Below are 56,550 nucleotides of genomic sequence, written 5' to 3'. Positions count from 1 at the left end.
CGTAGCAGGTCTTGTCGCGCCAGCAGGCCCAGATCACGCGCAGCCAGGCGCGGGCGAGGATGCGCACGGCATGCGGGTGGCGTTTGCCGCGTGCTCGGGCGTCGTTGTAGATCGTGGCGGCCCAGTCGCTGCCGTGACGGCTGTTATCAGCGAAAGTCATCAGGGCTTGGCGGGCGCGGCGGTTGACCGCGTGCCGGAAGTTGACCGCGCGGTGCTTGCCGGATTCCTTGGTGACCGGGGCGGCGCCGGTCTCAGCGGCCAACTGCGCGCAGTCGCTGGCGCGTTCGAGCATGGGGCCGATCTCGCCGACGACCTGACCGAGGTTGATGCTGCCGATGCGGGGCAGACCGGCGATCAGGGGCGCGTAAGGGTGGGCCTTGACGGCCTGTGCGATGGCGGTGTCCAACTCACGGATGGTCGCACGCATGGCCCGGACAAGTCGCACCTGGATGCCGACGAGCCGTGTGACGGTCTGCTGGCCCAGCCGGGAGGCAGTGACCGGGGCGGCGCGCAGCCGCTCGATGAGCACGCTGCCGGGGCGTTTGCCGGAGTAGCCGTGCCGTGTGCAGAACCTCTCCAGCCGGCTGGCGGTCAGCGTGGCGGCGGACTCAGGTGTGGGGTAGCGGTCCAGGAAGGCCAGGGCGATGTCGCTGTCCAGGCTGGCGAATACCGCCTTGCCGCCGGGCCAGTGTTCGTCCAGCAGCGCGGTGAGTTGGTTGACCGCGGCGATGCGGGCCTCGATGTGGTCGGCGCGTTGCCGGGTCAGCGCTTGCAGTTCCAGCGTCTCGGGCAGGGTGGGGGCCAGTGTCCGCAGTTGGTGGCCGTCGGTGCGCAGGTAGTCGGCCAGCTTGAACGAGTCGCCGGGATCGCTTTTGGCCCTGGCCGCGCCCCAGCGTGGCCGGATGGCGTTGAAGGCGTTGGGGTGTACGGGAATCACGGGGTGTCCGGCGGCCAGCAGTCGGTCGACGACCAGGCCCCGGGTGGTCTCGATGGCTACTGGCAGGACAGCGGGGTCACCGTGTCGGCGCAGACGGGCCAGTGTGCTGGCTATCCCGGTCTCGGTATGGGCCAGTGCCCATCGGTCGGTCTTCGCCCCGGTGGCGTCGACCACGGTCACATCATGCGAGCCGGTGGCCCAGTCCCATCCCGCGAACACGTGCGCGGTGCTCCTTCTGCAGTGCTGAAGGACCTGCTCGGTGGTGAGGACGCCTGCCGGAAGCTCACTAATCGGCCCTCGACGGGGCATGTTCCTAAGGCCGGTAAGGCGGCCTCGGCCCGGCGAAGCCGGCAGTACTCATTGTGGCCGTCAAGCGGCACGCAACCGTGGCCATGCACCCGCCGGGACCGAGTGGTCACAACCCCATTCATCAGGGCTACAGAAGGGATGGTGGCCTAGTGAGCAAGATCGGCTTCATCGGCCTCGGCATCATGGGCTCGCCGATGGCCGGCCACCTGGCCGCCGCCGGCCACACCGTGACCGGCTTCGACCTGTCCGAACCGGCCCTGGCCAAGCTGGTCGAGTCCGGCGGGCAGCGCGCCGCGAACGTCGCCGAGGCGGTCGCCGGCGCGGAAGTCGTGATCACCATGCTGCCGCAGGACGAGCACGTGCTCGCCGTGACGACCGACGTCATCGCGGCCGGCGGCGACGGTCTGCTGCTGATCGACATGAGCACGATCCGCCCGGAGACGTCGGTAGCCGTCACGGAATCGGCGGCACGCAAGGGAATCCGCGTGCTCGACGCGCCGGTGTCGGGCGGCGAGGCCGGCGCGAAGCAGGCGTCACTGTCCATTATGGTCGGTGGCTCGGATGCGGACTTCGCCGAAGCGCTGCCGCTGTTCGAGGTCCTCGGCAAGACCATCGTGCACGTCGGCCCGACCGGCGCCGGCCAGGTCGTCAAGGCGGCCAACCAGCTCGTCGTCGGCGGCATCTACGCACTGGTCAGCGAGGCGATCGTGCTGCTGGAGGCGGCCGGCGTGGACGCCAGGGCCGGCCTGGACGTGCTCGCCGGCGGCCTGGCCGCCAACCGGATCCTGGACCTCAAGCGCGAGTCCATGATCGCCCGCAACTTCCAGCCGGGCTTCCGCATCGACCTGCACCACAAGGACATGGGCATCGTGCTGGCCGCCGCCCGGCAGGCCGACGTGTCGCTGCCGATGGCCGCCCTGGTCGCCCAGCTGGTCGCCGCCGCCCGTGCCATGGGGCACGGCTCGCTGGACCACTCCGCGCTGCTCAAGGTCGTCGAGACCCTGTCCGGAAGGGACTGACCCATGCCGAAGATCCCCGTCATGCAGGCGGTCGTCGAGGTGCTGGCGTCGGAGGGCGTGGACATCGTCTACGGCTGCCCGGGCGCCGCGATCCTGCCGTTCTACGCGGCGCTGGAGGAGAGCTCCCTACAGCACCTGATCGTGCGCCACGAGGAGGGCGCGACGCACATGGCCGACGGCTGGGCCCGCACCACCGGAAATGTCGGCGTCGCCGTCGGCACCTCCGGCCCGGCCGGCACCAACATGATCACCGGCCTGTACACCGCGCAGGCCGACTCCGTGCCGATCCTGTGCATCACCGGCCAGGCCGTCTCCACCAAGCTGCACCAGGAGGCATTCCAGGCGGTCGACATCGTCGAGATCGCCAAGCCGGTCACCAAGTGGGCGGTGCAGGTCAAGGAGGCGGCGCAGGCCCCGTGGATCTTCCGCGAGGCGTTCCGCATCGCCCGCTCCGGCCGGCCCGGGCCGGTCCTGATCGACCTGCCGCTGGACGTCCAGAAGCAGGAGATCGAGTGGGACGGCGCGATCGACACCCCGCTGCCGATCGAATCCGTTGCCCCGCACCAGCCCCGCGTCGAACGCGCCCTCGACATGCTGCTCGCGGCCGAACGCCCGCTGCTGCTGGCCGGCGGCGGCGTGATCAGCGGCGAGGCGTCGGGAGTGCTGCGCGAGCTGGCCGAGCTGCTCGGCGTGCCGGTGCAGATCACGTTGATGGGCAAGGGATGTCTGCCCGAGGACCACGAGCTGTTCGCCGGCATGGCCGGCATCCAGACCAGCCAGCGCTGGGCCAACGCGCTGTTCCTGGAGTCGGACTTCGTGCTGGCGCTGGGCGCGCGGTTCGGCGACCGGCACACCGGCGACCTCGCCGTCTACCGCGGCGAGCGCAAGTTCGTGCACGTGGATATCGATCCGCTCCAGATCGGCCGTGTGTTCGGGCCGGACCTCGGCATCGTCTCCGACACCAAGCTGTTCCTGGAGGCACTGCTGGACGCCGCCCGTCGCCGGCGAGCAGGGCGGACCTGGCAGCACTGGGCGGCACGAATCGCCCAGTTGCGGCGCGAACTGCCCCGCCGGGACGACTTCGACACCGTGCCGATCAAGGCCCCGCGGGTGTTCCGGGAAATCAACGAGTTCTACGGCCCGGACACCTACTTCGTCACCGCGATCGGGCTCTACCAGATCTGGTCCGGCCAGTTCCAGCGCGCCCACCTGCCCCGGCACTACCAGGTCTGCGGCCAGGCCGGGCCGCTGGGCTGGGAGATCCCGGCCGCAATCGGCGTCCGCACGGCCAAGCCCGACGCCGAGGTGGTCGCGGTGGTCGGCGACTACTCGTTCCAGTTCCTGGTCGAGGAGCTCGCGGTGGCCGCGCAGTACGACATCCCGTTCGTGCTGATCATGCTGAACAACGAGTACCTGGGCCTGATCCGGCAGGCCGAGACCGGCTACAACATGAACTACCAGGTCGACATCCACTACGACGAGTTCGGCGCGGACAACGTCAAGATCATGCAGGCCTACGGCTGCACCGGCCGCCGGGTGTCCGAGCCGTCCGAGATCACCGACGCGCTGGCGTGGGCCCGCAAGGAGGCCGACCGGACCAGCCGACCGGTGCTGGTGGAGATCATGATCGACCGGGCCGCCAACGCGTCGATGGGCAGCGCGCTGAACACCGTCGTCGAGTTCGAGCCGGTCAGCTGACCGATGAGAGTGCTGCTCGCCCCGGACAAGTTCAAGGGCACGCTCGCCGCGGGCCAGGTCGCCGAGCACCTGGCGGCCGGCCTGTGGCGGGCGGATCCGGCGCTGGACGTGCGGGTGGTGCCGGTGGCCGACGGCGGCGAGGGCACGGTGGACGCGGCCTGCGCCGCCGGCTTCGACCGGCTGGTCACGACCGTGACCGGGCCGCTCGGCACGCCGGTCCGCGCGATGCTGGCCGTCCGGTCCGCCACCGCCGTCGTCGAGCTCGCCCAGGCCGCCGGCCTCGGCTGGGGGAGTTCGCCGATGCACGCCACCAGCTACGGCGTCGGAGAGCTGATCAGCCTGGCCATGGATCTCGGCTGTCACCGGATCGTGCTCGGCCTGGGCGGCAGCGCCTGCACCGACGGCGGGGCCGGCATGCTCAGGGCGCTCGGCGCGCTGGTGCTGGACGCCGACGGCGTGCCGGTCGCGCCCGGCGGGGCGGGGCTGACCTACGCCGACACGCTGGATCTGACCGGCCTCGACCCCCGGTTGTCGCTGGTCGAGCTGGTGCTGGCCACCGACGTCGACAATCCCTTGTCGGACGCCGCCCCGGTCTACGGGCCACAAAAAGGCGCCAGCCCGCGTCAGGTCGAATTGCTGGCCAAGGCGCTGGACCGCTGGGCGTCGGTCGTCGGCGGAGATCCGATGCTGCCGGGATCCGGGGCCGCCGGGGGAGTGGGCTACGCCGCGCTGGCGGTGCTCGGCGCCGTCCGCCGGGCCGGCGTCGAAGTGCTGCTGGAGCTGCTCGGCTTCGGCGAGGCCGTGCGGGACGCGGCGCTGGTGATCACCGGCGAGGGCTCGCTGGACGCCCAGTCGCTGCGCGGCAAGGCCCCGGTCGGGGTGGCGCGGGCCGCTCGCGGTGTGCCGGTGGTCGCGGTCGCCGGCGTGTGCTCGCTGACGTCGGATGACCTGGTCGGCACCGGGATCAGCGCCGCGTACGCGCTGACCGACATAGAACCGGACCCGGCCCGCTGCCGCGCGAGACCGGGCCCCTTGCTGGAGCGGATCGCGGAGCGCATCGTGAGAGATCACCTATGCTGCTAGCGGTGGTGAGGAGGATCCCATGTCCACAATGGATCTGACACTGCTGGCGCCCCGTGCGGTCACGCCGGACGGGATCGCCGCGGTCACGGTCGGTGTGCGCAGCGGTCGGATCGCCGCGATCGAGCCGATCGACGCGGACCTGCCGGCGGAGCGCTCGATCCGGCTCGGCGACGACGAGGTGCTGCTGCCGGGGCTGGTGGACACGCACGTGCACGTCAACGATCCCGGCCGCGCCGAGTGGGAGGGTTTCGACACCGCGACCCGCGCGGCGGCGGCCGGCGGCGTCACCACGATCGTCGACATGCCGCTGAACAGCCTGCCGCCGACCGTCGACGCGGACGCGTTGCAGGTCAAGCGCAAGGCGGCGGACGGCCGTGTGCACGTCGACGTCGGCTTCTGGGGCGGCGCGGTGCCGGGCAACCTCGGTGAGCTGCCCCGGCTGCACGCTGGCGGCGTGTTCGGGTTCAAGTGCTTCCTGCTGGACTCCGGCGTGCCGGAGTTCCCGCCGCTCACGCACTTCGAGCTGGCCGACGCGCTGCGCGTGCTGCGGGACGTCGACGCGCTGATGATCGTGCACGCCGAGGACGCCGAGGTGATCGAGGCCGCCCCGCCCTCGTGCGGCCGCCGCTACCGGGACTTCCTCGCCTCGCGGCCCCGTCGCGCGGAGAACGAGGCGATCAAGGCGGTGATCACGCTGGCCCGTCGCACCGGGGCGCGGGTGCACATCCTGCACCTGTCGTCGGCCGACGCGCTGCCGCTGATCGCCGACGCCAAGGCCGAGGGGCTGCGGATCACCGCCGAGACCTGCCCGCACTACCTGACCTTCCACGCCGAGGCCATTCCCGATGGCGCCACCCAGTACAAGTGCTGCCCGCCGATCCGCGAGGACGCCAACCGGGACGCCCTGTGGCAGGGGCTGGCCGATGGCGTGATCGACATCGTGGTCAGCGACCACTCGCCGTGCACGCCGGACCTGAAACGCCTCGACACCGGCGACTTCGGCCACGCGTGGGGCGGTGTCGCCAGCCTCCAGCTCGGGCTGCCGGCCGTCTGGACCGAGGCCCGGCGACGCGGCCACGACCTGGCCCGGGTCGTGGACTGGATGGCCACGAAACCCGCATCGCTGGCGGGATTCGCCCGTAAGGGCCGTATTGCCGTCGGCATGGACGCCGATCTCAGCGTGTTCGCCCCCGACGAGCCGTTCACCGTCGACGTGCACAAGCTCGCCCACCGCAACCCCGTCACCCCGTACCACGGCCGGGACCTGCACGGCATCGTGCGCACCACGCTGCTGCGTGGCCGCGAGGTCTCCGGCGCCCCGTTCGGACAGCTGTTGAGCAGAGGAGACGCATGACACCGGCTTGGACCACGCTTCCCGACCTCGCCTCGCGCCGGCTGGGCGGCGGCGTGCCGTGGGCGAACGACGAGTTCTTCGCGGAGCGGGAGAACCTGATCAAGCCGGAGCCTCCGACGTTCCAGACGTACACGTTCGGCCACAAGGGCCAGGTCTACGACGGCTGGGAGACGCGCCGCCGCCGTGAGCCGGGCGTCGACCAGGCCATCGTCCGGCTCGGGGTGCCCGGGATCGTGCGGGGCGTCATCGTCGACACCGCCTTCTTCAAGGGCAACTACCCGCCCGAGGCGTCCGTCGAGGCCTGCGGTCTGGAGGGCTATCCCAGCACCGCCGAACTCGCCCTGGCCGAGTGGCACCCCATCGTCTCCCGCTCCAAGCTCGCCGGCGACGCCGAGAACGTCTTCGACGTCGACTCCGACCGCCGCTGGACCCATGTCCGACTCACCATCTACCCCGACGGCGGCGTCGCCCGCCTCCGGGTGCACGGCGACCCCGTCGCCGACCCCCGCCTGCTCGCCGGCGCCGTCGACCTCGCCGCGCTGGAGAACGGTGGCGAGATCCTCAACGCCAGCAACGTCTTCTACTCCAAGCCCACCAACCTCATCTCGCCCGGCTTCGCCGCCGTGATGGGCGACGGCTGGGAGACCGCGCGCCGGCGCGACGACGGCAACGACTGGGTGCTGCTCAAGCTGGCCGCCGAGGGCGTGATCACCATTGCCGAGCTGGACACCAGTCACTTCAAGGGAAACGCCCCGGGTTGGGCGTCCGTGAGCGGCTGCGGCGACCGTGTCGACGACCCCGGTTCGTGGTTCGAGTTGCTGCCTCGCACCCGGCTCCAGCCCGACACCCGCCACCGCTTCCCGCTGGACGTCGACCGCCCCGTCAAACACGTCCGGCTCGACGTCTTTCCCGACGGCGGCATGGCCCGGCTCCGTCTCACCGGCACCCCCACCGACGCCGGCCGGTCCTTCCTCCTCCGCCGCTGGTTCAACGCCCTGCCCGCGGATCAGGCCACCGTGATCTTCGACAACAAGGCCGCCGTGGACGCCCGTCCCCTCGACGCGGATCAGCCCTTGCCGCACGTGCTCAGCCGGCTGATTCGGTGACGGTTGTCCCTGGTTTCAGGGAAAACGTGCGCGCGGTTCTCACTCGAAAGAGTGGTTTAATGCGCGGTTGAAGCGGCGCATAACTCCTGGTCAGCGCCGCCGACCGGAGCGGTGAAATGAGCGCGGCTCGACCTCGTGAAACCCTCTCACGCCTTTGGCCTATCGCAGGTGCACGCCATTCGGCTCTAACGTTGACGCCGTACGGCCGATCGCTGCGGAGCAATCACGGAGGGTCCGCAACTTACTGCCAATACCCTGCTGCGGCATGGGTTCTCGGTGGCGGCGACGACCGGGGATCACCGTCGTGACCGGCGCGGATTTCGCCGCGTGAGAAATTCGCGCCGCCGTCGAACGACGTCGCAATCCCTCATTCGTTCCTTCGCATATGAGGAGGATTTGGCGTGCGCCTTCTTCGGGCCCTGAAATCGTGGAAATCCGTCGCCGTTGCAGTGCTGAGCGCGAGCGTGCTCGCGTTCACGGCGACGCCCGCCCTGGCGGCGGGGGAGCTGAACACGATTTCCTACGCGGCATCCGCGATCTGCCTGAGCGGCAATCTCCAGTACGACTACCAGTCGGCCGAATCCGGCACGACGAAGCCCACGGTCACCAAGCCGGTCCGCAACGCGAACGTCGCGCTGTGGGGCGCCGAGAAGTCCACCGACACCCCGCGCCAGCTCACCGCCGACTACCAGTACACCGCCGTCAGCGACGGCGGCTTCAACCTCTGCTACACCCCCAGCGCCACCACCTCGATGAGCAGCATGTGGGTGCGGTTCCGCACCGAGAGCACCAAGCTGTGGAAGGTCACCGACACCACCGGAAACCCCTACACGCTGGACTCGACGGTCCTGACCAACGTCTCCGCCAGCACCGCCCTCGGCGTCCTCAAACCGACCGCGACAGCTGCCCGGGCGTGGCACGCCTTCGACACCGTCAACCTCCTGTGGTGGTCCCGGAACAACCCCGCCAGCATCTGCTGGTCCGCCCACGAGACGAACAACAACGCGTGCACCGAGCTGAACATCCAGTGGACCGCCAACTCGACCGACGGCACGTACTACGACCTGGCCAACACCGTGCACCTGGCCGCCGTCGACCCCGACTCCGAGCACACCGTGCTGCACGAGTCCGGCCACTTCCTGATGCACCGCCTGTACAACGGATGGTGGCCGACGATCACCAACTGCAACCCGCACTACATCAACCTGGCCAGCTCCCGCACCTGCTCGTGGACCGAGGCCTTCGCCGACTCCACCGCCGCCTACCTGCTCGGTGACTACCGCTACGTGTTTCCCAACGGGAGCAGCTACAGCTTCACCTACACCACCGGCTGGCACACCGGTGACCAGGTCCAGGGCAACGTCGACGGCTCGCTGCTCGATCTGTGGCGCAACGTCGACGGCGGCTGGAACAGCACCATCACCCTGCTGACCTCGCAGACCCCGTCCACCTTCCCGGACTTCTGGGCCGACCGCGCCGCCGCCAGTCCGCCGCTGTCCACCACCGGGGCCGCGCTCAACTTCGTCGCCGCCCACACCATCGACTACGGCCCCACGATCGTGGGCGACGGCCAGTACCACGGCCTCACCAACGGCGGCGGCCTGGCCCTGGAACACGCGGGCCAGTGCGCCAACTCCAGCAACGTCGTCGCCGATCTCAACGCCTACGACTCCACGCACGCCTCGGAGAAGTGGAAGCTGGACCCGAACTCGGACGGCACGGCCAGGATCTACGACAGCTGCCCGACGCCCCTCACGCTGACCGCTCCCACCACCGCCGGCGCCCAGGCCACGCTGACCGCCTTCGACCCCACCAGCCGCTACCAGAAGTGGAAGGTCACCAGCAACGGCAGCGGCAACCTGACGATCACCAACCCGGCGACCGGCTACGTGCTCGACAGCGCCGCCGTCAGCGCTGGCGCCGCCGTGACCGTCAACTCGGCCAGCAGCGCCAACAGCCAGGACTGGGCCACCCTCTGACGGCCGTCCTCAGTCCGGTCCGGCCTCGTTGATCACGCCGAAGGGCACGTGCACGCTCGGCACCTCCCTGGACGTCAGGTTCAGCGGCTGATCGTCGAAGAAGATGTGCGGCTTCAACACGTCCAGGATGCCGGCTTTGCCGACGCCGCCGAGGAAGAAGGCGTCGTTGACCATCACGCCCCACCGTTTGAGACTCGTCACGGCCCGCACGTGCGCCGGCGCGCTGCGGGCCGTGACGATGGAGACCCGAACCCGGTTGCGGTAGTCGGGATTGGCCAATCGGTACTGCTCCTCCTGGCGCTGGATCCGGTTGACCGCGGCGAGGAAGTTCTTGAGCGGCCCCGGTTCCAGCGGCGTGACGGCGTTGGCGACCTCGTGGCTCTGGAAGCCGTCCAGGCCGTGGGCCTGCATCACGCGCTCGGACTCGTCGCTCGCCAGCACGCCGTCGAAGTCGAAGGCGATGCGCAGCTCGTCGTCGGACTCGTCGTCGACGAAGGTCGAGTCCAGCACCCGGCCCGCCGGCAGACCGAGCTCCACCGCCTGCCGCACGTCCGCGTCATCGGCCGACAGGAACAGGCTCATGTTCAGCGCGGGCATGAAGCGATAGGGCGCGCGACCCTGAGTGAAGATCGCGCGGGTGATCGGCAGCCGGTGGTGCGCGACCGACTCCATCACCCGCAGCCCGGTGTCGGGATCGTTGCGGGACAACACGATCACCTCGACCGGACTCACGTCGTCGAGCGACAGCAGCCGGCGCGCGAACGGGTACGCGACGCCGGGTGCGAGCGGCTCGTCGCGGTGCGCCTCCTGGTAGCGGCGATACGCCTCCTCGCCGTCCTGCCGGAACACCGCGTCCGACTCGGTCAGATCGAACAGCGCGCTGGAGGCGATGCCGATGACCAGGTGATTCCCGAGGTCGTACCCCACCGCCCTATTCTGCCGCGTTCAACGCGTCGATCAAGGCCGGCGCGGTCGCCCCGTCGAGGGACTCGCGGATGATGTCCGCGTGGCCGGCGTGTCGGGCGGTCTCCTCGATCAGGTGCAGCAGGATCCAGCGGGCGTTCCACTGTCCCGCCTCGGGCAGCGCGCAGGTGACGTCCAGCGACGGCAGGGCGTTGAGGATCTCCTCGGTGCGGCGGGCCGTTTCCCGGTAGGCCGCGAGGTGGCCGGCGATCGTGTCGTCGGGGCCGAGGGTGAACTCCTTCGACCAGTCCGCCGGCGGCCACTCACCGGGCAGTTCCTGACCGGCGAGCGCGGCGAGCACCCATCGGCGTTCCGTCCGGTTCGCATGACGGAGCAGCGCAAGCACCGACAGCGCGCTCGCCGTGGACGTCTTGCCGGCGTCGGCGTCGCTCAGGCCCTGCACGCCGGCCATCAGCGCCTCGCGCTGGTTGGCCAGGAACTGGAGGAGGGCCGCCCGCTCGTCGGCGCCGACCGGGGGAGTCATCAGGGTTGCCATGGGCCCATCCTCACCGACAGGACTGACAGCTACTGACAGGTTTTCGCGGTTCGGCCCTTCCATGCGCCGCCGCGGCCCATCCAGTGCCGACGCGCCGAGTCCACCGTCATCGCCGTGTACAGCACGGCCACGACCGGCAGCACCGGCGCCAGCAACCACGGCAGCCGGTAGAACCGCAGCATCGGCACGTACATGCCGGCCATCACCGCCCACGCGAGCAGCCCCAGCAGCCGCACGTCCGTCGGGCCGATGATCACCGCCAGCGGCGGCACCACGAAGATCAACGCCAGACCGAGCACGCATCCCACCAGCAGCAGCGGCGACGTCCGCAGCTGCGTGTAAGCGGATCGGGCCACCATGTTCCAGAGGTCCGCCAGCCTCGGATACGGCCGGCGACTGGTGATCGACGTGGTCAGCCCCAGCCACGTCCGGTTGCCGGCGTCCTTCAGCAGCCGCCCGAACGCCACGTCGTCGATCAACGCGTCCTTGATCGCCGCCAGCCCGCCCGCCGCCTCCAGCGCCTCCTGCCGCACCAGCATGCAGCCGCCGGCCGCAGCCCCCAGCCGTGACCTGCGGTCGTTCACGCGGGCGAACGGGTAGAGCAGGCTGAAGAAGTACACGAACGCCGGCACGATCAGGCGCTCCCACACCGTTTCCGTACGCAGCAACGCCATCTGCGACACCAGCGCCCGATCGTCGCCGAGCGCCGCCGCCACCAGCGACCGCACTCCGTCCGGCGGATGCGCGATGTCGGCATCCGTGAACAGCAGGTACTCGCCGTCGGTGGCCGCGCGAACCCCGGTCTCCATCGCCGCCACCTTGCCCGCCCAGCCCGCCGGTGGGCCCTCGCTGCGCACGATGTCCAGCCGGCCCGTGCCCACCGCCAGCGCCACCTCCGCCGTGCCGTCCGTGCTGGCGTCGTCCACCAGCACCACCCGGTACGGCCCCGGGTAGTCCTGGCGCAGCAGCGTCGGCAACGTCTCGGCCAGGATGTCCGCCTCGTCGCGGGCCGGCACCACCGCCACCACCGCCGGCCATCGCTGCGGCTGCCGGCTCGCCTTCGGCAGCAGCACCGACGTCCGCCAGAAGCCGCCGTGCGCCAGCAACAGGTACAGCCAGGCCAGTGCCGCCACCCCGGTCACGATCACCACCCGGCCGAGTATTGCCGATCTTGCCGGTTTGCCCGCCGCGACAGACCGAGGAGACTGGGCTCGTGATGATCCGGAAGAGCGGTGTCGACCAGAAGGCGACCGTGGCGCGGCTGGTCGCGGCGGTCGAACGCCGTGAGCTGACGGTGTTCGTACACGTCGACCACGCCGAGCATGCCCACCGGGCGGGGCTGGAGTTGCCGCCGACGGACGTGCTGGTGTTCGGCAATCCCCGTGCCGGCACGCCGCTGATGGCGACCGATCCCCGTGTCGCCATCGACCTGCCGCTGCGCATGCTGGTGTGGGAGGACGCCTCCGGCCTGGTGTTCGTCGGCCACCACGACCCGCGCGAGCTGGCCGTCACCTACGAGCTGGTCGAACAGCAGGCGATCCTGGAGCGGATGGCCGACCTGCTCGACGCGATCTCCACCGAAGCCGCCGGTTCCTGAGTAGTGCTACGGATGGCCGCCGATCCCTCCGACCGCCAGACTGGCCATCGTGAGTGATCGGAAACCGTCGTTGCCGCTCGCCGTCGGGATCGGCGGCGCGTTGCTCGGCATCGGCACGGGTTGGCTCTGGGTGGCGGTCGCCGATCACTTCGTGGCCCGGTGCGCCGCGGCGAACGCGGTCAACCCCGAGAGCATGTGCGGGTTTGAGGTCATCTTCTGGGCACCGGCCATGGTGGTGATCGCGGCCGTCGTCAACTGCCTCGTCGGCTGGATCACGCTGGCGGCCGCTGAGGTCCGGCCGCGGGGTGGCATGGTGGCCGCAGTCCCCGCGCTGACGTTCCTCGCCGCCCTGACCTGCGCCGGCCTCGGGGCCGGCGTGTGGCTGGCCTTCATCGTCCCGGTCGTCGTACTCGGCGGCGGAATGGCCGGTCTCTGCTACCTGTCCGAAGCCCGCCGGCCCGACCGCTCACGTCCGGATCTGCGCCCCCTGCCGGTCGACAACGACCAGTCCAACTGATCCCCATGCCCACACCGAAACTGGAGTCGGTCGCCGTGCCCGTCGGCCTCGGCGGCGCCGTGCTGGGCCTGGCAATGGGCGGTTTCTGGCAGGTCGTCGCGAGCCAGAACGACGAGCACTGCGCCGAGTTGGAGCAGACCCATTCCGCAGGCGTGTGCAAGCTCGGGGCGCTCGTCTGGGGGCCGGAGATCGTGGTCTCCGCCGCCGTGGTCGGACTGCTCGTGTGCTGGTTCGCGCTGGCCACCGCGGAAGTGCGACCGAAGGCGCTGCTGGTGCTGGCCGTTCCGGTGCTGACGCCGGTGGCGGCGTTGCTGTTCGGAGCCTTCGGCATGCTGGGCTGGTTCCGGATCGTCGTCCCGGCCGTCGTGCTGGGGCTCGGGATGGCCGGCAGCGCCACTCTCGCGACGGCCCGCCGACCCGCCTCGTACCGATGGGACCTTCGTTACCCACCTAATCCCTGAGCCAGGGCGGGATCCACTCGGCCGTCAGCAGCCGGCCGTGCTCGGCCTCGTCGGGCAGCCCGATGCCCAGCGCCACCTCGAACGCGCGAAGCGCCGCGAGGTCCGGGTCGACGTCCGGTTCCTGATCGGGCTCCATCGGCAGGCCGGCCTCCCGCATCGCGTCGACGAACCGGTCCGGGTCTGCGCCGCTCCGCTGGTACGCGGCCATCGGCTCGAACGACGTCACCAGCTCGGCGTCCACGTAGTACGCGACGTGGCCCAGTGCCTTCTCGGAGACGTACACGATCACCAGCGCCTGCGTGTTGTCCGACAGCTCACCGCCCAGGCGAAGGCCCTCCGTGTGCCCGTCCTCGATGGCGAAGGCCCAGCCGTTGAACTCGCCGATGCGCATCCACGGCCATCGGGTCTCGCCGACGAGTTCCGTCGACGCCTCTTCCGGCGTCAGCTCCTCCGCCGTCTCGGAGTGCATGCCGAACTTGCGGATGAGCTCGGCCGGGGCCATGCCGTACACGAAGGTCAGGCAGTACGTGTTCGGCGTAGGTCTGGCCAGCAGCCAGCTCCAGTCGGTCATGATCGCGAAAGATACCCAGTACGGTCCGAGGTGTGGAGTTCGACGAGGTGGTCCGGCGGCGCCGGATGGTGCGGTCCTTCACGGACGAGCCGGTGGCGCCGGAGGTGGTGGACCGGATCCTGGACACGGCACGGCGAGGCCCGAGCGCGGGGTACAGCCAGGGCGTGGAGTTCGTGGTGGTCACGGACGACGCGACCCGGCAGAAGCTGGCCAGCACGGGCGAGGAGACGCTGGCGAAGTCGGGGCACAAGAACTTCGTCGCCCAGGCCCCGGTGCACGTGGCGATCTGCGTGAGCCCCGAGATCTACAAGTCGCGGTACCGCGAGTCGGACAAGATGGCGGTGGTGTCGGAGCTGACGGAGGACGAGCTCTGGCACACGCCGTTCTGGTTCACCGACGGCGGCGCGGCGCTGACGCTGCTGCTCCTGGCGGCGGTAGACGAGAACATCGCGGCGGCGTTCATCGGCGTGGAACCGGCGTTCGTGAGGAACCTCCTGGACATTCCGGACGACTACATCCCGATCGGGGTGGCGTTGTTGGGCCACGAGGCCCCGGACGCCGAGCGGTACGGGGACGTGTCGGCCAAGAAGCGCAAACGGCGTCCCCTCAACGAGATCGTGCACCGCGACCGCTGGTGACGGCTCACTTGGCGTCGGCATAGCACTCCACGGCGGCGATATCGAGGGGAAACCGGGCGGGGGTGTCGCCGAACACGACGCGGCCGGCGGTGGCGGCGGACTGCTCCAGCACGGCGGTGACCTCCGCGGCGTCCTCGGCCCGGCAGTGCACGATCACCTCGTCGTGCTGGAAGAACACCAGTTCGGGCCGGGCGCCCTCGACGCCGATGCCGGTGAGCGCGGGCCGGAGTGTCGCCAGCAGGGCCAGCGCCCAGTCGGCGGCGCTGGCCTGCACGACGAAGTTGCGGGTGAACCGCCCCCGAGCCCGGTTGCGGGCCCCGGAGTCGGAAACCTCCTCCACCGGCTCGGGATCCAGCGAACCACCGGTCCACCCCGACGTCGCCGGGGGACAGGTGCGCCCGAGCCACGACCGCACGAGCCCACCGGACTCGCCGATCTGCGCGGCCTTCTCGACGTAGTCGACGGCGCGGGGGAACTTCCGCCGCAGCGCGGCGACCAGCGCCCCGGCCTCGCCGCTGGTCTGCCCGTACAACGCGGCCAGCATGCCGATCTTGGCCCGCGGCCGGTCACCGCCGAACGCCTCGTCGGCCAGCGCCCGGTACAGGTCGCCGCTGTGCCCGGCCAGCGCCAACTTGTCGTCACCGGCCAGCGCCGCCAGCACCCGGGGCTCCAGCTGCCCGGCGTCGGCGACGACGAGTACCCAGCCGGGGTCGGCGATGGCGGCCCGCCGCACCCGCTTGTGGATCTGGAGCGCCCCGCCGCCGCGCGTGGCCCACCGGCCGGACACCACGCCGCCGGGCACGTACTCGGGCCGGAACCGGCCGTCGTGCACCCACGACGACAGCCACGCCCACCCGTGCGCGGTGTAGATCCGGTACAGCTCCTTGTACTCCAGCAGCAGCGGCACGGCCGGGTGATCGACTTCCTTGAGCACCCACGACCGGGTGGACCGCAGCTGGATGCCGACCTTCGCGAACGCCTTGAGCAGCTCCGCCGGCGAGTCCGGATGCATCTTGCGGTCGCCCAGCGCCTCGGCGATCCGCTCCGACAGCTCGCCCAGTTTGCGCGGTGGCAGCCCGTACGCCTGTCGCGGCCCCAACATCTCGGTGAGCAGCGCCGAATGCACGTCCGCACGCCACGGCAGCCCCGCGTGCCCCATCTCCGCCGCTGCCAACGCCCCCGCGGACTCCGCCGCCACCAGCAGCCGGAACCGCCCCGGCGCCGCCGTTTCGCCGATCCGCCGCAGCTGGTCGGCGTGCACGGCGACCAGCACCTTCAACGGATCCACCCCGCCCAGCGGATCCGCCGGCTGCTCCGCGTCGAACAGTGTCGGCTGCGTCTCCTTCGCCCGGATCGGCTTGTCCGCCGGCACCGGCCCACCGGTCAGCCGCGCCCACGCCGCCGGCACGCTCCGCGGCTCGCCCCACCGGCCGATGTAGCCCAGCAGCAGCGTCTCCGTCAGCTCCACGTCGTGACAGCGCTCGACCCGCACGCCGGCCGCCAGCAACCGCGGATAGATGTCCATGCCGTGCGCCCACACCCACCGCGGCGCCGACGCCCGCTCCAGCGAGCCGACGGCCGTTACCAGATCCGCCCACGCGCGCGGTTCACCCGAGGGCCGACCGTCCTCGGTCAGCTCCTGCGTCAACGCCCCACCTGCGTCGATGGGTACCACGGCAACCCGCACCCGACCATCTTGACAAGGACCCCTGACAATTCCGGGCGCGCCACAGTAGATCTTGGACGCAATTGTCAGCCGGGTATGAAACTCTTGAGTCGTGGCTTCCAGCGCATCACCGGGCCGGTCTCCCGCCGAGGCCTTCGCGGCGTCCAGGCGTCGCGCCGCCCGGCCCCGGCTCACCGACTTCGAGTCGGTGCTCTCCTTCGAGCTCGACCCGTTCCAGCGCGAGGCCTGCGAGGCCCTCGAGGACGGGCACGGCGTGCTGGTCTGCGCCCCGACCGGCGCGGGCAAGACGGTGGTCGGCGAGTTCGCCGTGCACCTCGCGCTGGGCCAGGGCGGCAAGTGCTTCTACACGACGCCGATCAAGGCGCTGTCCAACCAGAAGTTCGCCGACCTGACCGCCCGCTACGGCGCGGACAAGGTGGGCCTGCTCACCGGCGACTCCTCGATCAACGGCGACGCGCCGGTGGTCGTGATGACCACCGAGGTGCTCCGCAACATGCTCTACGCGGGCTCCTCGGCCCTGACCAACCTCGCCTTCGTGGTGATGGACGAGGTGCACTACCTGGCCGACCGGTTCCGCGGCGCGGTGTGGGAGGAGGTGATCCTGCACCTGCCGGAGTCGGTGAAGGTGGTCGGCCTGTCGGCGACGGTCAGCAACGCCGAGGAGTTCGGCGAGTGGTTGATCGAGGTCCGCGGCGACACCACGGTCGTGGTGGACGAGCACCGCCCGGTGCCGCTGTGGCAGCACATGATGCTCGGCGGCCGGATCATCGACCTGTTCGCGGACGACGGCGGCGCCGAGACCCGGATCAACCCGACGCTGCTGCGCCGGGCCGAGGAGCTGGGCCGCCACCACGTGCCCTTCAGCCACGGCCGCGGCCCCCGCGCCTCGCGCGCCCGCGGCGGCGGTCCCCGGTTCCGGCCGCCGTCACGCGTGGAGGTGGTCGGACGCCTGGAGCAGGCCGGTCTGCTGCCGGCGATCGACTTCGTGTTCAGCCGCGCCGGCTGCGAGGCGGCCGTCACGCAGTGTGTGCGGGCGGGCATGCGCCTGACCTCGCCGGAGGACATCGAGGTCATCCGCGGCATCATCGACGAGCGGACGAAGGACCTGCCCGAGGGTGACCTCGTCGTGCTCGGCTACTGGGAGTGGCGGGAGGCCCTGGAGCGGGGCATCGCCAGCCACCACGCCGGCATGCTGCCGGCGTTCAAGGAGACGGTCGAGGAGCTGTTCGTCCGGGGCCTGGTGAAGGTCGTCTTCGCCACGGAGACGCTGGCGCTGGGCATCAACATGCCGGCGCGCACCGTCGTCCTGGAGAAGCTCGTCAAGTACAACGGCGAGGCGCACGTCGACCTGACGGCGGGGGAGTACACGCAGCTCACGGGGCGTGCCGGCCGGCGCGGCATCGACGTGGAGGGCCACGCCGTGGTGGTGTGGCAGCCGGGCGTGGACCCGAAGCAGGTCGGCGGCTTGGCCTCGACCCGCACCTACCCGCTGCGCTCCAGCTTCCGTCCCGGCTACAACATGGCCGTCAACCTGGTCCAGCAGGTCGGCGCGCAGGCCGCCCGCGAGATGCTGGAGCAGTCCTTCGCGCAGTTCCAGGCCGACCGCTCGGTGGTGGGCCTGTCCCGCCGCATCGAGCGCGGCAAGGAGGCGCTCGACGGCTACGCGAAGTCCATGACGTGCCACCTCGGCGACTTCGCCGAGTACGCCGAGCTGCGGCGCAAGCTCACCGACCGGGAGAAGTCGCTGTCCCGGCAGAACAGCGCCAGCCGGCGCGCGGAGGCGGCGGAGTCGCTGGAGCGGCTGCGCAAGGGGGACGTGATCGCGGTGCCGTCCGGCCGGCGGTCGGGCATCGCGGTGGTGATCGACCCGGGCCTGGACCCGCTGGGCGAGCCGCGGCCGTTCGTGCTGACCGAGGACCGCTGGGCCGGCACGCTGTCGGTGGCCGACTTCCCGGCCCCGGTGGAGGCGCTGGGCCGGATGCGGCTGCCGAAGAACGTCGACTGGCGGTCGCCGCGGATCCGCCGGGACCTCGCCGCCAGCCTCCGCGACACGGGCATCACGCCGCCGCACCGCCAGGGCCGTCGCGGCCGTGGTGACGCGCACGACGACGCCGAGCTGGCGACGCTGCGCCGGGCCATGCGCGCGCACCCGTGTCACGGGTGCAGCGACCGCGAGGCGCACGCGCGCTGGGCGGAGCGCTACCACCGGCTGCTGGCCGAGACGGAGCGCCTGGAGCGACAGGTCGCCTCGACCACGCACTCCCTGGCCCGCGCGTTCGACCGCATCCGCAGCCTGCTGCGCGAGCGCGGCTACCTGGCGTCCGACGGTGACGGCGTCACGCCGAACGGCCGCCGCCTGGCCCGCCTGTACAGCGAGTCGGACCTGCTCGCGGCGGAGTGCCTGCGCAACGGCGTCTGGGACAACCTGACGGTGCCCGAGCTGGCGTCGGTGGTGTCGACGCTGGTGTTCGAGGCCCGCCGCGACGGCCCCAGCGACCCGCGCCTGCCCACGCCGGAGGTGGCCGCGGCGGTGCAGGAGACGATGCGGCTGTGGGCGTCCATCGAGGACGACGAGCGCCGGCACAAGCTGGACCGCACCCGGCAGCCGGACACCGGCTTCGCCTGGCCGGTGTACCGGTGGGCGCGCGGCGAGTCGCTGGAAAAGGTGCTCACCGCCGCCGAGACCAACGGTCAGGAGGTGTCGGCGGGAGACTTCGTGCGGTGGTGCCGGCAGGTGATCGACCTGCTCGACCAGCTTCGGGACGTGCTCGGCAAGGACGACGCGGTCGGCGGGACGGCCGCGGAGGCGGTCAAGGCGCTGCGTCGCGGGGTCGTGGCGATGGGCACCCTCTGAACGGCGGATTCGCGGTAGCCCCCGGGGTGGCAGCCTGCGGGGCGACACGCGATTGCCCAGGCGATTGGGACAGGGCGGCCACGCGGTGCCGCCCACCTGTGGTTTGATCGCGGCCAAGCGGCCGGATTTCGGAGTTGAGCAGAGCACGGAGGCAACAATGACCAGCCCGTACGGACCGTCCGGGGGCAATGACCCGCAGCAGTGGGGCCAGCAGCCCCAGGGTGGGTACCCCGGCACACCGTCCGGTGGCTTTCCGGCGCAGCCTCCGCAGCAGCAACAGCCCCAGTGGGGCCAGCAGCCCAACCCGTACGGCCAGCCGCAGACCGGCCCGCAGCAGCAGCAACCGGGCCAGTACCAGCAGCCCAGCCCGTACGGCGGCCAGCCCGCCTACCCGCAGCAGCAGCCCCAGCAGTTCAACCCGTACGGCCAGCCGGCGCAGCAGACCGCGCAGTGGGGCCAGCAGCCGATGCCCGGCCAGCAGCCACAGTGGGGCCAGCAGCAGCCCGGCCAGTTCGGCGGCGGCTTCCCCGGCGCGCCTGCCCCCAAGAGCGGCCGCCGCGGCCTGGTGATCGGCATCGTGGTGGTGGCGGTGCTGATCGTGATCGTCGTGGTGGTGCTGCTGGTCGCCGGCGTGTTCACCAAGAAGGTCTTCGACACGGCCAAGGTCGAGCAGGGCGTCACCGGCGTGCTGACCAACGACTACAAGCTCAAGGCCAGCGATGTGAAGTGCCCGGACGGCGAGGCCGTGAAGACCGGCAACACGTTCGACTGCACGGTGACCGTGGACGGCGCGCAGAAGAAGGTGACCGTCACCGTCAAGTCCGACGACGGCCACTACGAGGTCGGGCAGCCCCAGTAGCTCGGCACTCACGAAACCGGTACGACACGCTAAGTAGAGTCAAGATATGACAAAGCCGCCGCACGACATCCGCACGCTGAGCGGCGCCGACCAGCTGCGCGAGGCGAGCGCGCTGTTCCGGCGGACGCTGCACGACGCGCCGGCCGACGACGAGCAGTGGTCGCACGCGCTCGGCTCGTACGACGCGTCGACCTCGCTCGGCGCGTACGACGACACCGGCATGATCGGCACGCTGACCGCCTACGACAGCGTGATCGCGCTGCCCGGGGGCAAGACCGTGCCGATGGCGGCCGTGTCGCGGGTCGGCGTGCGGCCGGACCGGACCCGGCGCGGCGTGCTGAACGCGGTGATGCGGACGTTCCTCACCGGGACGTCCGCGCCCATCGCCACCCTGCGCGCGTCCGAGGGGACCATCTACCGCCGCTACGGCTACGGCGTGGCGACCCGGTTCCGCACCGCGGTCGTCGACACCGCCAAGGCCCGGCTGCACGACCGCGCGCCGGTCTCGGGCGACGTCAAGGTCGTGTTCGACCAGGACGAGGTGCGGCGGCGGGTGCCGGAGCTGCTGCGGCGGTTCGGCACGGTCCGCCCCGGCGGCATCCTGCTGTCCGACGGCTTCTGGAACCTCGCGCTGCGCCGCGACGGCAACGCGGTCCTGGTCGAGCACGACGACGGCGTCGCCGTCTACAAGACCAAGGGCATGCGCGGCGAGCACTTCGGCTGGTCGATGGAGATCCTGGCGATGTTCGCCGCGACCCCTGAGGCCACCGCGACGCTCTGGCGGTACCTGGTCGGCGTCGACCTGATCAAGCAGATCACCGCCGTCGGCCGGCCCCTCGACGAGGACCTGGACCTGTTCTTCGCCGATCCACGGACGGTCAAGTACACCGAGGTCGAGGACGAGACCTGGCTGCGGCTGGTGGACGTGCCGGCAGCGCTGGCGGCCCGCACCTACGGCCAGGCGGAGCCGGTGGTCGTCGAGGTCGTGGACGACGTGCTGCCGGCCAACAGCGGCCGCTACCTGATCGGCCCGGACGGCGCGGAGCGCACCGACCGGGACCCGCAGCTCCGGCTGGGCGTGGCCGACCTCGGCGCGGTCTACCTCGGTGACCGGTCGCTGACCCGGCACGCCGACGCCGGCCTGGTCGAGGTGTTCGACCGGGCGGCGTCAGCGGACGCCGATCGGCTGTTCCGGCTCGACGCTGCCCCCTGGTGCGGCACCTACTTCTGACAGGCTGGAAACTTCATGACCACGCTCGCCGGCTGGCGGCGCTCCGTCGATCGGATCGTGGGGCCCGACCGCGTGCTGGTGGCACTGCGGCGCGCCCCGTTCACCCTCGGTCTGATCGGCCTGCTGTGGCTGACGGCGATCGTGACCGGCAGCCTGCCCGGCGGCCCGCCGGGCAACCTGTACGACGTGGTCGCCGTGTCCTGGGACGACCTCGCCGACGGTCGGGTGTGGACGGCCGTCACCAGCGGCATGTGGTGCTTCGACCTCACCGGCTACGTGCTGACCACGGTGCTGCTGCTGGTGATCGGCGTGCCGGCGGAGCGGCGGCTGGGCGCCCGGCTCAGCATGCTCGTGCTGCTGGCCTGCCAGATCGCCGGCACGCTGGTGGCGATCCCGTTGGTGCGCCTGGTGTCGCTGACCGGCGAGCCGTGGACGGCGTCCATCATCGGCGACTCCACCCTGGGCATGTCGCCGGGCATCGTCGGCCTCGGGCTGGCGCTCAGCGGCCGGCTGGGCGCGCTGTGGCGCCGGCGGCTGCGGCTGTTCCTGCTGGTCGGCACCGGCGTGCTGGTGCTGTACTCCGGGACCGTCCAGGACGTCGTGCGGTTCACCGGCGCCGTGGTCGGGCTGGTCATCGGGCTGACGCTGCTGGGCCGGCCGGTCCGCGTGACGATCAACCCCTCGTCCCGGTCGGAGCGCAAGGTGCTGGTGGCGCTGCTGGTCGCGGCGACCGCGCTGGGGCCGATCGCCACCCTGTTCTCCAAGTCCGCCATCGGCCCGCTGGGCCTGTTGCAGATCATGTTCGCCTCGCCGGGCGTCGACGCCGAGTCGGTGGCCGAGAACTGCGCCAACGGCTTCCAGGACACCGTCAACTGCCGGCTGGTGACGGCCGAGACGCTGGGCACCGGCATCGGCTCCGCGGTCACCTCGATCGCGCCGGCGCTGCTGCTGCTCGCGGTCGCCGAGGGCCTGCGCCGCGGCCGGCGGTTCGCGTGGTGGCTGGGGCTGGTGTTCAACGCCATGCTCGGCATCAGCTGCGTCGCCTTCGTCAGCGGCTACCTGTACGGGACCGACGCCAGCCTCAACGACGTGATCCCGAACATCCCGCCGATGCTGCTGCCGTTCGCGGTGTGCGGGCTGCTGCTGGGGACCCGCGGCCTGTTCACGGTGACCGCGCCGAAGCGGACCTACCGCCGCCTGGCGGCCGGCCTGGTCGGCACCTTCCTCGCCACCGCGGCCGTCTACGTCGGCGTCGGCTACCTGGACCGGGCGCACTTCAAGCCCGTGCCGGACCTGGCCCTGCTGCTGGCCGACCTGCCCGAGCGCTACCTGCCGCCGGGCTACGCGCTGCTCACCGACATCGACTTCCTGCCCACCGGCGGCCTCGCGATCATCGTCTGGGAGTACACCGGCACGGTGTTCTGGACGGTGCTGCTGATCGGGCTGCTGATCAGCTTCTGGCGGGCCAAGCCGGTGCAGGACGCCGACGCCACGGTCACCGCCCGCAAGCTGATGGAGCAGAACGGCGGCTCCTCGCTGGCGTACATGACGACCTGGCCGGGCAACCAGTACTGGTTCACGCCCTGCCGCCAGGCGGCGCTGGCGTACCGGGTGTCGGCGACCGTCGCGCTGACCACCGGTGGCCCGATCGGCGATCCCGGCCTGCACCGCGACGTCGTCGAGGGATTCCAGCGCTTCTGCGCCGACAACGGCTGGACGCCATGCCTGTACAGCGTCACCACCGACGTGCGCGACGCCGCCGTCACGCTGGGGTGGCGGGCCGTGCAGGTCGCCGAGGACACCGTGGTTCCCTTGGCGGACCTGGAGTTCACCGGCAAGAAGTGGCAGGACGTGCGGACCGCGCTGAACAAGGCCGGCAAGGAGGGCATCACCGCCGAGTGGCTGTCCTATCCGGACGCGCCGCTGGCGATCACCGACCAGGTGCGGGCGATCTCCGAGGAATGGGTGGCGGACAAGGGAATGCCCGAGATGGGCTTCACCCTCGGCGGCCTGGACGAACTCGCCGACCGGTCGGTGCGCTGCCTGGTCGCGGTGGACCGGGACCGCACGGTGCACGGCGTGACCAGCTGGCTGCCCGTGCACGAGGACGGCGAGGTCGTCGGCTGGACGCTGGACTTCATGCGGCGGCGCGGCGCCGGCTTCCGCGGCGTCACCGAGTTCATGATCGCGTCGGCGGCGCTGACGTTGAAGGAGGAGGGCGCCCGGTTCCTCAGCCTGTCCGGCGCGCCGCTGGCCCGGTTGGACCGCGGCGAGGAAGTGTCGGCGCTGCAACGGATCCTGGACGTCACCGGCAAGGCGCTGGAGCCGGTGTACGGGTTCCGGTCGCTGCTGTCGTTCAAGGCCAAGTTCCAGCCCGAGTACCGGCCGCTGTTCATGGCCTACCCGGACGTGTCCGCGCTGCCGTCGATCGGCAACGCCATCGGCCGGGCCTACCTGCCGCACCTCACGGCGCGGCAGGGGCTGCGGCTGGTGGGCAAGCTGCTCAGGAACTGAGGTAGCGCACGCCCGTCAGATCCTCGGACAGGCCCCACAGCCGGCGGCCCAGCGCCGGATCGGTCGCCTTCGACGACGGCTTCTCCGGCCGCGGCGCGCCCTTGGTGCGCGTCAGGTTGCCGGGGCCGATCAACGAGCCGCCGGGCAGGTTCGGCACGGTCGCGGCGTACAGCGTGGGCATCGCGCCGCCGGCCATGTCCTGGATGATCGGCTTGGCCAGCAGGTCGAACACCGGGTTGCCGAGGCTCTCGCCGGGGTCCAGCGCGAAGCCCGGGTGCGCGGCGACGGCGGTGATGTCCCGGCCGACCAGCCGCCGGTCCAGCTCCAGCGTGAAGATCATGTTGGCCAGCTTGGAGTTGCCGTAGGCCTTGCCGGCCAGGTAGCGGCGCTGCTGCTGCGGGTCGTCGATGGCGAACGCGAAGAACTTGTGCGCCAGGCTGGTGATGTTCACGATCCGCGAGCCCGGCCGCAGCGCCGGCAGCAGCAGCCCGGTCAGCGCGAAGTGGCCGAGGTGGTTGGTGCCGAACTGGGCCTCGAAGCCGTCCTTGGTCTCGCGGCGCTTGGGCACCATCTTCTCGCCGGCGTTGTTGATCAGCAGGTCGATGTGCTCGTGCGCGGCCAGCACGGCCTTCGCCGTCTCCTCGACGTCGGCCAGATCGGCCAGGTCCAGCCGGACCAGCTCGACCTTGGCCTGCGGCAGCCGTTCCCGGACGCTCGCGATGGCCTTCTCGCCGCGCTCCGGGTTGCGGGCGGCGAGCAGCACGTGCGCGCCGTGCTCGGCCAGGCCCAGCACGGCGTGGAAGCCGATGCCGCTGTTCGCGCCGGTCACGAGCGCGGTCTTGCCGGTGAGGTCGGGCAGGTCGGCCGGGCGCCAGGGAGTCATGTCGCCAAAGTGGCACAGACTGCCACTTGGCGTCAAATGACAGTTTGTCGACTAGGCTGTGTCGGGTGACGAAGCTGTGCGGGCTGCGCGAGCGCAAGAAGCAGCAGACCAGGGCGGCGCTGGTGGACGCCGCGCTGGCGTTGTTCGAGGCCAAGGGCTTCGAGGCCGCCACCGTCGAGGAGATCGCGGCCACCGCCGAGGTCTCGCCCCGCACATTCTTCCGCTACTTCGCCGCCAAGGAAGCTGTGCTGCTGGCCGTGCACGATGGGGAGTTCGATCGGGTGGTCGCCGCGATCGAACAGGGCGCCACCCTGGCCGAGGCCATCCTCGGCACGCTCGGCGACGACCATGAGCAGTTCCGCCGCGTGCAGGAGCTCGTCGCCCACACCCCGGCCCTGCTCGCCACCTTCCTCGAACGGTCCGTCGAGCAGGAGCGCCGACTCGTCGACCTGCTGCTGCCGGCCGCCGCCGACGAGCGCCAGGTCCTGCGCACCCGGCTGCTCGTCGCCGCCACCTACGCGGCGCTGCGGGTGGCGATCGAGAGCTGGCTGACCACGCCCGGCTCCGACTGCGCCCAACACGTCCGCGACGCGCTGGCCATGCTGGAGCAGGGCTTGGTCGTCACAGGCTGAACAGGATGCCGCGCACGATCAGCGCCGCCACGAACACCACCGTGAACGCCAGGTCGATGCCGATGCCGCCGGCGCGGATCGGCGGCAGCACCCGGCGGACCGGCGCGATCACCGGCTCGGTGCCGGCGTGGGCGAGCGCCCGGGCGCGGACCGTCCAGTAGGGCCCGCGGCCGGCCATCGCCACCCAGTCCAGCACCATCCGGACGATCAGCAGCAGGATGAACAGCGACACCACGAGGCCGAGCAGCGTTGCGATCAGGCCCATCTCGTCTCCTTCGTCCTTTCCCCCTCAACGTCCCGGGCGATTCGGAAGTGTCCGGGTCGACCCTGTCGATACGCTCAGCGGGTGATCACCAGCGAGGTGGGGGAGCGCGCGCTGGCCAGGGCGACCTGGCGGCTCGTGCCGCTGATGGCGGTCTGCTACTTCTTCGCGTACCTCGACCGGACCAACCTCGCGGTGGCCGCGCTCACCATGAACCGCCAGCTCGGCCTGTCGGCGACGGCGTACGGCTTCGGCGCGGGCCTGCTGTTCGTCGGCTACGTGCTGCTGGACGCGCCGAGCAATCTGGTGCTGCACCGGGTCGGCGCGCGGGTGTGGATGGCCCGGATCATGGTCGTGTGGGGGATCGTGGCCGCCGCCTGCGCGGCGATCCAGGGCGAGGTCAGCTTCTACGTGCTGCGCTTCCTGCTCGGCGTCGCCGAGGCCGGCTTCTTCCCGGGCATGATCCTCTACCTGTCGTACTGGTTCCCGGCGGCGCGGCGGGCGACCGTCACCGGCCTGTTCATGATCGCGGTTCCGCTGTCCACGGCCATCGGCGCTCCGCTCGGCGGCCTGCTGCTGGGCCTGGACGGCACGTTCGGCCTGGCCGGCTGGCGCTGGTTGTTCCTGGTGGAAGGGCTGCCGTCGATCGTGCTGGGCGCGCTGCTGCTGTGGCTGCTGCCCGACCGTCCGGCCGACGCCCGCTGGCTCAGCGCCGACGAGCGCGCCTGGATCACCGACACGGTGGCGGCCGAGGAGGCCGCGGTGCCGGCGATGCCCGTGCGCCGGGCGGTCCTGCACCCGCGGGTCATCGCGCTCGGGCTGGTGTACTTCGCGATCGCCTTCGGCCTGTACGGGCTGGGTTTCTGGATGCCGACCATCCTCAAGACCAGTTTGGCCATCAAGGACAATCTGACGGTGACGCTGTTGACCGCAGTGCCCTACGCCATTGGCGCGATTGCGATGGTCTGGTGGGGTCGTCGGTGTGATCGGATCGGGCGACCTGTGCCCCACACCCTGGTCCCGATGGCCGCCGGTGGCGTACTGCTGGCCGTGACCGCCTTCCTGACCACCGCGCCGTGGCTCGGCTACCTCGGGCTCTGCGCGTGCGCGATCGGCGTGATGGCCGCGTTCCCCTGCTTCTGGACGCTGCCGTCCGCGTTCCTGTCCGGCGCCGCGGTGGCCGCCGGCATCGGTGTGATCAACTCCATCGGCAACCTGTCCGGCTTCCTCGGGCCGTACTGGGTGGGCTGGATGACCGACCTGTTCGGCTCGGCCACCTGGGGCCTGGTCACCATCGGCCTGGTCATGGTGGCCGGCGCCGGACTCGTGTCGAGACTGCGGACCGCCGCATGATCGAGATCGTCGACTACGACCCGAGCTGGCCGGCGGTGTTCGCTGCCCTGCGCGATCGCGTCGGCGACGCGTTACCGGGCATAGCCCGTCGCATCGAGCACGTCGGCAGCACCGCCGTGCCGGGCCTGGCCGCCAAGCCCGTCGTCGACCTGACGGTCGTGGTGGACACCCTGGACCACCTGCCGTCGGTGATCGGCGCGCTGGACCCGCTGGGCTACCGCTACGAGGGCGATCTCGGCATCAAGGGCAGGGAGTCGTTCGCCGCCCCCGACGGTGCGCCGCCGCACCACCTCTGCGTCTCCGCCGCCGACAACGCGTGTTTTCTCACCGTGCTGGCGTTCCGCGACTACCTGCGCACCCATCCCGACACCGCCCGCGCGTACGCCGAGCTCAAGCGGTTCCTCGCCGAGCGGTTCGGCGACGACCGTGTCGGCTACTCTGCCGCCAAGTCCGCCTTCATCACCCGGATCGTGGCATCGGCGCTCACTGATAGCTGACGAACTCCGGCTGCGGCTTCATCGCCAGCACCTCACCCGGGCCCAGCAGCGGGTGATCCTCGGTGTAGAAGAGCTTGAACCCCATGTGAAACCGCTGCGGATCGGCCAGGTTGTGGTAGACGTCCATCTTGGTCTGGACGCCGCCGAACCCGTCCAGGTGTTGCACCAGCGCAAGCTCCGGGTGCTCGGTGATCGCGTTCAGGTCGGTGATCATCGTGGACCGGAACATGTGCAGCAGCACCACCTTCTGCGGCAGGTCACCGCTTCTGGTCAGGTTCGCCGTCCAGTCCAGCACCTGGTTCACCTCCGGCACCTCGACGTGCCCGATCGCTTCGCCCGGCACCTTGCCCTCCGGCATCCGCCACTCCGCGTCCAGCGCCAGCCCCACGTCCGGTTGGGCGAGGAGGTTCTGCCACGGCTGAACCGCCGACAGGAAGTCCCGGTGTCCCGGTTGGATGTCCAGGATGAACAGCTGATGGTGGCTCCGCGCCGCGTCCAGGTACCGCTGGACTTGCGCCACCGCCACGTCGTGGCTGTACGCTCCCGCCGGGCCGGGAGAGTGGTCGGCCACCGTGGCGATGAACTCCATCGCCGGCTGCACCTTCCGGTCCGGCGTCGCAAACCGCTGCGCCGCCTGGTCAATCGCCCCGGCCGCCTGCTCCGGTGAGCCCTGCCCGAGCACCCCCAACGCCGAAGTGCCGGCGGTCCCGTAGTAGGCCACCACCCGGTAGTTCGGGAAAACCGTCCGCCCACCCAACGGCAGTTCCGGTGCCTGCGTGGTCGTTGCCGGCGGTGCCGTCGTCGTTGCCGGCGGCGTGGTCGTCTTCTCCGTAGGCTTTGCCACTGGCGCCGCAGCCGGCGAGTGTCCGCATCCGGCCATCACCGTCGCGAGCAGCGCCGCCGGCAGTACCTTCCCCAGTCGTCGGTGCATACAAGGGACTACCCGTGTCGCCGGGTTTCAGTCGCGGATCTGCCGCAGCTCCTCGATGAACTCCCGCGCATCTTGGCTGAGCTCGTACTCGCCCGCTTGCTCAATCGTGTCCGCCGTCTCCTGGATCCATCCCTTGGGAAGCCGGTATCTGTCGTACTTGAGCTGATGCACGACGAGATCGCGGAACGCGCGGAGGGTCTGTTCATCAGGCGGCGCGAATCCATCTGCTGCGAATCGCAGACAGGCCTTGTACTCGTCGCCTAACGCCGCCGGGTCGGCGCGCTGACCCGATGCCAGCCACAGCTCGATGAGTAACCGCGCGGCGCTCACCAGTCCTTTGCCTGGTATGTCATGGAACGTCATCAGCAGGTTGCCGAGCTCACCGGTGAACGGCTCCAGGTTGTGCAGCCCGATCTCTTGCAGCCGACCGCCGGCGAACTCAACCTCCGCACGCATGACCCAGTCGTTGTCGTAGCGGATGCCACACGGGAAGTCCCATTCTTCGAGGTCCGTGTCGAAGGTCCAGTGCGGATTGATTGTGTCTTCTGTGGCCTCATCGCCGGGGACAAGTCGGATGACTCGGGTGCGATTATCCCACTCGCGGAAGGTGGAGAAGGCGGAGGCGAGTGTGGTCCAGCCTTCTGACGGGAGCTGCGACCGCCACAGCTGGGCGGTCCGGGTCCACTCGATCGCGTGGTCTTCGCGGCCGGGGAACAGCTGGGTGCTGGTGAGTTCGCCGGCTGCCAACGCCGCCAGCACGAACAGGTTGGCCGAGTATGCCGCCACTCGCTCCGGCACTGGCAGCCTCGCCGGCAGGTAATCCAGTGGTGGGAAATGTCGGGGCATCAGCGCCACGTGGAACAGGTCCAGCAGCAGGGCGGTGATCTGGTCGGCGTCCGGGCGGCTGTCGAGCATGGTGCCGACGAAGTCCACGACGGTGAGCCGCATGGTGAGGGGTGTGAAGGACAGCAGGGCGTGCAGGAACTGGTCGTTGATGGGGCGCGGACGGCCCGGGGTGCTGGGGACGCGGGTGGCGGCGACGAGGTTGTCGAGTTCCTGCACTACCAACCGCGCGACGAGGAACTCGCCGAAGGTGGCGTGCAGGAACTCGTACGTCTTGAGGCGTTTCCGGTCGTGGGTGGCCTGGGCGACGTACACGAAATAGAACCGGCCGACCAGCAGTTCGGCGGGGGTCGGCTGGTCGATCAGCGCGGCCAGGTCGGGGGCCAGCTCGGACTCGGTGACCCACAACTGGTTGCGGTTGAACATGGCGAACGCGACCACCGACAGGTGCAGCATCTCCCGTGCCACCGCCTGGTCCAACTCGGCCTCGGAGAGCGAATCGCCGGCTTTCAGCACCTCTCGGCGGGTGAAGTTGGTGAGCAGCCGTTCGTAGAGGTCCGCCTCGTGTAACCGTTCCGCGTTGTGCAGGGCGTTGGCGTCGGAGTCGTAGAGCGCAAGTAGTAAGAGCAGCAACGGTTGTCGCGCCAGGTCCTCGTACCGCAGCGCCGTCGCCAACGGCAGCGGGCGTGCGCCACGCGCGGTCAGGGCGGCGGCGTTGCAGTCGTTCCAGGCACGCAGCCAGAGCTCGATCTGCTTGTCGTCAAAGGAATCCAGCAGCAGCGTGACGACGCCGAACACCGGCCGCGCCCGGTCGGCGACGGTCAGACGGCTGGTGACGACCACCGCGAGCGGGCGGCCCAGGTCGGCCTCGCGCTGCTGGAACGCGGCGATGCGCTCCAGGTAGTTGGACTGGCTCTGCCCGGTGGCCTGGAGCAGTTCGTCGAAGCCGTCCAGCAGCACCACCGGCATCGCGTCGCCGGCCGTCGCCACGAGCTCCGGCCACGTCGTGTCGGCACCGGTGTCGTTGCGAATGGTGTACTCGAGCTGGGTCTGGAGATCGGCGTCCGCCGGCACGTCGCGCAGTGGCACCCGCACGGTGAGGAAGTCGCTGGCCGGTAAGCGGGCGGCCAGCATCTGTGTGAGCAGCGACTTGCCCGCACCGGGATGCCCGAGCACCACCAGTGGCGCCTCCGCCGCCATTGGGGAGGTCAGGTGTCCGACGAGGAAGTCCTGGAGATCGGTGCGCAGCGGCTGCTCGTCCCACCAGTCGGTGCTGGTGATCTCGTCGAGCCGCGGCTGCCCCACCCGAAAGTTCGGGTTGACGTAGCAGCGCTCGATCGCCGGCTCCCGCATGTCCCCGAACTCCCGGCCGCGCCGCCGAAGCACGGCCTGGTGACTCCGGGCGAGCTGGACGCGTGTGCCTTCGGGATCACGGCCGATGCGCAGGCGTTCGAGTGACGTGGCCAGACCCGTGAACGCCAGCTCGACCTGCGTGCGGGTCGCCTGGTGGTCGAGCTGGTTGGCCCAGAAGGCGAACTCGGGGAAGTCCAGGGCCAGCCGGCGGAACATCTCCTCGTACCGCGCGACGGCACGATCCGGCACGGCGTGAAGATCGTCCTCGATCGCCCGTCGCGCCTCGGGGGACAGCTCCGCCCACATGGCCAGGCCCTGGACGAAGGTCTCCACCTGCAAGGTCAGCCGCATGTAATGCGCGCGCAGCGCGACCGCGTGCTGTCCTTGCGGCATGCTGGGCATCGGGATGGGCGGGGCGCTGCTCAGCAACTCGCCTTCGAGGAACGGAACCCCGGCGTCGACGGCGACGAGCACCTGCTCGGCCTTGGTCGGGCGGAACTCCGGCGGCATGTCGATCTTGTTCACGCACTCGAAGAAGGCGGCCATCACCGTGACCACGTTGGCCGCTTCCAACCTCCGGGTGCGGTCGTAGCGGTTGAGACCGCGGATTCGTTCACCGAGGCCACCGATCAGGTCTGTGCTCAGCTTGAACAGCTCGGCCTTCGCGTCGAACAGGCTGAGTGCGAAGACCGGGTTGAACACGGACGCCACCAGCAAAGCCCCGCCACACAGCTTGTCCAGGGCGGCGACCACCTTCGTCTCGGGGCCGCCGCCCAGCAGCACGGCGGCGTCCCGGTACGTCAGCCCACGAGCCATCCCCAGACCTCCCGGCCGCCTACCGCTTCAACGCAGCGATGAGACGGTCGATCGAGGTGCCCAGGTTCCACCGCTTCTTCAACGCCATCAACCGGTCCACGTCGGCGGCGCCGGCCGGCACCGCATCGGGACGGTCCAGCACGACCGGGGCGTCCACGGCCACCCGCACGACTGTCGGCGCGGCGGCGAGGTAGTCGGCGGCCTCGGACAGCTTGGTACGGACGCGAGCGGTGAGCCGCCGGTCCCGGCCGTCGTAGACGGCGGCGATCACGGCGTCCAGGGAGCCGAAGTCGGTGATCAGCTTGGCGGCGGTCTTCTCGCCGATGCCGGCCACGCCGGGCAGGCCGTCGGACGGATCCCCGCGCAGCACGGCCATGTCGGCGTAGGCGTCGCCGGCGAACTCCGCGGGCAGGGCGTACTTCACGGCGAGCTCGGCGGGGCCGATGATCTCGACCTTGTTCCACCCCCGGCCGACATACATCACGGTGACGGGAGTCGGCGTGTGCCGGACGAGTTGGAACAGGTCCCGGTCGCCGGTGACGACCTCGACCGGATCGACCTTCTCGGCATGCGCCAGCGCGCCGATGACGTCGTCGGCCTCGTAGCCGGTGGCCTCGGCGGTGGCCAGCCCGGCGGCGTCGAGCAGGTCGAGGATGATCGGCACCTGCGGGCTGAGCGCGTCGGGCACCTCCTCCTCGGACCCGTCGCCGCCCTCGACCACCCGGTGCGCCTTGTACGACGGCAGCGCGGCGACCCGGAACGCGGGCCGCCAGTCGGCGTCGAGGCAGGCGACCAGCCGGGACGGCTTCCGGTCGACCAGGATGCGGGCGACCGTGTCGGCGAAGCCGCGCACGGCGTTGACCGGCTGGCCGTCGGGGGAGGTCATCGAGTCCGGCAGCGCGAAGAACGACCGGAAGTACAGGCTGGCCGAGTCGAGGAGCACCAGCGGGGCAGCGGTCATCGGACAAGTCAACCAGCTACCCCCGACAACAACGACCCGGGTCGATCACAGAGAAACCTTTGCAGAGAATCCTCTGCGATTGCTAGCGTCGAGATCATGGACGAGATCCGGCTCGACGCGAGGACGCTGCGCGCGCTGGCCCACCCGCTGCGCATCAGGCTGCTGGGCCTGCTGCGCGGGGAGGGACCGGCGACGGCCACGGGGCTGGCGCAGCGGGTGGGGGAGACGAGCGGCACGACCAGCTGGCACCTGCGGCAGCTGGCCGAGCACGGCTTCATCGAGGAGGACGCGGAGCGCGGCAACAAGCGCGAGCGCTGGTGGAAGGCGAGCTACGAGTCGACCGAGCTGCGCATGGAGGACTTCCGCGGCGACACGGAGTCGGCCGGCGCGCTGGCGGCCTACCTGTACGAGATCGCCTCCGGCGCATACCGGCGGATGACGACGTTCCTGGCGGACGACTGGTCGGATGCCTGGCGGGAGTCGTTCGTGATGTCCGACCAGGACCTGCCGTTGACGCCGGCGGAGCTCAAGGCGATGCGCACCGAACTGCACGACGTCGTGAACAAGTACCGCCGCGCGGAGCGGACCGGCGACGAGACGGTGATCGTGCAGATCCAGGGGTTCCCGTGGAAACGCCCGTGAAGGCGCCGCTGTTAGCCCTGCTCACGGGCACGACGGTGTCGCTCGCCGGCACCGCGATGACGGCACTGTCCATTCCGTGGTTCGTCCTGCACACGACCGGCAGTCCCGCGCAGACGGGCCTGGTCGCGGCGGCCGGGGTAGCTGGTCTGACGGTGTCCTCCGCGCTCAGCGGCCCGATCGTGGACCGCATCCAGCCACGCCTGGTCAGCATCGGCTCCGACCTGGTGGCGGCGGTCCTGGTCGGCCTGATCCCGACGCTGGCGCTCGCTGGCGCGCTGCCGTTGTGGGCATTGGTGCTGGTAGTGGCCCTCCAAGGCCTGACCAGGGCGCCGGGCGCCACGGCGGAGGACGCGCTGCTGCCGTCGGCGGCGAGGGTGGCCGGTGTCCCGATCGCACGGGCGTCGAGCTGGCAGGAGGGCGCGGCCCGCACCGGCCGATTCCTGGGCGGCGCTCTGGTCGGCGTGCTGATCGCGCTGCTGGGCCCGGCGCAGGTGCTGTACGTCGACTCGGCGAGCTACCTGGTGTCGGTGCTGATGACGGCCGTCTTCGTCCGCGTGCACCTCGAACGCGACGAGCCGAAGCCCTGGTCCGTCGCCGGCCACCTCACCGAGCTCCGCGAAGGGCTCAGCTACCTGCGCGGCGACGGGCTGCTGGCGGCGGTGGTGTCCATGGTGATGATCACGAACATGCTGGACGGGGCGTACACGTCGGTGTTGCTGCCGACGTTCGGCGACCGGGTCCTGCACAGCAGCGTGCTGCTGGGAGTCCTCGTCGGCACGTCCACCGCCGCCGCCCTCGCGGGCGTCATCGCCTATGGCGCGATCGGCGGCCGACTGCCCAAGTGGGGGACCTACGCGGTCGCGTTCCTGCTGGCCGGCGCGCCGAGACTGGTGGTGATGGCGGCCGCGCCGCCGCTCGCGGTGCTGGTCACCACGATCGCGGTGACGTCTTTCGCCTTCGGCGCGATCAACCCGATCCTGCTGAGCCAGCTGTTCGCCCGCGTGCCGGAGACGATGCGCGGCAGGGTGTTCGGCGTGGTGAGCGCCGGCGCGCTGGCCGGGATGCCGGTGGGGGCGCTGCTGGGCGGCGCGGTGGTGGAGCTGTTCGGGCTGACGTCGGCGCTGCTGCTGTCCGCGGCCCTGTATCTGACGGTGACGATGTGCCCGTTCGTGTTCCGGGTCTGGCGCCGGCTGGACGAGCCCGTGCCGGTGTGAGGCGAGTCGTCAGGCAACCACGTCGGGGGTGCGGTTGCCTGACGACTCGGGTTCGGGGGTGCCGATCCGCCGGTCGACGATCGTCACACGGGCGGTGCACAGCACGTCGTCCTCGCGGCGGGGCAGCGGCGCCACCAGCTGGCCCGACTCGGCCAGCTCGCGGAGCAGGCGGTCGGTGGACCGCCGGGTGCGGCGCAGGCTCAGCGGCCTCGTCACGGCCCGTGTCGGGGACGGGTGAATGATGTGGGCCCAGCAACCGAGCGCCGCCACGAAGAGGCCTGACGTCCACAAAACGAACATCATCAACTCCCTGTGGTCACTCTCTGTCTACTGGCCGGCCGACTCTCGTCGACTTGAGCCCCCAATCGGGTGACAGGTATGGAGTTAACCGGGGTTCAGCGCTAGAAACATCCGCCATCTGGACGTGTGCACCCCGGGTGACCAGAAAGTTATCCAGATCTACACGATCGGGCGGCGGGCCGGTCGAACGCATGATCCGCATGTCCGCCGGCCTCGCTAGGCTCTTGGCTCATGTCCGTCAGCGCAGCCCCGATCGACGTCGAGTCCCTCCGTGACCGCTTCCGCCGGGCCGCCGAGGCGGCCGCCGCGGCCGGCGTCGACGCCCTGCTCTTGTCCCCCGGCTCCGACCTGCGCTATCTGCTCGGCGCCGGCGGCTCGTCGTTCGAGCGGCTGACCTGTCTGGTTCTGCCGGCGGCCGGCAGCGCGGCCGAGCCCGCGCTGGTCGTGCCCAAGCTGGAGCACCCGGGCTACGCGGGCGTGCCGACCGACGAGCTCGGCGTGCACGCGGCGACGTGGGTCGACGGCGAGGACCCGTACAAGCTGGTTGCCGACCTGCTCAAGGGGCCGAAGTCGGTGAGCGTGACCGACATGATGCCGGCGCTGCACACCCTGGGGCTCCGCGATGCGCTGCCGGACGCGCGGCAGAGCCTGGCCGGCCCGGTGCTGCGCGAGTTGCGGATGCGCAAGGACGCCGGCGAGATCGAGGCGCTGCGCAAGGCCGGAGCGGCGATCGACCGCGTGCATGCGCGGATGGGCGAGTGGCTACGCCCGGGCCGCACCGAGGAGGAGGTCGGCGCGGACATCGCGGCGGCGATCGTGGAGGAGGGGCACACGGTGGCGGAGTTCGTCATCGTCGGCTCCGGCCCCAACGGCGCAAGCCCGCACCACGGCGTCTCCGACCGGGTGATCGAGGCCGGCGACGTGGTGGTGGTCGACATCGGTGGCCCCGTGCCCGAGGGCTACAACTCCGACTCCACGCGCGTGTACTCGGTGGGCGTGCCCGGATTCGACGACGTGCTCGACACGTACAAGGTCCTGAAGGACGCGCAGCAGGCGGCGGTCGACGCCGTCGAGCCGGGCGTGACCGCCGAGTCCGTGGACGCGGCGGCCCGCGACGTCATCGCCGACGCGGGTTTCGGCGAGTTCTTCGTGCACCGCACCGGCCACGGCATCGGCCTGGACGTCCACGAGGACCCGTACATCGTCAGCGGCAACGACCTGGTGCTGGAGGTCGGCATGGCGTTCAGCATCGAGCCCGGCATCTACCTACCCGGGCGCTGGGGCGCGCGCATCGAGGACATCGTCGTGGTCAGCGAGGAGGGGGCGGTCCGGCTGAACACCCGCCCCCACGACCTGGTGGTGCTGCCCTCGTGACGACGCCCCTCGAACCGATCGACCGCGCCATCCTGCGCGAGCTGACGGCCGACGGCCGGTGCAGCTTCACCGTGCTCGCGGAGCGGGTGGGGCTGAGCGTCTCGGCCGTGCACCAGCGGGTCCGGCGGCTGGAGCAGCGCGGTGTGCTCAAGGGCTACGCGGCCCGCGTCGACGGCGAGCAGGTCGGCCTGCCGCTCACGGCGTTCATCTCGCTGACGCCGATCGATCCGGCCGCGCCGGACGACTACCCGCAGCGCCTGGAGCACCTCAACGCGATCGAGGCCTGCTACTCGGTCGCCGGCGACGCCTCGTACGTGCTGAAGGTGCGGGTGGCCGGGCCGAGCGCGCTGGAGGAGCTGCTGCGCCAGATCCGCGAGCAGGCCAACGTGTCCACCCGAACGACGGTCGTGTTGTCCACGCCGTACGAGGACCGGCCGCCCGGGGTGTGACCGACAAGATCCCATCATCACTCGATGAGCGGAGTTCTTGACGTCCCGTAACGGGGACAGTGGCTGACGGGCGCGCGCCGCCCGTCTGGATGGGGGTCCAGCGGCGGTCGGCGAGGCGGCTCGGGCAGGCGTCGTGGCGATCGGTCACGGCGCCTTTTCCCGTTTTCCGGCCCGGAAGTCCGGTTCCGCTGGGCCGAAAGGCGGAGTCCGGCGGTCGAACGGGCTATTGCCGGAAATCCGTGGGAGCGCTTCCATGGGAATTCGGCTGCCCCTGCCCCGAATCGCCGACCCGTGGAGTCAACGATGATTCTCACGTCCACCCTGCAACGGAAAACCCTGTTCAGACGCACCACGGCGCTGCTTGCCACCGGTGCGCTGACGGTCCTGCTCACCGCCTTCGGCAATGCGCCCGCGCAGGGCGCCGTGCCGCCCCCGCCGTCCGGCTGGACCACCGTGTTCAGCGACGACTTCAACGGCGCCGCGGGCGCCGGCGTGAACACGTCGAACTGGATGTACAACACCGGTCCCGGCTCGAACTTCGGCACCGGCGAGATCGAGACCATGACCAGCTCCACCCAGAACGTCCATCTCGACGGCAACGGCAACCTGGACATCACCGCGATCGGCTCCGGCAGCAACTGGACCTCCGGCCGCATCCAGACGCCCTCCGCGGTGGCGGGCGCGCCCGCCGGCGGCAAGCTCGAGGTGACCGCCTCCCTGCAGCAGCCCACCGGCGGCCTCGGCTACTGGCCGGCGTTCTGGATGCTGGGTCAGGGCCAGTGGCCGGAGAACGGCGAGATCGACATCATGGAGGACGTCAACGCCCGGTCCCAGGTCGCCGGAACCATCCACTGTGGAGTGTCGCCCGGCGGCCCCTGCAACGAGGGCAACGGCATCGGCAGCGGGCTGCAGAACTGCGGCGGCTGCCAGTCCGGCTTCCACACGTACACGATGATCCTGGACCGCACCAACACGTCCAACGAGTCGATCACGTTCTACCTCGACGGCAACGCGTACTTCACCGTCACCGAGGGCCAGGTCGGCACCAGCACCTGGCAGCAGGCCTACGACCACAACCTGACCATCCTGTTCGACCTGGCGATGGGCGGCGCCTTCCCGAACGGCGTGTGCGGCTGCACCACGCCGACCGGCGCGACCACCTCCGGCGGCACGATGACCGTCCAGTACGTGGCGGCCTACACCACCAACGGCGGTGGCGGTAACCCGCCTCCGCCCGGCGGCGGCGCGATCACCGGCATCGCCGGCCTCTGCGTCGACGACCGCTCGGCCAGCACCGCCAACGGCAACCCGATCCAGATCTACACCTGCAACGGCACCAACGCGCAGCAGTGGACCTTCGTGCAGGCCGGCACCACGCTGCACGTGCTGGGCAAGTGCATGGACATCACCAGCGGCGGCACCGCCAACGGAACGCTGGTCCAGCTGTACGACTGCAACAACACCGCGGCCCAGGTGTGGATACCGCAGTCCAACGGCTCGCTGTACAACCCGCAGTCGAACAAGTGCCTGGACGACCCGGCGTCATCCACGACACCGGGCACCCAGCTGCAGATCTGGGACTGCAACGGCGGCGCCAACCAGAGTTGGCATCTGCCGTAGTCCGCTGACGGGCGGCCGTTAGCCGGCGGCCGCCCGTTCCAGCAAGCCGACGGCGCCTTCGATGGCGTCCTCGAACGGCCGGGTGTCATTGGCGGCGCGCGCCAGCACGTAGCCGCCCTGGAGGACCGCCATCAGCGTGTCGGCGAGGCGCACGTCCAGGTCGCCCTCGGCCAGGACGTCCCGCAGCCGGCCGCGCAGCCACTCGAAGTGCCCGGCGACGGGGGAGCGGAGATCGTCGGAGCCGACGATCTCCGGATCCTGCGCGAGCACGCCCATCGGGCAGCCGCGCAGGATCTCCCGTTCGCGGCGCAGCCAGGCCTCGATGCGCTCGTACGGCGTGCCGGGCGCGGACAGCTCCCGCTCGGCGACGGCCGTCATCTCCTCGTTGTTGCGCTCGATGGCGGCCAGTGCGAGGTCCTGCTTGCCGGCGAAGTGGTGGTACATGCTGCCCTGGCCGGCGTCCGCGCGCTGCTGGATGGCCTTGGGGCTGGTGCCGGTGTAGCCGCGCTCCCGGAGCAGCTCGCGGGTGCTCTCGACCAGCCGGTCGCGGGTGGACATGCCTGAACTGTACCTACCGCTAGGTACGTACAGTAGTACTATGACTTCAGTGAGGACTGAATTCAAGCCCCTTCGGACAAAGTGCCACCAAGAACTCCACGACGGCCGGTAGAACAAGATCCATGTCTGAACTGGGGTTGCTTTCCGATCAGTCCGCGGTGCGCCGGCTGGAGCTGGGTGAGCTGCGGCTGACGTACGTGGTGGACGGCGCGATGGTGATGGACACCGCCGGCTTCTTCCCATCGGTGCCGGGGGAGTACTGGCGCGAGCATCCGGACCTGGTCGACGCGGCCGGCCGGATCGCGATGTCCGCGGGCGGGCTGCTGGTCGAGCGAGACGGACGCAAGCTGTTGATCGACGCCGGCCTCGGTCCGTACACCGGGCCGCTGGGGGTGGGGGAGAAGCCGTTCGGGGCGGCGGACTGCGGCTCGATGCCGGCGATGCTGGCCGAGCTCGGCGTCGACCCGGGGGAGGTGGAGGCCGTCGCGTACACGCACCTGCACGTGGACCACGTCGGCTGGGCGTTCAAGGACGGCGCCAAGTTCTTCCCGAACGCGCGTTACCTGGTGGGGGTGGAGGAGTGGGCCCCGCACGAGCACGGCATCGCCGTGCCGGGCGTGCTCGTGGACCACACGGTCGTGCCGATGCGCGGCAACCACGAGCTGATCCGCGAGGGGGAGGAGGTGTGGCCGGGTGTGCACGCCATCGTGACGCCTGGCCACACGCCGGGGCACGCGTCGTTCATCGTCGAGTCCGGCGGCGACCGGATCATCGCGTTCGGGGACGTCTTCCACGCGCCGGTGCAGATCACGTACCCGGCGTGGGGGTCGGCGCCGGACATCGACGCCGACGGCGTGCTGGCGGCCCGACAGCGGCTGGTGGGGGAGCTGAGCCGGCCGGGCACCCTCGGCTTCGGCGCGCACTTCGGCGACCAGGCGTTCGGTCGGGTCGTGAGGGACGAGGCCGGGGCGGCGGTGTGGGAGCCGGTGCCGGCGGAATTCGTGCGGGCGGCGCCCCGCGCTCTCTAGTTGGATAGTATCACTATAGCTTCAGTGATGACTAAATACAGTGCTCTCACGAGACAAAGACAACTACAAACCCTCGACGCCGAAGGCGGCGAAGGCCTCGGTGTCGAGGAGCCGCACGCTGCGGTCCGGCCCGCGTTCCACCCAGGCGTGGTCGACGGCGTGCTGGAGGAGGGCGGCGGGCAGCGAGCCGCCGAGGTGCTCGCGGCGTTCCGTCCAGTCCAGGCATTCCTTGAGCAGCGGGCGGCGGCCGCCGGGCAGCTTGATCTCCAGGTCGTCGAGGACCCGGTGGCCCTTGGCGGTGAGGGCGAGGCCGCTGCCGGTGTCGATCAGGCCGGCGGTGAGCATGCCGTTGCGCAGGGCCACGCCGAGCCGGCCGGCGAGGTGGTCGTAGCAGGTCCGGGCGTACGCGAGGCGTTCCGCGCGCTTGGAGCCACGCAGGCTGCTGGGGCGGGGGACCGGCTTGTCGGCGAGTTCGGTGAGCTGCTCGATGAGCTCGGCGACGCGGGCGTCGGTGAGGCGCACGTACCGGTGCCGGCCTTGCCGGACCGTCTCCACGAAGCCGGCCGCGGCGAGCTTGCCGACCTGTTCGGTGGCGGACGGCGCGGTGACGCCGACTTCCTTGCCGAGCTCGCCGACGGTCCAGGCGCGGCCGTCGATCAGGGCCATGCACATCGCGGCGCGGGTGGGGTCGGCGAAGACGGCAGCGACTTCGGCCAGAGCGTTCATGTCCCGAGGCTAGGCCGTGCACGTTTCGGCGGCCGCCGAAACGTCAGGTAGTGGGCAGGGCCAGCTGGACGGAGCCGTGGCCGTCGGGGACGCAGGCGGCCTGGCGTTCGGTGAGCGTGAGGAACTGGCTCATGCACTGGGCGAAGGCGGTGTAGCCGGCGGCGTTGGGGTGGAAGGTCTGTTGCAGGGCGTGGCCGTAGCGGGCCTGGTCCTGGAAGTCCTGCCAGTTGACGGTGAGGCGGGTGAACCATTCCTGGCCGCCGGCGCAGGCCTCGTGGCCGACGCCGGCGCGGGACAGGTCGAGGAAGCGGGCGCCGCCCTGTTGGGCGGCGAGGCGCATGCCGTCGTTGAGGGCGGGGACGGCACGGTCCTGGACCCAGCGGAGGTCGTCGGTGCGCAGTGGGCAGCCGCTGAGGTTCTGGAGGCTGCGCAGCATGTCGGGGGCGACCGGTGCGGCGTAGGACTGGAGGACGAGGTGGTAGGCGGTGTCGGCGTAGCCGTGTTCGATCATGACGCGGCGGACGTCTCGCAGGGCCGCCACGACCTTGGGCACCATGGCGTTGACGCGGTTCTGCCACTGGCCGTCGACCTGCTTGCCGCAGCCGGGTTTGGCGCTGGCGAAGATGGCGTCGACGCAGTTGGTGAGCAGGGCGCCGAACTGCGGGTTGTCGTTCGCGCCGACGGCCACGAGGACCGCGTCGATGCGGTACCTGCTCGCGATGGCGCCGAGTTGGGCGGCCTGGCTGGGTTCGATCGGGTGCTGGCCGTCGAGGCGGATGGCCTGGGCGTCGGCGCCGGAGCAGGCGAAGTTGAAGATCTTGGTGACGCCGGCGAGCTTGACGTGCTGGACCATGGCCTGGGGTGAGCGGTGGCACCAGTCGTTTCGGGGGCCGTCGGTGTCGGGGGTGTAGTTGCCGGCGCCCTCGCCGGACATGGTGGAGTCGCCGAGGGCGACGATGGCGTGCGGGACGTCCTCGGGTGGGCGTGGGGGCGGCACGATGCGGTTGTCGCCGGTCAGCAGGAGCAGGGCGAACACCGGGAAGGCGATCAGGATGACCGCGGCCCGGCGGAGGAAGTTCCGCATCGCTGCCAGATTCTAGGCGCGTGCCGGTCGGTCCCGGGTGGCGGGGCGGTGGCCTGGGTCTCGGGTGACCGGCACGGTTGGGACGTGGCGGGTGAGCGGCGGTGGCGGGTTGTTAGGAGACCGGTTCGTCCCACACCCGAACGGTCAGCACCACGGCGTCGTCGAGTTCTTTTGTCGGCACGAAGAAGCCGACGTGGCCGTCCGAGGTGACGAAGCAGAACTGCTGCGCGATGTTGCCGAATGCGTAGGTGGTGAGGCTGGTTCCCTTGAGGTCGATCGGGCAGTGCTTGGCCGCGTTGTCCTGGTTCGGGCCCGAGTAGTTGGCGATCTGGTTGTGGTTGGCGTTGGGGACGACGATCAGTGGTCCGGGGCTGGTGTCGATGTACAGGTCGACGGTGCCGGTCGCGCTTGGGAGGTTGTGCGTGATGGCGCCGTTGTTCTCGAGGTCGATGCCGTCGTGGAGGTTCAGCACGACGGCATTGGAATAGATCAGCCGCGGGGTGGCGGCGGTGGTCGTTGTGGGGGGATTTGAGGCGGCGGCGGTGGTCGGGTTGGTTCCGGTGGTGGCCGTGGTGGTCGTGGTGGCCGGTGTTGTCGTTGTGGTGCTGGCGTTTGCCGCCGGTGTCGCCGCTGCCCCTTGCGCGGGTAGTCGGGGCACCATGATGGTGAGCAGGACCGTTGCCGCCATCATGCAGATGATGGCGGCCCAGTTGGTTCTGTCTATGGGTTTTTTGCGTCGGGCGATCAGGATGCTGAGGCTTCCCAGCCAGGCCAGAAGGACGAGCACCGTCACGATCACGTTGAACTCGCTGCTGACGACGACCACCACGCCGCCGGCGTCGGCGACCAAGCCCATCACGGCGACGGGTGTGAGTTTGGAGCCTTTTCGCGGCGGGCGTTGTCGTGGTGTCAGCTCGGCCGGTAACCGGACGGTGGGCGTCTCGCTGCCGGGCTGTGGGGTGTTCACGGCTTGCTCCCTGCGCGCGCTGAATCGAGGCGATGGTTGGCACAATTCGGGCCGGGATGCATGGTATAGCGGGTGTGCTGGGTGCCGGCTGACGCTTGCGCTTTTCGCAGCCGATCGGGTTAGGGGAGTTACGCTCGCGGGGTGACTCGTTTTTATCGTCACCGTGACGAAAGTCGGACGGTCGTCGTTGTGCGCGGTTGTCGAACGTTTCGGCCGTCGCGGCTCCACGCGCTGATTAATTGGCGCGCGGCAAGTGATGCGTCGCCGCGTGGCTCACAGGATGTTGTCAGGAAAGAGTACCCGGATGCCGGCTAACGTTTCGACGGGCGGCGGTGTGGTGAGAATCTGACAGGTGGCGCACGTCGACGGTTGACCGTTGTCCGGTGGAACGGGTCAGCCGATTGTGATGAATGGCCTGTGCTGCCGCGACTGCGGCGGGGCCTTTCTCGCAAAAGAATGGCCCGGCCGTCCGCGCATCCACGCGGCCGGCCGGGCCATTCGTCGGGCGGGTCATTGTTGACGTGCTTGCCACCATTCGCGGCCGGCGTCGGCGAGGGTGTAGATCGGGTCGTAGTACGGGTAGTGGCGGGTCAGCGCGTCGGCGTCGTCGTGTTCGATGCCGGTGCGGTAGTTCTTGGTCCAGTAGGAGATGCCCAGCTCGCGGTCGTATTCGGAGAGCTGGTGGACCCAGCGCTTGCCGACGTAGGGGACGTCGCAGACGATGCGCGGGGTGGCGTAGCCGGGCAGGTAGCCCATGATCGCGTGCTGGAGTTCCTGCGCCTCCCAGACCGCCAGCCGCCAGTGTTCGGCGTTGGGGATCATGTCGCACATGATCCGCCAGTTCGCGCATTGGTGCCCTGACCTGGAGGAATCGGCCGGCTAGGCAACCCGCTGGGCCGACGTGGGGCCGACGGGGGTGGCGGCGTTGACGTCCAGATCCTGTGAGACGGCAGGGTCCAAGCGGGGGTGGAACAGGTTGTTGATCGCCTGTCGGGCACGCGTATGACTCGTCGGCATGAGGTGGACGTAGGTCCGCAGCGTGAAGGCCTCGGATGAGTGTCCGAGGTAGTCAGCCAATTCCTTGATGCTGACGCCCTGCGATAGGGTATGGGAGGCGAATAGGTGTCGCATGGCCTGTGTGCCGTCCTTCCGGTCGACGTAGTTCAACCCGGCCGCGGCGAAGGCCGGGCGCCAGACATCGTCGCCGAACATTGAAGCACGCCACGCGCCATTCCTTTCTGTCGTCAATAGGAGCCTGGCCGTCTCGGTCTTTTGGTTGTCGCGCTCCGCCCATGGGAGTGTGATCTTGACAGCCGGGTACTGGCCAAGGTATTCGTCGATTGACTGAAGGACTCCGTCGCCGATTGGGACGGATCGGGTCTTATGCCCCTTGGGGAGCTTGAAATAGAGGATACCGTTCCGGTAAACAAGCTGTCGCGTGCACTCGTAGACCATCTTTTTGCGGTCTATTTGGTCTGGACTGAAGGCCAGTGCCTCGCCTATGCGTAGTCCTAGCCCGGCGCATAGGCGAACAAGGATTTTATACCTGGCCGGCAATGCCTTCTCGATCCTGTGTAGCTTTTCGTCGGTCCAGGCTGGGCTTGACAGTGCCCGCTCCTCTAGCCCATTGTGCGAACAGGTGTTCGATGACGGTTCTGGGTTCGTCCGCGGCTTCCTCACGCGGGTGTCTCTGGTGCGGGTTCGTGGTGCTGGAGTGCTGGAGGTGAGTGGTGGCGGTGCCCGAGGCTCTGGCGGGCTTGGTCGCGATCCCTGGGGTGCGGACGGCGGCTCAGCTACACGAGCCGAACCTCGAGACGACAACACCCACTGAGTCACTGACGGTGCTGCCCGCGTTGACCCGACTGTTCCCGGTGGGCGGGTTGCGGCGAGGCTGCAGTGTCTGTGGCTGGGTCGACCTCGTTGGTACTGGCGCTGCTGGCGGCGGCCACTGCGTCTGGATCTTGGGCGGCGGTGACTGGTCTGCCTGAACTGGGGTATGTCGCGGCGGCCGAACTTGGGGTCGACTTGGACCGGCTGGCGATCGTGCCTCGCCCCGCGGCTGACCTGGTGACCGTGCTCTCTGCGCTGGTCGACGGATTCGATCTCGTCGTTCTCGGCCCGGTCATCACGCGCGGTATGCAGCCCCAGGTCGCACGGCGGATGTCCGGACGAGTCCGCAGCCGCGGCGCCGTCGTGATCACAGTCGGCGCATGGCCAGGCGCGGACCTGGAAGTGCGGGTCTCGGGACGCCGTTGGCGTGGGGTCACCGCCGACGGCTACGGGCATCTGCGGTCCTGCGAGGTGGTCGCGACCAGCCGTGGCCGCGGTGGCGCGGTCCGGCCCGTGTCGGTCTCGCTGCAGCTGCCTGGGACTGACGGTGTCCTGGCCGCGGGCGAGTCAGCCGGCGCCCGAGTCGCTGAGGGCCATGTCGAGGTGGCTGGGTGAGCGGCGGCTCGGGGCCGCGGCTGCTGGTGGTGTGGTGCCCGGACTGGCCGGTCGTCGCGGCCGGCACCGCGGCGGGGACACCGCCGACGGCCCCGGCCGCGGTGTTCTCGGCGAACCGCGTCGTGGCGTGCTCGGCGGTGGCACGGCGCAGCGGGGTACGGCGTGAGATGCGGCGCCGCGATGCCCAGTCGCGGTGCCCCGAGCTGGTGGTGCATCAGCATGATCCTGATCGGGACGCCCGGTTGTTCGAACCGGTTGCGGCGGTTGTGGAGCGAGAGGCTGTGGGCGTGGAGGTGGTACGGCCCGGGATCGTGGCGGTCCCGGTCGCCGGCGCAGCCGGCTATTTCGGTGGTGAGGACGCGTTGGCCGAGCTGCTGCTGGACGAGGTGGCCGCGAGGACGGGCGTGGAGTGCCAGATTGGGATCGCCGATGGGCTGTTCGCTGCGGTCCTGGCTGCTCGGCGGTCGATTGTGGTCGAACCTGGTGGCGCTGCTGGGTTTCTGGCACCGTTGTCGATCACAGAGCTGGATCAACCGGGGGAGGATCGCGGCGAGCTGGTGGGGGTGCTTCAGCGGCTGGGACTGCGTACTCTCGGCGCGTTCGCCAGGCTGGCCGAGCGAGACGTGGCGAGCCGGTTCCCCCAGGATGCGATCCTCGCGCATCGGCTGGCGCGCGGGTTGTCCCAGCGCCCTGCGCTGCGGCGCCGCATGCCCCCAGAACTGACGGTCACCGAGATCTTCGAGACCCCACTCGAGCGCGTCGATGAGGCCGCATTCGTGGCGAAGACACTAGGGGAGCGGTTCGTCACCGGCCTGGCTCGCCACGGAGTGGCATGCACCCGGCTGTCGATCGCGGCGATGACCGAGGCGGGCGAGCAGCGGGTGCGGGTGTGGCGGTGCGCGGAACCGTTGACCGCCCGCGCCGCCGCGGACCGGGTGCGGTGGCAGTGCGAGGGCTGGCTGACCGCCCGTGACAGCCCGAGCGCGGGCATCGTGCGGCTACATCTGGAGCCCGACGAGGTCGTCGGCGGCCAGGCGCTGCAACTGCAACTCGGGGCGATGGGCCGCGACGCTGACGCTGCGGAACGCGCCCGACGCGCCGTGGTGCGGATCCAGGGGGTGCTCGGCCCGGATTCCGTGTTTCGTCCGCTGCTGGACGGTGGCCGTGGCCCTGCGGACCGGGTCCGGCTCATCCCCTGGGATGAACCCCGTGTCGCCACCGCGGTCGAGGCGCCCTGGCCCGGAGGATTGCCTGCCCCGTCGCCAGCGACCGTGCCGCAGCGCCCGGTGCCCGCGGTCGTGGGCGACGGCGATGGCCGGGTCGTTGGCTGCACACAGCGCGGCGACCTCAGCGCACCGCCCGCCACGGTGGCGATCGGGAATGACTCGCTGCGAGCAGTGCTCGGCTGGGCGGGTCCCTGGCTGCATAACCCCACATTGCCGGCCTCCCGCGAGCACCGGGCGGTGGCGCGACTTCAGCTGGTGCTCGACGCCGCGCAGGACGACGATGACGGGGAACGGGCGATGCTGCTCGCCGTGACGGTCGGCCCCGAGCCACAGTGGACGGTGGAAGGCGTGTACGACTGACGATGCGGGTTCCGACGGGTGCAGCTTCTACTGGTCGTGGAGGAGCGGCCCAAGGACCACGCAACCTCACCATGTCGGAACTCGGCTGGATCACGGATGGGCGCGCCGAGCAGCGTGTCCGTAGTGGATGGTCGTCCATGACGCGTGAGGTGCGGCGACTATCCATAGTGGAAGAGGCATGCCGCTCAGAACTGCATCACGTCCGATGTGGCGTCGTCCCTATCATCGAGACATGGTCGACGATTCCCTCATCGCCCGCGTCGTGCACCAGCTGGAGCTGGCCGGACTGCGGGCTGCCGCCGACGAAGGACCCCAAGCCGGCGGCTTCGCCGTCCAGCCGCTCGACGACAAACTGCAGATCGTCTGGACACCGTCCGACGCACTGTCCCAGAAGGCATTCCAGGCAATGACGAACGGCGAATTCGAACATCCCGACATCCTCCATATGGGCCGGGTCAAGCACGCTATGGCCGAGGCAATCCTCCACGTTCTCACCTCCGCCGGAGTCGCTGCCGAGATGAGCGCCGACGACCTGGCACCGGCTACAGTGGAAGTGCAGTAGCAGCGCGCCGGAGGTGCAGTGACGTTGGCAATGCACGTGCCTCGACCAGCGCGATCGGACTTTTACCATGGTGGTTATCTGCCCTTAGAACGCCAGCCACGGTTAAGCACCCCTACGCATCTTCGCCGGCGCTGGGGTGCGCCCGCGTCCGGCGTCTGTTCGTAGTGGACGCAACCGTCTTTCTATGCTGCTGATTGGCCTCGCGTCTTTGCGCCCGCCCACCGGCCGGCGCGTTCGGCCCGTCGCCAGCTTCGTCGCGTCCGCCGCGGTGGTCGCGATCGGGCTGCAGACGCTGCTGCACGACGAGGATCACTGCCTGGTGATCGTCGTCAACGGGCGTCGCGGCGCTAACCGAGGACCAGCCCGACACGGAATCAGGCGTCCCACAACTCGCGAGTGCCGCAGCCGACCTCGTAGTGCCACCATCCCTGCGTCTGCCCCTGTGCGAGTAGAGCTTTGACACCGGCGAAGTCCGTGCCTGCCGGCACGGTGAACGCCACCATGGGGAAGTCGGAGCTGAAGACTTCGCCGCCCAGCCCGAACGGCGAGAGCCGCTCGTGGACTGCCTGTGGGCTGCCGCCGAGGGGGCCGGTGGGTACGGGTACGACGCGGATCGTGCAGTTGCCGGCGGAGCCGACCTGCCCGGCAGCCCAGTGCAGGCCGTCGGAGTCGGTCTGGTACCTCACGACGTCGCCCTCAGCGACCCCGTCCTGCAGGAAAGGGATGTTCTCGACACGGGCGGTGTCCTCACTCAGCTTCGTCGCCCACAGCCCTTCAGTGTCTTGCGGGAACCACCCTTCGCGAGGGACGAACCGAAACCAGATCTTGATCTTCTCGCCCATGTCCTGCACGCCGGCCATCGTGCACCGAGCGTCGATGACACCTCCGCACCGGACCTCAGCCGGTGACCACCACGTGCCGTTGCCGGAACAGTCGGAGGCCGAGGAGGACACCGGGAGGTGTCCGCACATGCCGCTGGTCGTCCGCTACAGCCGAATACCGGACGGCGTGGGGTCGCTGATCGTTTTGATCTGCCCGGCGATGACCACGGAGAGAATCGGCGGCACCGGGACTCGCATGGTCGCCGGCCAGCCCCCAGCGGATACCTTCGCCGACTACGATCGCCGCCCATGACGGTGCGGCGTTTCGTCACCACGGTCCGCGCGGGCGAGCGCGGCCGGGTGTTCCTGCCCGTTCCGTTCGACCCCGACCAGACCTGGGGTGTCAAGGTCCGACATCACGTCACGGGCACGGTCAACGACATACGCCTACGCGGCGTCATCGAGGCCTTCGGCACCGACCGCGGCATCGCCCTCACCCCCGCCTGGCGCCGCGACAACGGCCTGGCACCCGGCGTCCGCGTTGAGGTCGTGCTGGCCCCAGAAGGCCCGCAACGCGACGACCTCGCCGAGGACATCGCCGTCGCGCTCGAAGCCAACCCGACGGCCGGTGCCTTCTTCGACTCCCTCGCCCAGTTCTACCGTCGCGCCTACCTGCGCTGGATCGACGGCACCAAACACCGGCCGGAACTGCGCGCGGCGCGGATCGCCGAGGTAATCGAGCTCTTGGAGGCCGGAGTCAAGCAGCGTCCCACGCAGTGAACCGCCGCCGGCTTCAGCACCCTGAAGTCGCAGCGCGGACTACACCACAAAGCACCCCCCACCCGCGGCCGTCCCGAGATCGCAGCGGAACATCCGCTCGTGCCGCAGTTCGTGCAGTGGACGTCCGCTACCGGCCGAGTTCGAGCACGGCATGCCGTGTCAGGATGGTGTCATGATCGTTCATTCCGTCGTCCAGTTCGCCGCGTCCGTCCAGCACGTCGAGGCCGCCAGCTTCCTCCAGGTCATCCGCAACGCCGTGCTGATCTTCCTACTGATCGTCTTCCTGATCGGCGCCGTAGTTGGCGGAATCATCGGATACCTCACCGGTCGGGCGTCGTCGCGGCGCTGACCGACTACTGAGGATGGCCGGTACGGCGCGGACTCGAGTCCAGCCGCTCGGGCCCTTCAGCTACGGGAGATCGGGCCGGGCTCCAGGGCCTGTCGGGTGCGCAGGTACGGGCTGACGTAGGAGCACGACGCGGGCGTGGCCGGCGAACTCCGGCTCGTGCGGGGCGTCCCGGAAGACCTCAGTCCGCTAGGCGTTCCCAGACCCGATCGATCCCAGACCCGATCGATCAGCGGCCCGGCATTCCAGTGGTCAGGATCAGACCTATGGCCTACCTCGGCGCAGCGGTTGGCCAGCACGACCGCTGCCGAGAACCTGAATGCGGTCACCGCGCTACTCGCCTGCCAGACCGTCTAGCAGCGCTTCGACGACGTGGCCTGTCGCGCCGGCTGGGATGGGAACGATCTCGTCTGGGTTGTCCTCGATCATCGCAACCGCAGGAGTGCCAGCCGGGAGCAGGCCGAGGAACCACACGATCGTGTCCGCCCAGTCCGCGGACGAGCCGTCGTTGAGGATCAACTTGCCGTCGTCGAAGTAGCTGCTGACCCGGGCCAGCCCGTCCACCGTCACCTGGAAGTCGAGGTAGTCGGTGTCCGACACCGCAGCGTGACGACGGAAGATCATGACGTCCGGAAACTGTTGCCGCAACTGGCGTTCAACGCCATCCAGGGTCAGCGGCCAGGTGGTGCCGGGCGGGGCGGCGACGAAGATCGTGCCCTGCACGATGACTCCCTTCCAGGGGCCGGCTAGGGCACGACCCGCACGTTGTTCTTCACGTGGTTGGCAGCGGCAAGGTACTGCCAGTAGCCGACGGTGCTGGGATCCGGGGTGTCGATCTCCAGGTACTGGGCGTGGTTGGCCGGGTTGGTGATCGCAGCCTGGTAGCGGCCGAGCTCGGACTCGTCCTTGCCCAGCATCATGGTCGTGTTGAACGCGCCTTCCTGCAGACCGTCCAGCGACCGCGGGCTGCACCCTTGCTTGCGCACGTTCTTCGCGTCGATGATCGCCCCGTCTGCTGGCCGGAACCCGTCGGCCCACACCGCTTCACCGTTCGCACCGGACATCTGCCGCTCCGGTTGTCCAGCGACGCGGACCTGATACGCGCGATCGTCGGGGGTGCCGTAGTTCGGCGGCCGCGCCGGCAGACCCTGTACCCAGGTCGAGGCGGCCGCCTGCTGGGCCGGGCCATACAGCGGGAACGGCGGCGGGATCGGCGGGGGCACCGGCCCAACGCCCCCGGCCGGCAACCCGCCACCCGGCGGGACACCAGTGGTCGGCGCGGCATCGGCCGGCACCGTCGAGGCAGCCACTCCGGCACCGGCGACGACCGTGGTGACGACCAGACGAGCGGCCAGGGTGGACACGATCGCCTCAGCCTCGGCGACCGCCGCCGCTGCCGCCGAGCCGGCCTCGACGGTGGCCAGGGTCTCCGCGGCGGCTGCGGCTTCACCAGCCAGCGCGGCGTCGCCCGCAGCCGCCGCGGCGTCAGACCCACCCAACGTGAAGATCGACAGCAGCACACCGGCGGTAGTGATCAGCCCAGCGCCCACGCCGATGGCGATCAGCGTGTCGCGGCAGGTGTCGATCGCATCGGCGTACTCGTTGCAGGCATTGCGCATCACCCGACACGCGGCGGAGATGTTCTCCATCAGCGGCGCCGAGGCGGACACGGCGGTGCCGCCGTCGGGCTTGCCGGTGTAGACGGTGCCGGCGTATTGGGCGAAGGCGTCGAACGCCTCGCCCGTGCAGTGCTCCATCACCGGCGCCGCGTGCTGAGCGCCGTTGCCCTGCGCGGTGTCGACCAGCCCCGCGCAGCGGTCCCATACCTGCGCGGCGTGTCGAAGCTTGTCCGGGTCGCCCTGGGGCCAAAACTTGCCGATGACCGGGATCTCGTGCACCTGCTTCGACCCGGTGACCATCGGCAGCGCCTGATGCGCCTGACTGGGATCGCAGCCCTGCGGCCCCGGCTGCAATGCCGAGGACGTGTTGATGTTCCCGGTGAAGCTGCGGGCCGCCGCGTCGTCGGCATTGAGGTAGCCCACCGCCATCGTCAACAATCGGCTGGAGATCGTCGCCATGCCCTGACCCGCCTTGCCGATCGCCTGCACGATCGTCGTAGCCGCGGGCTCGTACTTCGCCGCGAACAAGTGCGCGGTGCTGTCGTCACCGGCCATGCCGGAGGTGCTGGCGAGGTCACCGGCCACGCCCGCCGCGATGTCGTAGACGAACTCCTTGGTGTCCAGAAACTGGACGGAAGCCCGAAAAACAGTGTCGGTGTCGACTTGGAAGCCCCCAGCGCTCCCCATGCATCTGCCTCCCGCGTGACGCGACTGCGACTCAGGGTAGCGAGACGGCTGACGCGTGTTCAACGTAGCGTGACCCCACCTCCGTTGAGGATGTCTGCGAGGGTGGTGTTCTCCGGTGCGCCAGCCGCCAGACCGAGGCGGAGCCGGCGTTCCGGAAGAGGCCGAGAACAGCTCGATCGTGCGCATCTGGCGCTGGGTCGTCTCGACATGGCAAAGCGTGGGCTTCGCTTGCCCCGTGTTGCCCGCGGTCGATACGCCGTCGGCCGCGTCCCAGCGAGCAGCGCGAGCAGCTCCACGGGCTGGTCGCAGTTCTCAGTACGGGCGATCACGAGCTTGTCCGTGCCCGGGTGGGAAGCGCCGGCCGCAGCCGCCCGCGCACCCGATGCCAAAGATGACGTCCGTCATCGCCGGAGAGCGCGGGCCCGCGCTGAGCGGATCTGCCGCGCCGAGGCCGGCTGGGGACGCCGACTGCGCAATGACAGGAAGGTCCGCGACTGGACCGACTGCATCCAGGGCACCGACGTGCACCAGCGTTACCCGCATAATCCGGCGCAGCTGGAGCGTGGCCAGCCTCATGCGTCCCGGATACCGACTTGCCTCCCAGGGGAGGGCGACAGGCCCGGCTTGAGGAACTCAAGTACTGCCATGACCCGTCCGTTGATTTCCGGCTCCCCTCCATCTGGTGGGCGCACCACGATGCCGAGGGAGCGGAGGATCAACGTCACGTGCCCCTCAACGGTGCTTTCGGTCAGGCACAGCTGCTTCCCGATGCTGTGGTTTGACCAGCCCTGGGCTATGAGCTCGAGGATTTCCCGCTGCCGCTTACTGAGGTTTCGGAGCGGATCGTCCTTGTGCGCGGGGCGCAGCAGCGGGCCTGTCAGTTTCCCGTCGATGCGTACGGCGCCCTCGGCGACTTCCCGCATTGTCACGAGGAGCTGGTCGGGGGTACCGACTCGGTCTTTGAGCTGGTATCCCACCGCTGTCCCGAGGCTGAGGATCTCCTGTGCCCAGGAGAGCTCGGTGTACTGCGACAGTGCCAGGATGGCGACGTGCGGGTGGCGTCGGCGGATCTCCTTCGCGGCGTCTAGGCCGGCGCCGTACTCAGGGATGGTCCCCAGGCGCCGGGGCATCCCGAAGTCGACCGTCACCAGCTGCGGCGGATCGGCGTCGACCAGGCCGAGCAGTTCCTGTGTGGTCGCGGCTTGCCCGATCACCTCGATGCCGTGCCCAAGCAGGTATTCGACGAGCAGCCCGCGCATTACGCCGTCTTCGGCAACGATCACACGCATGGCAGCACCGTCCTGATAGTCGTTCCGCCGCCGTCGGGGTGTTCGATGGTCCAGGTACCGTTGCGGGCGGTGGCCCGGTTGCGCATCCCGTGCAGGCCGGAACCGGTCGCGCTGTCGTTCGCCGCGCCGGTACCGTTGTCGCTGACCTCGATGTGGAGCCGGTTCGTGAGGTGCTGTACGCGGACCGTGATCCGGGTCGCGTTGGCATGCTTGAGCGCGTTGCAGACCGCCTCGCTGATGATGAAGAACGCGGCCTCCTCGGTGTCGTGGTCCCAGCGGTCGGCCGGGATGTCGATGACGAGCGGGGTCGGTGAATGGCGTGCCAGCGAGCTGACGGCCTCGCGCAGGCCTGATCGGCCCAGGTTGGACGGGTAGAGATCGTCGACCACCTCGCGCAGGCCGGTGACCGCCTCCTGCAACGTATCGAAGATCTTCCCCAGTTCGCGGTGCAGGTCTCCCGTGCCCGCCAGAGCGCGCGCACGACCGACAAGGAGCTGCGCCGCCGCCAATTGGGTTTGAGGGCCGTCGTGCAGCGTGTTGCGGATGGTTTTCCGGGTCGCCTGCTCGGCCGTCGCCAGACCCCGTAGGTGCGCCCGGTTCTCCGCCTCCTTCTGCAGTTGCGCGTTCTCGATCGCCACACCGGCCGCAGCGACGACCGCCTCCAGCCGACGGTGCAGAATCGGGCTCGCCAGTACGGGTTCGTGGACGAGAGCCGCCAACACCTGCCCGCCACGCCCGGTGACGAAGGTCACCGCCCGGTCTTCGGTGCCGGCGGGCACGGGCGCTGCCTTGCCGTGGGCGTCGACGTAGTCGTCCGAGTCGGGCAGCCGGTAGTGAACGGTCAGAGTCGGATCCTCCAGCGCCGTCGCAAGAGCGTCGCGCAGCCTGACGTTGTTGTTGGACCGATGCCCGTGTAATGCGGCGAGCAGTTCGGTGACCAGCTGTTGAGTGGCCAGCCGGGTGTGCAGCAAGCTGGTCAGCACGGCCGCGCCGAGGACCAGGTGCGCCACGGCGTACAGCAGCAGCACCACGCTTTCCACCGTCACCGAAGGTCGCAGGAGACCAGCCACGAGCCCGACCACGATCAGAACGCCGATCAGATCGACGGACAGCCAGTACAGGCCGCGTGCCTTGCGAACCGGCGACGGCTCGTCCCGCCACCGCAAGACCACCAGGACCAGCGTGACGATCGTGAACACCGCGCCGACGATGCTGCCGATCGGCGCCCACACTGAGATGTGCGCCTGCGGGCTGCCCCACCCCTGCGGGGGCAGCGGCTTCTCGACCAGTGCGCGCATTCCCTGGGTGACCACCACGGTCGCGTACAGCATGGCGATGGTGTACCGCGCAAGCGGAACTTTGCGGTGGTGGGTCTCCCCGCTGCCCGGTCGGCGGGGAAAGAGCCGGTGGACGGGCAGCGCAGGCAGCTTACCCGTGGGATACGACAGCAGCAGATGCGCCAGCACCACCAGGTTGAGGTGAAACAGCCAGAACCCAAACACCTTCAGCGCCGGGTTCGAGCTGAACTGCAGGTCACCCACATACCACGTGACACCGACCGCGACCATGAGCCGGGCCAGGCCCACGAACTCCGGCCGCCGGAACCAGGCGAACAGCCCGACGCCGAGGAACACCACGCCGACCGATTCGACCGGTACTAGCGCCCACCCCGGAACCGCCTGGGCACCGACCGACAGCGTGATTGCGAACGCCGCGAACGTCGCCCCCGCGGCACCGGTGGCGACCGCGGCCATCGTCTGCCAGCGCCCGAGCACGCGCAGATCCATGGTCTGACTTTCTCGCACTGTGCGGCGAAAGCCGAGCACTTAGGCGAGATTCAGCAGTTACCCCCTGCTGCCGCAGGAGCCTGCCTCGTCCATAAGCGTTCGAAGTCCCGCGCTGGCCTGCTGTTTCGAAGAGTGACGGGCGATGACACTAAGTCATGTCCTCGTACCGGAGCCCGATCCGGTATCGCGCGGGACACCAACCCCCTTTGAGGAGATCACGTGAACACTGCATCGATCCGGCGAGTTGCTGCGACCGTCCTGACGGCGGGCGTGCTCGTCGGCGCCGCCGGCGCCGCCCAGGCCAGCACCGGACAGCCCGCGCAGCACCACCCGACCACCTCCGCGGCTACCGCCCAGCACGCTCCCACCTTTGCTAACCTCCCGCACTTCCTGTCGAGCGCGAACATGCCGACCTGGGTTTGGGGGCCGACGCAGCTGTGCTTCTACGGTTCGGGAGAAGTCGAGGTCCAATGGCAGCTGGCTGGGTGGCCCCAGTTCTTTCCTGTGAACGGCAGCTGCGTCAGCGGGTGGGGATTCGGGATTCCGGTGCACGTCACGAATTTCGGTTTCTCTCCGGTCACCGTCGTGAGCATCTGACGCCCCTGCCGGTGGTGCAGAGCCGTCGTCTCTGCACCACCGGCGTAGGGACGGAGCGGAATGCCATCGCCGCAGATGGGCGCCATCGGCTTCCCAGCCCGGATCTTTCGTGTGGGTGACCGCCTGGCTTGAGACCGCGACCGGCGGATGTAGCGCGTTCTTCTTGCGGTGTTCGGGGGTCGTCGCAGTGGCCGGGTGCCGACCGGGTGTTGCCGGGTTCCACTGCGCGGTGGCGACGCTGGTTGCTCGTGGGAACGGGGTTCTGGCTGGTCAAGCCAGTCGTGGTAGGTCGTGGAGGCGCTGGCGGGCGGTCAGGACCAGATCAGCCCGTGGTGCGTGGCTGGCCAGCCGGAGGTGGACTTGCCGGGCGTGGCGGGCGATGCGTCCGGCGATGGAGAACAGGCCTAGCTGCTGGTGTTTGGGCTCCCACCTGCGTGCTTGGTGGTAGATCAGGGCGAGCATCTGGGTCCGGGCGGTCAGTTAGACGGCCACCGCGACGATCGCGACCCAGATCTCGTTGTGGGCGAAGCCGTACAGCGGCAGGTTGGTCAGGCCGGTGCTCTTCGCGGTCCGGATGCGGTCTTCGGCTCGCGCTCGGCGGCGACGGCGTAGTTCCGGATCGGCCAGTGCGATCGGCCCAACGTCGTGGGTCATCCTGATCTCAGTCCGTGATGATCGGAATGTCGAGGTCGGTGACGGGCGGGCGACCGTAATCGTCCGGTCGAGGTCGGCCAGCGTCGCGCCGGCGGCGCCGTGCTCCACCAGGTTGTCGGTGGGTGTCGGTAGCTTGACCACCGTGAACGCCGGGGAACGTATTCAGGAACTCGCCGACCAGATCGTGGCGCTGCGCGACGCCTACTACCGGGGCTCGCCGCTGGTGGCCGACGCCGAGTACGACGCGATCGAGGACGAGCTGCGGGCGCTGATCGAGGCGAATCCGGGGCTGGCGCCGGACCCGAACCCGCTGGAGCAGGTGGGGGCGCCGACGGTGCTGCACGCGCCGGTCCGGCACTCCAGGCCGATGCTGTCGCTGGAGAAGGCGACCAAACCCGACCAGGTGGTGGCGTTCTTCGGCCGGTTCCCGGGCCAGCCGGTGGCGGTGATGCCGAAGCTGGACGGGCTGTCGCTGGCCGTGGTCTACGAGGAGGGCACGCTGGTCCGTGCGGTGACGCGCGGCGACGGCACGACCGGCGACGACGTCACGCCACTGGTCCGGGCCCTGGTCGACGGCGTGCCCGAGCGCGTCGACGCCCCGGGCCGGGTCGAGGTGCGCGGCGAGGCGGTGATGCTGCGCTCCACCTTCGCCGCCTACAACACCGCGCACCCGGACAAGCCCCTGATCAACCCGCGCAATGCTGCGGCGGGCACGCTGCGGGCCAAGGACTCGGCAGCGGTGGCCGAGCGGCGGTTGCAGTTCTTCGGGTTCGACCTGGACACCTCGGCCGAGGCCGCCGCCGACCTGGGTCAGGCGCTGCGGGCGCTTGGCCTTGAGGCCGCCGACATGCAGATCTGCGCGGACGCCGAGCAGGCGCAGGCGGCGATCGCGGAGATCGAGGAGAGCCGCAACGAGCGCGACTACGACCTGGACGGGGCGGTGCTGCGGCTGGCCGACCGGACCGCCTACGCGGCGGCCGGCACGAGGTCCAGCTCGCCGCGCGGGGCGCT

The 56,550-nt window shown here is 70.0% G+C and carries 52 protein-coding genes and 3 pseudogenes (1 of these 55 only partly in view); 31 read left to right on the top strand and 24 right to left on the bottom strand.

Going from position 1 to position 56,550, the window contains the following annotated elements; all coding sequences use genetic code 11:
* Positions 1-1,156, bottom strand: partial view of an IS110 family RNA-guided transposase gene (locus BCF44_RS38810; RefSeq protein WP_116179495.1) — the 5' portion only. It extends 56 nt beyond the left edge of the window; 1,156 of the gene's 1,212 nt are visible here — the first part of the coding sequence; it begins with the start codon at positions 1,154-1,156; its stop codon lies off the left edge, out of view.
* A 239-nt stretch (positions 1,157-1,395) separates the two neighbouring features.
* Between BCF44_RS38810 and BCF44_RS38805 the strand changes: the two genes are divergently transcribed.
* The 6 genes from BCF44_RS38805 (at position 1,396) to BCF44_RS55990 (ending at position 9,485) form a co-directional block, all read left to right on the top strand.
* Positions 1,396-2,265, top strand: a complete 870-nt coding sequence (locus BCF44_RS38805; RefSeq protein ID WP_116179494.1) for an NAD(P)-dependent oxidoreductase — start codon at positions 1,396-1,398, stop codon at positions 2,263-2,265.
* 3 nt (positions 2,266-2,268) lie between these two features.
* Positions 2,269-3,963 carry a glyoxylate carboligase gene (gcl, locus tag BCF44_RS38800; protein ID WP_116179493.1) on the top strand — a complete coding sequence of 565 codons (1,695 nt, stop codon included), beginning with the start codon at positions 2,269-2,271 and terminating at the stop codon, positions 3,961-3,963.
* 3 nt (positions 3,964-3,966) lie between these two features.
* Positions 3,967-5,046 (top strand): glycerate kinase, encoded by a 1,080-nt coding sequence (locus BCF44_RS38795; RefSeq protein WP_116179492.1) that lies wholly within the window; start codon positions 3,967-3,969, stop codon positions 5,044-5,046.
* 28 nt (positions 5,047-5,074) lie between these two features.
* The gene (gene allB / locus BCF44_RS38790; protein WP_116179491.1) at positions 5,075-6,400 is read left to right on the top strand and encodes an allantoinase AllB; all 1,326 of its coding nucleotides are present in this window, start codon (positions 5,075-5,077) and stop codon (positions 6,398-6,400) included.
* Complete coding sequence (gene alc, locus BCF44_RS38785; RefSeq protein ID WP_116179490.1) at positions 6,397-7,506, top strand: allantoicase; 1,110 nt, start codon at positions 6,397-6,399, stop codon at positions 7,504-7,506. The genes allB and alc overlap by 4 nt, the downstream gene beginning before the upstream one ends.
* Positions 7,507-7,907: 401 nt before the next feature.
* The gene (locus tag BCF44_RS55990) at positions 7,908-9,485 is read left to right on the top strand and encodes a ricin-type beta-trefoil lectin domain protein (protein ID WP_170217976.1); all 1,578 of its coding nucleotides are present in this window, start codon (positions 7,908-7,910) and stop codon (positions 9,483-9,485) included.
* Positions 9,486-9,494: 9 nt separating this feature from the next.
* On the opposite strand, the gene BCF44_RS38775 is transcribed toward BCF44_RS55990, so the two are convergent.
* Genes BCF44_RS38775 through BCF44_RS38765 form a run of 3 tightly spaced genes read right to left on the bottom strand, consistent with a single transcriptional unit; the run spans position 9,495 to position 12,095 of the window.
* The gene (locus BCF44_RS38775) at positions 9,495-10,412 is read right to left on the bottom strand and encodes a 5'-nucleotidase (protein ID WP_116179489.1); all 918 of its coding nucleotides are present in this window, start codon (positions 10,410-10,412) and stop codon (positions 9,495-9,497) included.
* A 4-nt stretch (positions 10,413-10,416) separates the two neighbouring features.
* Positions 10,417-10,944 carry a DinB family protein gene (locus BCF44_RS38770; protein WP_246016057.1) on the bottom strand — a complete coding sequence of 176 codons (528 nt, stop codon included), beginning with the start codon at positions 10,942-10,944 and terminating at the stop codon, positions 10,417-10,419.
* A gap of 29 nt (positions 10,945-10,973) precedes the next feature.
* On the bottom strand, positions 10,974-12,095 hold the full coding sequence (locus BCF44_RS38765) for a glycosyltransferase (RefSeq protein WP_116179488.1): 1,122 nt from the start codon (positions 12,093-12,095) through the stop codon (positions 10,974-10,976).
* A 65-nt stretch (positions 12,096-12,160) separates the two neighbouring features.
* Between BCF44_RS38765 and BCF44_RS38760 the strand changes: the two genes are divergently transcribed.
* Genes BCF44_RS38760 through BCF44_RS38750 form a run of 3 tightly spaced genes read left to right on the top strand, consistent with a single transcriptional unit; the run spans position 12,161 to position 13,519 of the window.
* Positions 12,161-12,541, top strand: coding sequence for a DUF302 domain-containing protein (locus BCF44_RS38760; RefSeq protein ID WP_246016073.1), 381 nt, complete (start codon positions 12,161-12,163; stop codon positions 12,539-12,541).
* Between the two features lie 49 nt (positions 12,542-12,590).
* On the top strand, positions 12,591-13,058 hold the full coding sequence (locus BCF44_RS38755; RefSeq protein ID WP_116179486.1) for a hypothetical protein: 468 nt from the start codon (positions 12,591-12,593) through the stop codon (positions 13,056-13,058).
* Between the two features lie 5 nt (positions 13,059-13,063).
* Complete coding sequence (locus BCF44_RS38750) at positions 13,064-13,519, top strand: hypothetical protein (protein WP_116179485.1); 456 nt, start codon at positions 13,064-13,066, stop codon at positions 13,517-13,519.
* Here BCF44_RS38750 and BCF44_RS38745 read toward each other — a convergent pair.
* Positions 13,509-14,090, bottom strand: a complete 582-nt coding sequence (locus BCF44_RS38745; RefSeq protein WP_116179484.1) for a DUF6461 domain-containing protein — start codon at positions 14,088-14,090, stop codon at positions 13,509-13,511. The two genes, BCF44_RS38750 and BCF44_RS38745, sit on opposite strands and share 11 nt — an antisense overlap.
* A 32-nt stretch (positions 14,091-14,122) precedes the next feature.
* Here BCF44_RS38745 and BCF44_RS38740 point away from each other — a divergent pair, with 32 nt between their 5' ends.
* Entirely contained in the window at positions 14,123-14,728 is a 606-nt protein-coding gene (locus tag BCF44_RS38740) for a nitroreductase family protein (protein WP_116179483.1), read from the top strand.
* A 4-nt stretch (positions 14,729-14,732) separates the two neighbouring features.
* Here BCF44_RS38740 and BCF44_RS38735 read toward each other — a convergent pair whose 3' ends face one another.
* Positions 14,733-16,403, bottom strand: a complete 1,671-nt coding sequence (locus tag BCF44_RS38735) for a bifunctional 3'-5' exonuclease/DNA polymerase (protein WP_281283196.1) — start codon at positions 16,401-16,403, stop codon at positions 14,733-14,735.
* A 103-nt stretch (positions 16,404-16,506) separates the two neighbouring features.
* Here BCF44_RS38735 and BCF44_RS38730 point away from each other — a divergent pair, with 103 nt between their 5' ends.
* The 4 genes from BCF44_RS38730 (at position 16,507) to BCF44_RS38715 (ending at position 23,873) form a co-directional block, all read left to right on the top strand.
* On the top strand, positions 16,507-19,269 hold the full coding sequence (locus BCF44_RS38730; RefSeq protein ID WP_116179481.1) for a DEAD/DEAH box helicase: 2,763 nt from the start codon (positions 16,507-16,509) through the stop codon (positions 19,267-19,269).
* 157 nt (positions 19,270-19,426) lie between these two features.
* Positions 19,427-20,128: a DUF4333 domain-containing protein gene (locus BCF44_RS38725; protein WP_116179480.1), complete on the top strand. Its 702-nt coding sequence runs from the start codon at positions 19,427-19,429 to the stop codon at positions 20,126-20,128.
* Positions 20,129-20,174: 46 nt separating this feature from the next.
* Positions 20,175-21,359, top strand: coding sequence for a GNAT family N-acetyltransferase (locus BCF44_RS38720; protein WP_116179479.1), 1,185 nt, complete (start codon positions 20,175-20,177; stop codon positions 21,357-21,359).
* Positions 21,360-21,374: 15 nt separating this feature from the next.
* The gene (locus BCF44_RS38715; RefSeq protein WP_116179478.1) at positions 21,375-23,873 is read left to right on the top strand and encodes a bifunctional lysylphosphatidylglycerol flippase/synthetase MprF; all 2,499 of its coding nucleotides are present in this window, start codon (positions 21,375-21,377) and stop codon (positions 23,871-23,873) included.
* Here the strand turns inward: BCF44_RS38715 and BCF44_RS38710 are convergent.
* The gene (locus BCF44_RS38710) at positions 23,863-24,756 is read right to left on the bottom strand and encodes an oxidoreductase (RefSeq protein WP_116179477.1); all 894 of its coding nucleotides are present in this window, start codon (positions 24,754-24,756) and stop codon (positions 23,863-23,865) included. The genes BCF44_RS38715 and BCF44_RS38710 overlap by 11 nt on opposite strands.
* A 65-nt stretch (positions 24,757-24,821) precedes the next feature.
* On the opposite strand from BCF44_RS38710, the gene BCF44_RS38705 reads away from it, so the two are divergent.
* Positions 24,822-25,388: a TetR family transcriptional regulator gene (locus BCF44_RS38705; RefSeq protein WP_211353417.1), complete on the top strand. Its 567-nt coding sequence runs from the start codon at positions 24,822-24,824 to the stop codon at positions 25,386-25,388.
* On the opposite strand, the gene BCF44_RS38700 is transcribed toward BCF44_RS38705, so the two are convergent.
* Positions 25,378-25,653 carry a YggT family protein gene (locus BCF44_RS38700; protein WP_116179475.1) on the bottom strand — a complete coding sequence of 92 codons (276 nt, stop codon included), beginning with the start codon at positions 25,651-25,653 and terminating at the stop codon, positions 25,378-25,380. The genes BCF44_RS38705 and BCF44_RS38700 overlap by 11 nt on opposite strands.
* An 81-nt stretch (positions 25,654-25,734) precedes the next feature.
* Here BCF44_RS38700 and BCF44_RS38695 point away from each other — a divergent pair, with 81 nt between their 5' ends.
* Together BCF44_RS38695 and BCF44_RS38690 are read left to right on the top strand one after the other, a co-directional pair.
* Entirely contained in the window at positions 25,735-27,003 is a 1,269-nt protein-coding gene (locus tag BCF44_RS38695; protein ID WP_246016055.1) for an MFS transporter, read from the top strand.
* Positions 27,000-27,500, top strand: a complete 501-nt coding sequence (locus BCF44_RS38690) for a GrpB family protein (RefSeq protein ID WP_116179474.1) — start codon at positions 27,000-27,002, stop codon at positions 27,498-27,500. The genes BCF44_RS38695 and BCF44_RS38690 overlap by 4 nt, the downstream gene beginning before the upstream one ends.
* On the opposite strand, the gene BCF44_RS38685 is transcribed toward BCF44_RS38690, so the two are convergent.
* The 3 genes from BCF44_RS38685 to BCF44_RS38675 are packed head-to-tail and all read right to left on the bottom strand — an operon-like array spanning position 27,487 to position 32,404.
* Positions 27,487-28,431 carry a hypothetical protein gene (locus BCF44_RS38685; protein WP_147328789.1) on the bottom strand — a complete coding sequence of 315 codons (945 nt, stop codon included), beginning with the start codon at positions 28,429-28,431 and terminating at the stop codon, positions 27,487-27,489. The genes BCF44_RS38690 and BCF44_RS38685 overlap by 14 nt on opposite strands.
* Positions 28,432-28,458: 27 nt before the next feature.
* Entirely contained in the window at positions 28,459-31,443 is a 2,985-nt protein-coding gene (locus BCF44_RS38680; protein ID WP_116179472.1) for an NACHT domain-containing protein, read from the bottom strand.
* 19 nt (positions 31,444-31,462) lie between these two features.
* Positions 31,463-32,404 (bottom strand): 5'-3' exonuclease, encoded by a 942-nt coding sequence (locus tag BCF44_RS38675; RefSeq protein ID WP_116179471.1) that lies wholly within the window; start codon positions 32,402-32,404, stop codon positions 31,463-31,465.
* 96 nt (positions 32,405-32,500) lie between these two features.
* Between BCF44_RS38675 and BCF44_RS38670 the strand changes: the two genes are divergently transcribed.
* Complete coding sequence (locus BCF44_RS38670; protein ID WP_116179470.1) at positions 32,501-33,046, top strand: winged helix-turn-helix domain-containing protein; 546 nt, start codon at positions 32,501-32,503, stop codon at positions 33,044-33,046.
* Complete coding sequence (locus BCF44_RS38665) at positions 33,031-34,260, top strand: MFS transporter (protein ID WP_147328788.1); 1,230 nt, start codon at positions 33,031-33,033, stop codon at positions 34,258-34,260. The genes BCF44_RS38670 and BCF44_RS38665 overlap by 16 nt, the downstream gene beginning before the upstream one ends.
* Before the next feature lie 9 nt (positions 34,261-34,269).
* Here the strand turns inward: BCF44_RS38665 and BCF44_RS38660 are convergent, their stop codons facing one another.
* Positions 34,270-34,476, bottom strand: a complete 207-nt coding sequence (locus tag BCF44_RS38660; protein ID WP_147328787.1) for a hypothetical protein — start codon at positions 34,474-34,476, stop codon at positions 34,270-34,272.
* Between the two features lie 315 nt (positions 34,477-34,791).
* Between BCF44_RS38660 and BCF44_RS38655 the strand changes: the two genes are divergently transcribed.
* The 3 genes from BCF44_RS38655 to BCF44_RS58030 all read left to right on the top strand — a co-directional run bounded on the left by BCF44_RS38655 (position 34,792) and on the right by BCF44_RS58030 (position 38,003).
* Entirely contained in the window at positions 34,792-35,934 is a 1,143-nt protein-coding gene (locus tag BCF44_RS38655; RefSeq protein WP_116179467.1) for a M24 family metallopeptidase, read from the top strand.
* On the top strand, positions 35,931-36,383 hold the full coding sequence (locus BCF44_RS38650) for an Lrp/AsnC family transcriptional regulator (RefSeq protein ID WP_116179466.1): 453 nt from the start codon (positions 35,931-35,933) through the stop codon (positions 36,381-36,383). The genes BCF44_RS38655 and BCF44_RS38650 overlap by 4 nt, the downstream gene beginning before the upstream one ends.
* A gap of 303 nt (positions 36,384-36,686) precedes the next feature.
* On the top strand, positions 36,687-38,003 hold the full coding sequence (locus tag BCF44_RS58030; RefSeq protein ID WP_116179465.1) for a ricin-type beta-trefoil lectin domain protein: 1,317 nt from the start codon (positions 36,687-36,689) through the stop codon (positions 38,001-38,003).
* A gap of 18 nt (positions 38,004-38,021) precedes the next feature.
* Here the strand turns inward: BCF44_RS58030 and BCF44_RS38640 are convergent, their stop codons facing one another.
* Positions 38,022-38,561 (bottom strand): TetR/AcrR family transcriptional regulator, encoded by a 540-nt coding sequence (locus tag BCF44_RS38640; protein ID WP_116179464.1) that lies wholly within the window; start codon positions 38,559-38,561, stop codon positions 38,022-38,024.
* A 122-nt stretch (positions 38,562-38,683) separates the two neighbouring features.
* On the opposite strand from BCF44_RS38640, the gene BCF44_RS38635 reads away from it, so the two are divergent.
* Entirely contained in the window at positions 38,684-39,589 is a 906-nt protein-coding gene (locus BCF44_RS38635) for an MBL fold metallo-hydrolase (protein ID WP_116179463.1), read from the top strand.
* Between the two features lie 63 nt (positions 39,590-39,652).
* Here the strand turns inward: BCF44_RS38635 and BCF44_RS38630 are convergent, their stop codons facing one another.
* From BCF44_RS38630 to BCF44_RS38610, 5 genes and pseudogenes are all read right to left on the bottom strand, one after another.
* Positions 39,653-40,315: an ArsR/SmtB family transcription factor gene (locus BCF44_RS38630; RefSeq protein ID WP_116179462.1), complete on the bottom strand. Its 663-nt coding sequence runs from the start codon at positions 40,313-40,315 to the stop codon at positions 39,653-39,655.
* A gap of 43 nt (positions 40,316-40,358) precedes the next feature.
* Positions 40,359-41,399, bottom strand: coding sequence for a GDSL-type esterase/lipase family protein (locus tag BCF44_RS38625; protein WP_116179461.1), 1,041 nt, complete (start codon positions 41,397-41,399; stop codon positions 40,359-40,361).
* A 112-nt stretch (positions 41,400-41,511) separates the two neighbouring features.
* Positions 41,512-42,366: a hypothetical protein gene (locus BCF44_RS55985; protein ID WP_170217975.1), complete on the bottom strand. Its 855-nt coding sequence runs from the start codon at positions 42,364-42,366 to the stop codon at positions 41,512-41,514.
* A gap of 510 nt (positions 42,367-42,876) precedes the next feature.
* Positions 42,877-43,197, bottom strand: a pseudogene (locus BCF44_RS38615) (lysine 2,3-aminomutase); the annotation flags it as partial.
* Positions 43,198-43,245: 48 nt separating this feature from the next.
* Positions 43,246-44,046, bottom strand: a complete 801-nt coding sequence (locus BCF44_RS38610) for a tyrosine-type recombinase/integrase (protein WP_170217974.1) — start codon at positions 44,044-44,046, stop codon at positions 43,246-43,248.
* Between the two features lie 291 nt (positions 44,047-44,337).
* On the opposite strand from BCF44_RS38610, the gene BCF44_RS38605 reads away from it, so the two are divergent.
* The 3 genes from BCF44_RS38605 (at position 44,338) to BCF44_RS38595 (ending at position 46,959) form a co-directional block, all read left to right on the top strand.
* Entirely contained in the window at positions 44,338-44,811 is a 474-nt protein-coding gene (locus BCF44_RS38605; RefSeq protein ID WP_246016054.1) for a hypothetical protein, read from the top strand.
* Positions 44,808-46,397 (top strand): DNA polymerase Y family protein, encoded by a 1,590-nt coding sequence (locus tag BCF44_RS38600; protein ID WP_246016053.1) that lies wholly within the window; start codon positions 44,808-44,810, stop codon positions 46,395-46,397. The genes BCF44_RS38605 and BCF44_RS38600 overlap by 4 nt, the downstream gene beginning before the upstream one ends.
* 232 nt (positions 46,398-46,629) lie before the next feature.
* Positions 46,630-46,959 (top strand): hypothetical protein, encoded by a 330-nt coding sequence (locus BCF44_RS38595; protein WP_116179459.1) that lies wholly within the window; start codon positions 46,630-46,632, stop codon positions 46,957-46,959.
* Positions 46,960-47,333: 374 nt separating this feature from the next.
* Here the strand turns inward: BCF44_RS38595 and BCF44_RS38590 are convergent, their stop codons facing one another.
* Positions 47,334-47,801 carry a DUF4265 domain-containing protein gene (locus BCF44_RS38590; RefSeq protein ID WP_246016072.1) on the bottom strand — a complete coding sequence of 156 codons (468 nt, stop codon included), beginning with the start codon at positions 47,799-47,801 and terminating at the stop codon, positions 47,334-47,336.
* Between the two features lie 127 nt (positions 47,802-47,928).
* On the opposite strand from BCF44_RS38590, the gene BCF44_RS55980 reads away from it, so the two are divergent.
* The 3 genes from BCF44_RS55980 (at position 47,929) to BCF44_RS55975 (ending at position 48,909) form a co-directional block, all read left to right on the top strand.
* The gene (locus BCF44_RS55980; RefSeq protein ID WP_170217973.1) at positions 47,929-48,093 is read left to right on the top strand and encodes a hypothetical protein; all 165 of its coding nucleotides are present in this window, start codon (positions 47,929-47,931) and stop codon (positions 48,091-48,093) included.
* On the top strand, positions 48,090-48,560 hold the full coding sequence (locus BCF44_RS38580; protein WP_116179456.1) for a YdeI/OmpD-associated family protein: 471 nt from the start codon (positions 48,090-48,092) through the stop codon (positions 48,558-48,560). The genes BCF44_RS55980 and BCF44_RS38580 overlap by 4 nt, the downstream gene beginning before the upstream one ends.
* 172 nt (positions 48,561-48,732) lie before the next feature.
* Positions 48,733-48,909 carry a hypothetical protein gene (locus tag BCF44_RS55975; protein ID WP_170217972.1) on the top strand — a complete coding sequence of 59 codons (177 nt, stop codon included), beginning with the start codon at positions 48,733-48,735 and terminating at the stop codon, positions 48,907-48,909.
* A 330-nt stretch (positions 48,910-49,239) separates the two neighbouring features.
* Here the strand turns inward: BCF44_RS55975 and BCF44_RS38575 are convergent, their stop codons facing one another.
* The 4 genes from BCF44_RS38575 to BCF44_RS38560 form a co-directional block, all read right to left on the bottom strand.
* Positions 49,240-49,629: a hypothetical protein gene (locus tag BCF44_RS38575; protein ID WP_116179455.1), complete on the bottom strand. Its 390-nt coding sequence runs from the start codon at positions 49,627-49,629 to the stop codon at positions 49,240-49,242.
* Between the two features lie 23 nt (positions 49,630-49,652).
* Positions 49,653-51,398 (bottom strand): restriction endonuclease fold toxin-2 domain-containing protein, encoded by a 1,746-nt coding sequence (locus tag BCF44_RS38570; protein ID WP_147328785.1) that lies wholly within the window; start codon positions 51,396-51,398, stop codon positions 49,653-49,655.
* 386 nt (positions 51,399-51,784) lie between these two features.
* Complete coding sequence (locus BCF44_RS38565) at positions 51,785-52,501, bottom strand: response regulator transcription factor (protein WP_116179453.1); 717 nt, start codon at positions 52,499-52,501, stop codon at positions 51,785-51,787.
* Positions 52,492-54,288: an ATP-binding protein gene (locus BCF44_RS38560; protein WP_116179452.1), complete on the bottom strand. Its 1,797-nt coding sequence runs from the start codon at positions 54,286-54,288 to the stop codon at positions 52,492-52,494. Before BCF44_RS38560 ends, BCF44_RS38565 begins: the two co-directional genes overlap by 10 nt.
* Positions 54,289-54,507: 219 nt before the next feature.
* On the opposite strand from BCF44_RS38560, the gene BCF44_RS38555 reads away from it, so the two are divergent.
* Positions 54,508-54,885 (top strand): hypothetical protein, encoded by a 378-nt coding sequence (locus BCF44_RS38555; protein WP_147328784.1) that lies wholly within the window; start codon positions 54,508-54,510, stop codon positions 54,883-54,885.
* A 270-nt stretch (positions 54,886-55,155) separates the two neighbouring features.
* On the opposite strand, the pseudogene BCF44_RS58025 reads toward BCF44_RS38555, so the two are convergent.
* Positions 55,156-55,512: pseudogene (locus BCF44_RS58025) on the bottom strand (transposase); the annotation flags it as partial.
* 169 nt (positions 55,513-55,681) lie between these two features.
* Between BCF44_RS58025 and BCF44_RS38545 the strand changes: the two are divergent.
* Positions 55,682-56,550 (top strand): annotated as a pseudogene (locus BCF44_RS38545) (NAD-dependent DNA ligase LigA); the annotation flags it as partial.

This window comes from Kutzneria buriramensis, assembly GCF_003387475.1.
Taxonomy (GTDB): Bacteria; Actinomycetota; Actinomycetes; order Mycobacteriales; family Pseudonocardiaceae; genus Kutzneria; species Kutzneria buriramensis.
Note: the sequence above shows the minus strand (reverse complement) of the source record. Positions and strands in the feature narration are given on the sequence as shown.

Coding starts and splice junctions, on each gene's coding strand:
- BCF44_RS38655 (WP_116179467.1), top strand. CDS start 34,792: ATGTCCGTCAGCGCAGCCCCGATCGACGTCGAGTCCCTCCGTGACCGC.
- BCF44_RS38590 (WP_246016072.1), bottom strand. CDS start 47,801: ATGGGCGAGAAGATCAAGATCTGGTTTCGGTTCGTCCCTCGCGAAGGG.
- BCF44_RS38595 (WP_116179459.1), top strand. CDS start 46,630: ATGGTCGACGATTCCCTCATCGCCCGCGTCGTGCACCAGCTGGAGCTG.
- BCF44_RS55980 (WP_170217973.1), top strand. CDS start 47,929: ATGCCGCTGGTCGTCCGCTACAGCCGAATACCGGACGGCGTGGGGTCG.
- BCF44_RS38760 (WP_246016073.1), top strand. CDS start 12,161: ATGATCCGGAAGAGCGGTGTCGACCAGAAGGCGACCGTGGCGCGGCTG.
- BCF44_RS38630 (WP_116179462.1), bottom strand. CDS start 40,315: ATGAACGCTCTGGCCGAAGTCGCTGCCGTCTTCGCCGACCCCACCCGC.
- BCF44_RS38565 (WP_116179453.1), bottom strand. CDS start 52,501: ATGCGTGTGATCGTTGCCGAAGACGGCGTAATGCGCGGGCTGCTCGTC.
- BCF44_RS38715 (WP_116179478.1), top strand. CDS start 21,375: ATGACCACGCTCGCCGGCTGGCGGCGCTCCGTCGATCGGATCGTGGGG.
- BCF44_RS38710 (WP_116179477.1), bottom strand. CDS start 24,756: ATGACTCCCTGGCGCCCGGCCGACCTGCCCGACCTCACCGGCAAGACC.
- BCF44_RS38700 (WP_116179475.1), bottom strand. CDS start 25,653: ATGGGCCTGATCGCAACGCTGCTCGGCCTCGTGGTGTCGCTGTTCATC.
- BCF44_RS38680 (WP_116179472.1), bottom strand. CDS start 31,443: ATGGCTCGTGGGCTGACGTACCGGGACGCCGCCGTGCTGCTGGGCGGC.
- BCF44_RS38670 (WP_116179470.1), top strand. CDS start 32,501: ATGGACGAGATCCGGCTCGACGCGAGGACGCTGCGCGCGCTGGCCCAC.
- BCF44_RS58030 (WP_116179465.1), top strand. CDS start 36,687: ATGATTCTCACGTCCACCCTGCAACGGAAAACCCTGTTCAGACGCACC.
- BCF44_RS38625 (WP_116179461.1), bottom strand. CDS start 41,399: ATGCGGAACTTCCTCCGCCGGGCCGCGGTCATCCTGATCGCCTTCCCG.
- BCF44_RS38795 (WP_116179492.1), top strand. CDS start 3,967: ATGAGAGTGCTGCTCGCCCCGGACAAGTTCAAGGGCACGCTCGCCGCG.
- BCF44_RS38685 (WP_147328789.1), bottom strand. CDS start 28,431: ATGCACCGACGACTGGGGAAGGTACTGCCGGCGGCGCTGCTCGCGACG.
- BCF44_RS38675 (WP_116179471.1), bottom strand. CDS start 32,404: ATGACCGCTGCCCCGCTGGTGCTCCTCGACTCGGCCAGCCTGTACTTC.
- BCF44_RS38570 (WP_147328785.1), bottom strand. CDS start 51,398: ATGCGCACGATCGAGCTGTTCTCGGCCTCTTCCGGAACGCCGGCTCCG.
- gcl (WP_116179493.1), top strand. CDS start 2,269: ATGCCGAAGATCCCCGTCATGCAGGCGGTCGTCGAGGTGCTGGCGTCG.
- BCF44_RS38720 (WP_116179479.1), top strand. CDS start 20,175: ATGACAAAGCCGCCGCACGACATCCGCACGCTGAGCGGCGCCGACCAG.
- BCF44_RS55975 (WP_170217972.1), top strand. CDS start 48,733: ATGATCGTTCATTCCGTCGTCCAGTTCGCCGCGTCCGTCCAGCACGTC.
- alc (WP_116179490.1), top strand. CDS start 6,397: ATGACACCGGCTTGGACCACGCTTCCCGACCTCGCCTCGCGCCGGCTG.
- BCF44_RS38690 (WP_116179474.1), top strand. CDS start 27,000: ATGATCGAGATCGTCGACTACGACCCGAGCTGGCCGGCGGTGTTCGCT.
- BCF44_RS38750 (WP_116179485.1), top strand. CDS start 13,064: ATGCCCACACCGAAACTGGAGTCGGTCGCCGTGCCCGTCGGCCTCGGC.
- BCF44_RS38635 (WP_116179463.1), top strand. CDS start 38,684: ATGTCTGAACTGGGGTTGCTTTCCGATCAGTCCGCGGTGCGCCGGCTG.
- BCF44_RS38640 (WP_116179464.1), bottom strand. CDS start 38,561: ATGTCCACCCGCGACCGGCTGGTCGAGAGCACCCGCGAGCTGCTCCGG.
- BCF44_RS38745 (WP_116179484.1), bottom strand. CDS start 14,090: ATGACCGACTGGAGCTGGCTGCTGGCCAGACCTACGCCGAACACGTAC.
- allB (WP_116179491.1), top strand. CDS start 5,075: ATGGATCTGACACTGCTGGCGCCCCGTGCGGTCACGCCGGACGGGATC.
- BCF44_RS38725 (WP_116179480.1), top strand. CDS start 19,427: ATGACCAGCCCGTACGGACCGTCCGGGGGCAATGACCCGCAGCAGTGG.
- BCF44_RS38580 (WP_116179456.1), top strand. CDS start 48,090: ATGACGGTGCGGCGTTTCGTCACCACGGTCCGCGCGGGCGAGCGCGGC.
- BCF44_RS38560 (WP_116179452.1), bottom strand. CDS start 54,288: ATGGATCTGCGCGTGCTCGGGCGCTGGCAGACGATGGCCGCGGTCGCC.
- BCF44_RS38770 (WP_246016057.1), bottom strand. CDS start 10,944: ATGGCAACCCTGATGACTCCCCCGGTCGGCGCCGACGAGCGGGCGGCC.